This window comes from Nocardiopsis rhodophaea (genome assembly GCF_039530945.1).
In the GTDB taxonomy this organism is placed as follows: Bacteria; Actinomycetota; Actinomycetes; order Streptosporangiales; family Streptosporangiaceae; genus Nocardiopsis_C; species Nocardiopsis_C rhodophaea.
The window spans coordinates 1-55,442 of sequence record NZ_BAAAPC010000024.1 but is presented as its reverse complement, the minus strand read 5'-3'; the positions used below and the strand labels follow the sequence as shown (position 1 = coordinate 55,442).

The 55,442-nt window shown below is 73.1% G+C and carries 56 protein-coding genes and 1 pseudogene (1 of these 57 running past the window's edge); 28 read left to right on the top strand and 29 right to left on the bottom strand.

Features of this window, described 5'->3' with window-relative positions; all coding sequences use genetic code 11:
- On the bottom strand, positions 1-1,187 hold the 5' portion of the coding sequence (locus ABD259_RS22435) for a sensor histidine kinase (protein WP_344165207.1). 91 nt of this gene lie to the left of the window's left edge; only the first 1,187 of its 1,278 coding nucleotides appear in the window; its start codon is at positions 1,185-1,187; its stop codon lies off the left edge, out of view.
- A gap of 283 nt (positions 1,188-1,470) precedes the next feature.
- Between ABD259_RS22435 and ABD259_RS22430 the strand changes: the two genes are divergently transcribed.
- The 6 genes from ABD259_RS22430 (at position 1,471) to ABD259_RS22405 (ending at position 7,106) form a co-directional block, all read left to right on the top strand.
- A complete protein-coding gene (locus ABD259_RS22430) occupies positions 1,471-2,730 on the top strand; it encodes an extracellular solute-binding protein (RefSeq protein ID WP_344107024.1) in 1,260 nt (419 codons plus the stop codon).
- Positions 2,731-2,738: 8 nt separating this feature from the next.
- Entirely contained in the window at positions 2,739-3,737 is a 999-nt protein-coding gene (locus tag ABD259_RS22425) for a carbohydrate ABC transporter permease (RefSeq protein ID WP_344107026.1), read from the top strand.
- Positions 3,731-4,594, top strand: a complete 864-nt coding sequence (locus tag ABD259_RS22420; RefSeq protein WP_344165206.1) for a sugar ABC transporter permease — start codon at positions 3,731-3,733, stop codon at positions 4,592-4,594. The genes ABD259_RS22425 and ABD259_RS22420 overlap by 7 nt, the downstream gene beginning before the upstream one ends.
- A gap of 56 nt (positions 4,595-4,650) precedes the next feature.
- A complete protein-coding gene (locus ABD259_RS22415; protein WP_344165205.1) occupies positions 4,651-5,664 on the top strand; it encodes a LacI family DNA-binding transcriptional regulator in 1,014 nt (337 codons plus the stop codon).
- Positions 5,665-5,741: 77 nt separating this feature from the next.
- Entirely contained in the window at positions 5,742-6,083 is a 342-nt protein-coding gene (locus tag ABD259_RS22410; RefSeq protein ID WP_344165204.1) for an SDR family oxidoreductase, read from the top strand.
- Positions 6,084-6,149: 66 nt separating this feature from the next.
- The gene (locus ABD259_RS22405; protein WP_344165203.1) at positions 6,150-7,106 is read left to right on the top strand and encodes an endonuclease/exonuclease/phosphatase family protein; all 957 of its coding nucleotides are present in this window, start codon (positions 6,150-6,152) and stop codon (positions 7,104-7,106) included.
- A gap of 22 nt (positions 7,107-7,128) precedes the next feature.
- Here ABD259_RS22405 and ABD259_RS22400 read toward each other — a convergent pair whose 3' ends face one another.
- The gene (locus ABD259_RS22400; RefSeq protein WP_344165202.1) at positions 7,129-8,100 is read right to left on the bottom strand and encodes a hypothetical protein; all 972 of its coding nucleotides are present in this window, start codon (positions 8,098-8,100) and stop codon (positions 7,129-7,131) included.
- Positions 8,101-8,276: 176 nt separating this feature from the next.
- Complete coding sequence (locus ABD259_RS22395; RefSeq protein ID WP_344165201.1) at positions 8,277-8,684, bottom strand: MerR family transcriptional regulator; 408 nt, start codon at positions 8,682-8,684, stop codon at positions 8,277-8,279.
- A gap of 14 nt (positions 8,685-8,698) precedes the next feature.
- On the opposite strand from ABD259_RS22395, the pseudogene ABD259_RS22390 reads away from it, so the two are divergent.
- Positions 8,699-9,139, top strand: a pseudogene (locus ABD259_RS22390) (transposase); the annotation flags it as partial.
- A 75-nt stretch (positions 9,140-9,214) separates the two neighbouring features.
- Here the strand turns inward: ABD259_RS22390 and ABD259_RS22385 are convergent.
- Positions 9,215-9,979, bottom strand: coding sequence for an SDR family NAD(P)-dependent oxidoreductase (locus ABD259_RS22385; protein WP_344165200.1), 765 nt, complete (start codon positions 9,977-9,979; stop codon positions 9,215-9,217).
- 1,382 nt (positions 9,980-11,361) lie between these two features.
- Between ABD259_RS22385 and ABD259_RS22380 the strand changes: the two genes are divergently transcribed.
- The 6 genes from ABD259_RS22380 to ABD259_RS22355 all read left to right on the top strand — a co-directional run bounded on the left by ABD259_RS22380 (position 11,362) and on the right by ABD259_RS22355 (position 16,250).
- Positions 11,362-12,012, top strand: coding sequence for a response regulator (locus tag ABD259_RS22380; RefSeq protein ID WP_344165199.1), 651 nt, complete (start codon positions 11,362-11,364; stop codon positions 12,010-12,012).
- Positions 12,013-12,014: 2 nt separating this feature from the next.
- Entirely contained in the window at positions 12,015-13,124 is a 1,110-nt protein-coding gene (locus ABD259_RS22375) for a sensor histidine kinase (RefSeq protein ID WP_344165198.1), read from the top strand.
- A 139-nt stretch (positions 13,125-13,263) separates the two neighbouring features.
- On the top strand, positions 13,264-13,707 hold the full coding sequence (locus ABD259_RS22370; RefSeq protein WP_344109533.1) for an SMI1/KNR4 family protein: 444 nt from the start codon (positions 13,264-13,266) through the stop codon (positions 13,705-13,707).
- Positions 13,708-13,780: 73 nt separating this feature from the next.
- A complete protein-coding gene (locus ABD259_RS22365) occupies positions 13,781-14,194 on the top strand; it encodes a RidA family protein (protein WP_344165194.1) in 414 nt (137 codons plus the stop codon).
- A gap of 261 nt (positions 14,195-14,455) precedes the next feature.
- Positions 14,456-15,118 carry a peptide deformylase gene (gene def, locus ABD259_RS22360; protein WP_344165192.1) on the top strand — a complete coding sequence of 221 codons (663 nt, stop codon included), beginning with the start codon at positions 14,456-14,458 and terminating at the stop codon, positions 15,116-15,118.
- 139 nt (positions 15,119-15,257) lie between these two features.
- Positions 15,258-16,250 (top strand): exonuclease domain-containing protein, encoded by a 993-nt coding sequence (locus ABD259_RS22355; RefSeq protein ID WP_344165190.1) that lies wholly within the window; start codon positions 15,258-15,260, stop codon positions 16,248-16,250.
- Between the two features lie 117 nt (positions 16,251-16,367).
- On the opposite strand, the gene ABD259_RS22350 is transcribed toward ABD259_RS22355, so the two are convergent.
- From ABD259_RS22350 to ABD259_RS22285, 14 genes are all read right to left on the bottom strand, one after another.
- The gene (locus ABD259_RS22350; RefSeq protein WP_344165188.1) at positions 16,368-16,511 is read right to left on the bottom strand and encodes a hypothetical protein; all 144 of its coding nucleotides are present in this window, start codon (positions 16,509-16,511) and stop codon (positions 16,368-16,370) included.
- Positions 16,512-16,612: 101 nt separating this feature from the next.
- Positions 16,613-16,906 carry a TetR/AcrR family transcriptional regulator gene (locus tag ABD259_RS22345; RefSeq protein WP_344165186.1) on the bottom strand — a complete coding sequence of 98 codons (294 nt, stop codon included), beginning with the start codon at positions 16,904-16,906 and terminating at the stop codon, positions 16,613-16,615.
- A gap of 75 nt (positions 16,907-16,981) precedes the next feature.
- A complete protein-coding gene (locus ABD259_RS22340; protein WP_344109700.1) occupies positions 16,982-17,935 on the bottom strand; it encodes a mycofactocin-associated electron transfer flavoprotein beta subunit in 954 nt (317 codons plus the stop codon).
- A complete protein-coding gene (locus ABD259_RS22335; protein WP_344109698.1) occupies positions 17,932-18,261 on the bottom strand; it encodes a ferredoxin family protein in 330 nt (109 codons plus the stop codon). The genes ABD259_RS22340 and ABD259_RS22335 overlap by 4 nt, the downstream gene beginning before the upstream one ends.
- A complete protein-coding gene (locus ABD259_RS22330) occupies positions 18,258-19,592 on the bottom strand; it encodes an FAD-dependent oxidoreductase (RefSeq protein ID WP_344165183.1) in 1,335 nt (444 codons plus the stop codon). Before ABD259_RS22330 ends, ABD259_RS22335 begins: the two co-directional genes overlap by 4 nt.
- The gene (locus ABD259_RS22325) at positions 19,589-20,602 is read right to left on the bottom strand and encodes a mycofactocin-associated electron transfer flavoprotein alpha subunit (protein ID WP_344165180.1); all 1,014 of its coding nucleotides are present in this window, start codon (positions 20,600-20,602) and stop codon (positions 19,589-19,591) included. The genes ABD259_RS22330 and ABD259_RS22325 overlap by 4 nt, the downstream gene beginning before the upstream one ends.
- A gap of 140 nt (positions 20,603-20,742) precedes the next feature.
- Positions 20,743-22,806: a mycofactocin system FadH/OYE family oxidoreductase 2 gene (locus tag ABD259_RS22320; RefSeq protein WP_344165177.1), complete on the bottom strand. Its 2,064-nt coding sequence runs from the start codon at positions 22,804-22,806 to the stop codon at positions 20,743-20,745.
- 45 nt (positions 22,807-22,851) lie between these two features.
- The gene (locus ABD259_RS22315) at positions 22,852-24,885 is read right to left on the bottom strand and encodes a mycofactocin system FadH/OYE family oxidoreductase 1 (RefSeq protein WP_344165174.1); all 2,034 of its coding nucleotides are present in this window, start codon (positions 24,883-24,885) and stop codon (positions 22,852-22,854) included.
- A complete protein-coding gene (gene mftC / locus ABD259_RS22310; RefSeq protein ID WP_344165172.1) occupies positions 24,873-26,165 on the bottom strand; it encodes a mycofactocin radical SAM maturase in 1,293 nt (430 codons plus the stop codon). The genes ABD259_RS22315 and mftC overlap by 13 nt, the downstream gene beginning before the upstream one ends.
- Positions 26,162-26,479 (bottom strand): mycofactocin biosynthesis chaperone MftB, encoded by a 318-nt coding sequence (gene mftB / locus ABD259_RS22305; RefSeq protein ID WP_344108757.1) that lies wholly within the window; start codon positions 26,477-26,479, stop codon positions 26,162-26,164. The genes mftC and mftB overlap by 4 nt, the downstream gene beginning before the upstream one ends.
- Before the next feature lie 21 nt (positions 26,480-26,500).
- Positions 26,501-26,638, bottom strand: coding sequence for a mycofactocin precursor MftA (gene mftA / locus ABD259_RS22300; protein ID WP_344108755.1), 138 nt, complete (start codon positions 26,636-26,638; stop codon positions 26,501-26,503).
- A gap of 196 nt (positions 26,639-26,834) precedes the next feature.
- Positions 26,835-27,764: an MBL fold metallo-hydrolase gene (locus ABD259_RS22295; protein ID WP_344165170.1), complete on the bottom strand. Its 930-nt coding sequence runs from the start codon at positions 27,762-27,764 to the stop codon at positions 26,835-26,837.
- 108 nt (positions 27,765-27,872) lie between these two features.
- Positions 27,873-29,084, bottom strand: a complete 1,212-nt coding sequence (locus ABD259_RS22290) for an MFS transporter (protein ID WP_344165168.1) — start codon at positions 29,082-29,084, stop codon at positions 27,873-27,875.
- A gap of 225 nt (positions 29,085-29,309) precedes the next feature.
- Positions 29,310-30,305 carry an adenosine deaminase gene (locus ABD259_RS22285; RefSeq protein WP_344165166.1) on the bottom strand — a complete coding sequence of 332 codons (996 nt, stop codon included), beginning with the start codon at positions 30,303-30,305 and terminating at the stop codon, positions 29,310-29,312.
- Positions 30,306-30,455: 150 nt separating this feature from the next.
- On the opposite strand from ABD259_RS22285, the gene rnhA reads away from it, so the two are divergent.
- Positions 30,456-30,935: a ribonuclease HI gene (rnhA, locus tag ABD259_RS22280; protein ID WP_344108746.1), complete on the top strand. Its 480-nt coding sequence runs from the start codon at positions 30,456-30,458 to the stop codon at positions 30,933-30,935.
- Positions 30,936-31,081: 146 nt separating this feature from the next.
- Positions 31,082-31,732, top strand: a complete 651-nt coding sequence (locus ABD259_RS22275; RefSeq protein ID WP_344165148.1) for a Uma2 family endonuclease — start codon at positions 31,082-31,084, stop codon at positions 31,730-31,732.
- Positions 31,733-31,781: 49 nt separating this feature from the next.
- Here the strand turns inward: ABD259_RS22275 and ABD259_RS22270 are convergent, their stop codons facing one another.
- On the bottom strand, positions 31,782-32,753 hold the full coding sequence (locus ABD259_RS22270) for an alpha/beta fold hydrolase (RefSeq protein ID WP_344165146.1): 972 nt from the start codon (positions 32,751-32,753) through the stop codon (positions 31,782-31,784).
- 213 nt (positions 32,754-32,966) lie between these two features.
- On the opposite strand from ABD259_RS22270, the gene ABD259_RS22265 reads away from it, so the two are divergent.
- Positions 32,967-33,494: a hypothetical protein gene (locus tag ABD259_RS22265; protein ID WP_344165144.1), complete on the top strand. Its 528-nt coding sequence runs from the start codon at positions 32,967-32,969 to the stop codon at positions 33,492-33,494.
- 66 nt (positions 33,495-33,560) lie between these two features.
- On the top strand, positions 33,561-33,956 hold the full coding sequence (locus ABD259_RS22260; protein WP_344108737.1) for a VOC family protein: 396 nt from the start codon (positions 33,561-33,563) through the stop codon (positions 33,954-33,956).
- A gap of 35 nt (positions 33,957-33,991) precedes the next feature.
- Here ABD259_RS22260 and soxR read toward each other — a convergent pair whose 3' ends face one another.
- From soxR to ABD259_RS22245, 3 genes are read right to left on the bottom strand one after another with little or no spacing between them, the layout of a single operon-like run.
- Positions 33,992-34,498 (bottom strand): redox-sensitive transcriptional activator SoxR, encoded by a 507-nt coding sequence (gene soxR, locus ABD259_RS22255; protein WP_344165225.1) that lies wholly within the window; start codon positions 34,496-34,498, stop codon positions 33,992-33,994.
- Between the two features lie 40 nt (positions 34,499-34,538).
- A complete protein-coding gene (locus ABD259_RS22250) occupies positions 34,539-35,483 on the bottom strand; it encodes an alpha/beta fold hydrolase (protein WP_344165142.1) in 945 nt (314 codons plus the stop codon).
- Positions 35,484-35,495: 12 nt separating this feature from the next.
- Positions 35,496-36,848, bottom strand: a complete 1,353-nt coding sequence (locus ABD259_RS22245) for a YcaO-like family protein (RefSeq protein ID WP_344165140.1) — start codon at positions 36,846-36,848, stop codon at positions 35,496-35,498.
- A 337-nt stretch (positions 36,849-37,185) separates the two neighbouring features.
- Here ABD259_RS22245 and ABD259_RS22240 point away from each other — a divergent pair, with 337 nt between their 5' ends.
- The 4 genes from ABD259_RS22240 to ABD259_RS22225 all read left to right on the top strand — a co-directional run bounded on the left by ABD259_RS22240 (position 37,186) and on the right by ABD259_RS22225 (position 40,626).
- A complete protein-coding gene (locus ABD259_RS22240) occupies positions 37,186-38,127 on the top strand; it encodes a methyltransferase domain-containing protein (protein ID WP_344108731.1) in 942 nt (313 codons plus the stop codon).
- 86 nt (positions 38,128-38,213) lie between these two features.
- Positions 38,214-38,834 (top strand): PadR family transcriptional regulator, encoded by a 621-nt coding sequence (locus ABD259_RS22235; protein WP_344108729.1) that lies wholly within the window; start codon positions 38,214-38,216, stop codon positions 38,832-38,834.
- 179 nt (positions 38,835-39,013) lie between these two features.
- On the top strand, positions 39,014-39,841 hold the full coding sequence (locus ABD259_RS22230; RefSeq protein ID WP_344165138.1) for an SDR family oxidoreductase: 828 nt from the start codon (positions 39,014-39,016) through the stop codon (positions 39,839-39,841).
- Positions 39,842-39,963: 122 nt separating this feature from the next.
- On the top strand, positions 39,964-40,626 hold the full coding sequence (locus ABD259_RS22225; protein ID WP_344165136.1) for a TetR/AcrR family transcriptional regulator: 663 nt from the start codon (positions 39,964-39,966) through the stop codon (positions 40,624-40,626).
- Here the strand turns inward: ABD259_RS22225 and ABD259_RS22220 are convergent.
- Positions 40,592-41,458, bottom strand: coding sequence for a helix-turn-helix domain-containing protein (locus tag ABD259_RS22220; protein WP_344165134.1), 867 nt, complete (start codon positions 41,456-41,458; stop codon positions 40,592-40,594). The two genes, ABD259_RS22225 and ABD259_RS22220, sit on opposite strands and share 35 nt — an antisense overlap.
- Positions 41,459-41,706: 248 nt before the next feature.
- Between ABD259_RS22220 and ABD259_RS22215 the strand changes: the two genes are divergently transcribed.
- Positions 41,707-42,195, top strand: a complete 489-nt coding sequence (locus ABD259_RS22215; protein ID WP_344165132.1) for an ATP-binding protein — start codon at positions 41,707-41,709, stop codon at positions 42,193-42,195.
- A gap of 423 nt (positions 42,196-42,618) precedes the next feature.
- Here the strand turns inward: ABD259_RS22215 and ABD259_RS22210 are convergent, their stop codons facing one another.
- Together ABD259_RS22210 and ABD259_RS22205 are read right to left on the bottom strand one after the other, a co-directional pair.
- Positions 42,619-43,578 (bottom strand): phosphatase PAP2 family protein, encoded by a 960-nt coding sequence (locus ABD259_RS22210; protein ID WP_344165130.1) that lies wholly within the window; start codon positions 43,576-43,578, stop codon positions 42,619-42,621.
- On the bottom strand, positions 43,575-44,126 hold the full coding sequence (locus tag ABD259_RS22205; protein ID WP_344165128.1) for a polysaccharide deacetylase family protein: 552 nt from the start codon (positions 44,124-44,126) through the stop codon (positions 43,575-43,577). Before ABD259_RS22205 ends, ABD259_RS22210 begins: the two co-directional genes overlap by 4 nt.
- Before the next feature lie 329 nt (positions 44,127-44,455).
- Between ABD259_RS22205 and ABD259_RS22200 the strand changes: the two genes are divergently transcribed.
- The 4 genes from ABD259_RS22200 (at position 44,456) to ABD259_RS22185 (ending at position 48,031) form a co-directional block, all read left to right on the top strand.
- A complete protein-coding gene (locus tag ABD259_RS22200; RefSeq protein ID WP_344165126.1) occupies positions 44,456-45,010 on the top strand; it encodes a hypothetical protein in 555 nt (184 codons plus the stop codon).
- Positions 45,011-45,013: 3 nt separating this feature from the next.
- Positions 45,014-45,709, top strand: coding sequence for a two-component system response regulator CseB (cseB, locus tag ABD259_RS22195; protein ID WP_412759479.1), 696 nt, complete (start codon positions 45,014-45,016; stop codon positions 45,707-45,709).
- Between the two features lie 35 nt (positions 45,710-45,744).
- Positions 45,745-46,962, top strand: a complete 1,218-nt coding sequence (locus tag ABD259_RS22190; RefSeq protein ID WP_344108709.1) for an ATP-binding protein — start codon at positions 45,745-45,747, stop codon at positions 46,960-46,962.
- Between the two features lie 250 nt (positions 46,963-47,212).
- On the top strand, positions 47,213-48,031 hold the full coding sequence (locus ABD259_RS22185) for an SGNH/GDSL hydrolase family protein (protein WP_344108707.1): 819 nt from the start codon (positions 47,213-47,215) through the stop codon (positions 48,029-48,031).
- A gap of 191 nt (positions 48,032-48,222) precedes the next feature.
- Here ABD259_RS22185 and ABD259_RS22180 read toward each other — a convergent pair whose 3' ends face one another.
- Both ABD259_RS22180 and ABD259_RS22175 read right to left on the bottom strand, forming a co-directional pair.
- Entirely contained in the window at positions 48,223-49,104 is an 882-nt protein-coding gene (locus ABD259_RS22180) for a haloalkane dehalogenase (protein WP_344165124.1), read from the bottom strand.
- A gap of 157 nt (positions 49,105-49,261) precedes the next feature.
- Positions 49,262-50,131, bottom strand: a complete 870-nt coding sequence (locus ABD259_RS22175) for an RNA polymerase sigma factor (protein ID WP_344165122.1) — start codon at positions 50,129-50,131, stop codon at positions 49,262-49,264.
- A gap of 250 nt (positions 50,132-50,381) precedes the next feature.
- Between ABD259_RS22175 and ABD259_RS22170 the strand changes: the two genes are divergently transcribed.
- Complete coding sequence (locus ABD259_RS22170; protein WP_344165120.1) at positions 50,382-50,738, top strand: ester cyclase; 357 nt, start codon at positions 50,382-50,384, stop codon at positions 50,736-50,738.
- 129 nt (positions 50,739-50,867) lie between these two features.
- On the opposite strand, the gene ABD259_RS22165 is transcribed toward ABD259_RS22170, so the two are convergent.
- Positions 50,868-51,593, bottom strand: a complete 726-nt coding sequence (locus ABD259_RS22165; RefSeq protein ID WP_344165118.1) for a deiodinase-like protein — start codon at positions 51,591-51,593, stop codon at positions 50,868-50,870.
- A gap of 798 nt (positions 51,594-52,391) precedes the next feature.
- On the opposite strand from ABD259_RS22165, the gene helR reads away from it, so the two are divergent.
- Complete coding sequence (gene helR / locus ABD259_RS22160) at positions 52,392-54,554, top strand: RNA polymerase recycling motor ATPase HelR (RefSeq protein WP_344165116.1); 2,163 nt, start codon at positions 52,392-52,394, stop codon at positions 54,552-54,554.
- Between the two features lie 506 nt (positions 54,555-55,060).
- On the opposite strand, the gene ABD259_RS22155 is transcribed toward helR, so the two are convergent.
- Positions 55,061-55,321: a hypothetical protein gene (locus ABD259_RS22155; RefSeq protein ID WP_344165224.1), complete on the bottom strand. Its 261-nt coding sequence runs from the start codon at positions 55,319-55,321 to the stop codon at positions 55,061-55,063.
- Between the last annotated feature and the right edge of the window lie 121 nt (positions 55,322-55,442).

Below are 55,442 nucleotides of genomic sequence, written 5' to 3'. Positions count from 1 at the left end.
ACGATGCTTATCGTGCCATCGAATGCGCCGAGCCTGCGACGGATGCCGTGGAGGCCGGTTCCTTGGGAGAGGTCGGCGCCGCCTTTTCCGTTGTCTCCGACGAGGAGGACGAGGCGGCCGCCGCCGTGGTTGATGCGGACCCAGGCGCGGGTGGCGTCTGCGTGTTTGGCGGTGTTGGTGAGGGTTTCGGCGATGGCGAAGTAGGCGGCGGATTCGACGGGGGCGGCGAGGCGGCCGGGGAGGTCGATGTCGACGTCGATGGGCAGGTGCTGGGTGACGGCTAGGGCGCGGACGGCGCCTTGGAGTCCGCGTTCGACGAGGACGGGTGGGTGGATGCCGCGGACGAGGTCGCGGAGTTCGGTGAGGGCTTGGCGGGTGGTGTCGCGGGCTTCGGTGAGGAGTTGTTGGGCGGTGTGGGGGTCGTGGGTGAGCATTTGTTCGGCCATGCCCAGGCTCATGCCGAGGGCGACGAGGCGGGCTTGGGCGCCGTCGTGGAGGTCGCGTTCGATGCGGCGGACTTCGGAGGCTTGGGCGTCGATGGTTTCGGCGCGGGAGGTGGCGAGGTGGGCGACGCGTTGGGCGAGGCGGGCTTTTTCGTCGGGGGCCAGTAGCCAGCGGTTGAGGTGGGCGTAGCCGCTGACGCTGATGGGGGTGATGGCCCAGGAGACGAGGATGAGGAGGAGGGCGGGGAGGAGGGTGATCAGGGCGCTGGTTTGGTCGTGGGGTGGGGTGAGGTTGTAGTAGCTGTCGGGGGCGGTGGTCCACAGCACGGTGCTGTAGAGGGTGAGGTGGGCGGCTTGGGCGATGAGGAGGGCGGGCAGGGCGGCGATGGCGGCGCCGATGAGGCCGTTGACGAGGAGCCAGGTGAGGTCGCGCCAGGTGGTGGGGTCGGTGAGGATGGCGCCGACGCGGCGGGCGATGCCGGTGGCGGGGAGTGGGTTGTAGGGGGAGGGGACGGGTCCGCTGGGCAGGAAGTGGCCGAGCATGTGGCGGTGGGTGTCGGCGTGGGCGCGGATGAGGGGGGTGAGGAGGACGATGAGGGGGAGGCCGACCCAGATGAGGGAGAGGAGGGTGGCCAGGGCGTAGAGGATGAGGAGGATGAGCCCGGTGGCGGCGTGGGCGACGAACAGCAGTGACCAGGCCAGCAGGTTGGTGCGGCTGGCGTGCTGGTAGTCGATGCCGGCCAATGTGGGGTCCTTTGCGGGTGTGGCGGGGTGGGGGTGTTCTGCCTTTCATTGTGGCTGAGGGGGGCGGGGGTGGCCGGGGTGGTGGCTCCCTTGTGGTGGCGGGTCGGAGGGGGTGTGGTGTTTGTGCTGGTGAGGGGTGGGGGCGGGGGTTGGGGTGATGCCGCGGGCTTTGCAAGAGGGTTTCAGTTTTTGAAATTTCTTGCTAGCTTCTGCGCAATCCTTCCGCCACGGGGGACACGGCGGCGAGGACCACCCCCCTGACCCCCACCCCCAAGGAGGCACCATGCGTCTGGCCCCCACCGCTGCGGCGGCGCTCGGCCTGGCCCTGGCCCTGACCGCCTGCGGCACCGGCGGCGCGGAACCCGCCGCGGGCTCCACAGAGATCACCTTCTGGGACACCTCGGACGCCACCACCGAGGCCCCCGTCTTCCGCGACCTCATCGCCGACTTCGAGGCCGCCCACCCCGACATCACCGTCCACTACGAGAACGTCCCCTTCGCCGACGCCCAGGAGCAGTTCAAAACTGCCGCGCAGGCCGGCACCGACGCCCCCGACGTCATGCGCGCCGACGTCGGCTGGGTGGCCGAACTCGCCGCCCTGGGCTACCTGGCCCCCCTCGACGACACCCCCGCCCTGCAGGACCCCGAGGACTTCCTGCCCACCCCGCTGTCGAGCACCCGGCACGCGGGCGCCACCTATGCCGTCCCCCAGGTCACCGACTCCCTGGCGCTGCTGTACAACAAGGACCTGCTGGCCCGGGCCGGCCACGACACGCCCCCCGCCACCATGGAGGAGCTCAAACAGGTCGCCCTGGACGTCAACGACGCCACCGACGCCACCGGCCTGTACCTCAACGCCGCCGACGGGTTCTTCCTCCTGCCGCACTACTACGCCCACGGCGGCGACCTGCTCGACGTGGAGAAGCAGCAGATCACCGTCAACGACGACGCCGGCGTGGCCGCCCTGGAGGAGGTCCTCGACCTCATCGACTCCGGTGCCGCCGCCGATCCCGCCCTGACCGATACATACGCCACCATGCAGACCGCCTTCAAGGACGGCGACGTCGCCATGATCTTCAACGGCCCCTGGTCACTGGGCCAGATCCGCTCCGGCTCCGCCTTCAGCGGCAACGCCGACAACCTCGGCGTTGCCCCCCTGCCCGCCGGGCCCCAGGGCCGGGGCGGCCCCACCGGCGGCCACGACTACGCCGTATACGCCGGATCGGGCGACCTGGACGCCTCCTACGCGTTCATCCGGTTCATGGCATCGGCCGACAGCCAGGCCACCATTACCAAGGAACTGGGGCTGCTGCCCACCCGCGCCTCGGTCTACGAGCGCGAGGAGATCGCCTCCCACCCCACCGTCCGCGCCTTCCAACCCGCCATCGACACCGCCCACCCCGGGGTGTGGATCCCCGAAAGCGGCACCCTCTTCCAGCCCTTCACCCACCAGCTGCCCGCCGCCGTCTCCGGGCACGCCACCGCGCACGAGGCCCTGGACGCCGTTGCCGCCGACTACCGCGACGCCCTGGGATGGGACTGAACCGCACCATGACCACCACCCTGCCCGCCCGGCGCCCCGCGCCGGCCGCACCGCGGCGCCGGGTACGCCGCGGCGTACCCGGCCCGCTGCGCCGCGCCCTGACCGCCCACGGCCACGCCTGGCTCCTGGTCGCCCCCGTGGTGATCGTCACCACCGTCATCATCGGCATCCCGTTCGCCCGCGGCCTGTACCTGTCGCTGACCAACGCCACCGAGGCCACCGTCGGGCGCACCATCGGGATGAACGAGATCCCCGCCACCTACACCTTCGTCGGCGCCGACAACTACCTCGCCATCCTGTCGGGCGAGACCGGAGCGTTCTGGCCGCGCCTGGCCTGGACGCTGGTGTGGACCGTGGTGTGCATCGCCGCCCACTACGGGCTGGGCCTGGGCCTGGCGCTTCTGCTCAACCGGCCCCTGCGCGGGCGCGCCGCCTACCGGATGGCGATGGTGCTGCCCTGGGCGGTGCCCCCGTTCGTCACCGCCTTCACCTGGCGGTTCCTGTTCAACCAGGACTACGGGGTGTTCAACGCCGCCCTGACGAGCCTGGGGCTGCCCGCCGTGGCCTGGCTGAACGACCCGCTGACGGCCAAGATCGCCGTCATCTGCGTCAACGTGTGGGTGGGGGTGCCGTTCATGATGCTGGCCCTGCTCGGCGGCCTGCAGTCCATCCCCGCCGAGCACTACGAGGCCGCGCGCGTGGACGGGGCCTCGGCCTGGCAGCGGTTCGTCCACATCACCCTGCCCGGGCTGCGCCCGATCAGCGCCCCGGTGGTGCTGATCGGCACGATCTGGACCTTCAACCAGTTCCCGGTGATCTACCTGGTCACCGGCGGCGGACCCGGCGACAGCACCGAACTGCTGGTCACCTACGCCTACCGGATGGCCTTCGAAGGCATCCGCGACTACAGCGGCTCGGCCGCCTACGGCATGCTCATCCTCCTGCTGCTGGTCGCCATGGCCGCGGTCTACCAGCGCGCCCTACGACGCGGAGGCACCGCATGGTAACCGCCACCCCCCGCACCCGCGCGCCGCGGTGCGTGCGCTCCCGCGCCGCCTCCGCGGCCCTGCACGCCACCCTGCTGGCCGCCGGCGCCTGCGCCGTGCTCCCGGTCGTCTGGGTCGTGCTCACCTCGCTCAAACCCCGCGGCGCCTGGCAGTCGAGCCGCATCGAGCTGTTCCACGACCCCTCTCTGGACAACTACGTCCAGGTGCTGGGTTCCACGTCGTTTGTTACGTGGTTCGCCAACTCCCTCGTCGTCGCGGGCGGCACCACCGCTGTCGCCCTGATCACCGCCGCCACCACCGGCTACGCGCTGAGCCGGTTCCGCTTCCCCGGGATGCGGCCGCTGCTGTGGATGCTGCTGGTGACCCAGATGTTCCCCGTGGCGATCCTCATCGTCCCGCTGTACAACGTGCTCTCCACCCTGGGCCTGATCAACAGCCACCTGGGTCTGACCCTCACCTACCTGACCATCGCCGTGCCGTTCTCCGCCTGGATGCTGCGCGGCACCTTCGACACCATCCCCGTGGAGATCGACGAGGCCGGGCGCATGGACGGGCTCAGCCCGCTGGGCACGTTCTGGCGGCTCATCCTGCCCCTGGCCCGCCCCGGCCTGGCCGTGGTCGCCTTCTACGCCTTCATCACCGCCTGGGGCGAGGTGGCCTACGCCACCGCGTTCCTCACCACCGACGCCACCTCCACCCTGGCGGTGGGCCTGGGCCAGTTCGTCGGCCAGCAGAAAGCCGAATGGGGCATGCTCAGTGCCGCCGCCGTCCTCATCGCCGCGCCCGCCACCGCGGTGTTCCTGGCGGTCCAGCGCCACCTGGTGGCCGGGCTGAGCGCCGGGAGCACCAAGTCGTGACCGATTGCGCCACGCAGCCCGCGCTCCGGGGGCGGTCTCGGTAAGGTGCTGGCCTGATGAGCGCCACACTCACCGAGATCGCCGCCCAGGCCGGGGTCAGCGTCGCCACCGTCAGCCGCGTCCTCAACGGGCGGCCCGGCGTGTCGGCCGACAAGCAGCGGGCCGTGCTCACCGCGCTGGACGTGTGCGGCTATGAGCGGCCCGGTCGGCTGCAGACGACCAGAGCGGGGCTCATCGGGCTCATCGTGCCCGAGCTGTCCAACCCGATCTTCCCCAGCTTCGCCCAGTTCCTCGAATCCGGGCTGATCTCCCACGGGTACGCCAGCGTGCTGTGCACCCAGCAGCCCGGCGGCATCGCCGAGGACGACTACACCGAACTGCTGCTGGAACGCGGCGTGGCCGGGATCGTGTTCGTCTGCGGCCTGCACGCCGACGCCCGCGCCGACACCGAGCGCTACCAGCGGCTCCTGCGCCGCCGCCTGCCCATCGTGCTCATCAACGGCCACCGCGACGGCCTGGAGGCGCCGCTGGTGTCCACCGACGACGAGGCGGCGGTGCAGCTGGCCGTGCGCCACCTGGCCAGCCTGGGCCACCACCGCATCGGGCTGGCGCTCGGCCAGGAGCGCTACCTGCCCTCCATCGGCAAGAAAGCCGGGTACGTGGCCGCCATGACCGAGACGCTGGGGCCCGGGGCCGTGCGCGCCGCCTGGATCCGCCACACCCTGTTCACCGTGGAGGGCGGGCACGCCGCCGCCCAGCGGCTGCTCGACGACGGGTGCACCGCGATCTGCTGCGGCAGCGACACCATGGCCATCGGCGCCATCCGCGCCGCCAAGGAACGCGGCCTGGCCGTCCCCGGCGACGTGTCGGTCGTCGGCTACGACGACTCGCCCCTCATGGCCTACGTCGACCCGCCGCTGACCACCGTGCGCCAACCCGTGCGGGCCATGAGCCAGGCCGCCGTCACCTCCCTCATGGACGGCATCAACGGCGCCGACCCCGCCCCGCGGCGGCTGTCCTTCCACCCCGAGCTCGTCGTGCGCTCCAGCACCGGCCCCGCCCCGCGGTGACCCCTCGGCCCCGGTGCCCGGTCCGTGGCGGTCCGACCCGGCACCGGCCCGCGCCCCCTCGTCGCGCCGCCGATAGGGTGCCCGCCCACCAGCAGCGACACCACCCCCAGCGGGCGGCCCAGGGCCGAACCCCACCGCCGCGCCCCCACTCCGTCGCCTACACCGCCACCAAGCACGCCGTGACCGGGCTGACCGCGGCGCTGAGCCTGCACGGGCGCCCCTACAACATCGCCTGCGGGCAGATCCACATCGACAACGCGGCCACCGAGCTGAGCGCCACCATCGCCCAGGGCGCCCTCCAGGCCGACGGCACCCGCGCCGCCGATGCCGTGGCGGCCATGGCCGCGCGGCCGCTGGAGGCCAACATCTGCTCCTGCACCCTCACCGCCACCACCATGCCCTACCTCGGCCGCGGCTGAGGCGGCCCCGCAGGGGCGCGGGCGGTTCTCATCGAGCTCTTAGAATCGCGGGCCAGTGTGCGTCCTATGCACACCACCACCCGCCCGGCACCCGCCCGGGGTCGAGCGCGCCGCCGCGGCCACCGGCGGCCGCCGGCCCGCGGACGCGCCGTCGGGGCGGGCGCCGGCGTCGCCGCGCTGGCCGCAGCCGCGCTCCTCATCGGCCACCGGCTGGTTCCCGAGCCGGTCGGCTCCTTCCTGGACACCGGCCTGCCCTGGCTGGGTGCCCCCATCGCTGTGCTGGCCGCTGTGGCCGCGACGGCGCGCTCGGGGGCGGGGGCGATCGCCGCCGCGGCCGCGCTGGCCTGCTGGGGGGCGGTGTTCGCCCCGGCGTTGCTGGCCGGGCCCGCCGACGCTGTTTCGCCCGGGCTGCGGGTGGCCTCGGTGAATCTGCGCGCCGGCAACCCCGACCCGTGCGCCGCCCTGGGGGTCCTGGCCGCGCGGGGCGCCGACCTCATCGCCGCCCAGGAGATGACCGGGGCGGCCAGCGCGTGCCCCACCGGCCTGAAGTACTCCACCGCGGCGGGCACGGTGGGGTTGTGGAGCCGCTTCCCCCTGGAGGTGAGTGAACCGGTCGATGTGGGGATCGGGTGGCGGCGGGCGCTGCGGGCCGAGGTCGCCACACCCCAGGGGCCGGTCACGGTCTATGCCGCGCACCTGGCCTCCCTCCGGCCCGGGAACACCGCCCAGCGCAACGCTTCGCTGCGTCGGCTGGCCCGGGCCGCCACCGGTAGCGGCGCCGAGCGTGTCCTGGTCCTGGGTGATTTCAACACCGCCGGGACCGACCGGCGGCTGGGCGCGTTCGCGGGCTTCACCGACGCCCAGGACGAGGCGGGCCGCGGGCTGGGGTTCACCTGGCCCGCGTCGGTGCCGCTGGTGCGGCTCGACCACGCGATGGCGCGCGGTCTGCGGGCGGTGCGGGCGGGCGTGGTCGAGGTCCCCGGGAGCGACCACCGCGCGATCACCGCCGCTTATGCCCGGTGAGCCCCGCCCCGGCCGGGGCGGTTCAGGGCCAGCGGACGTCGGTGGCGTTGGGCAGGGCGGACACGCGGGTCTCGGGGTGGGCGTTGAGGGCGTCGCGCAACTGGGTCCAGGCGGCCTTGGCGGTGTTGTTCGTCCTCGCGCACCCGCCGCGCTGGCGGCAGGCCACGTGCTGGGACAGCGACCCGGCGAAGCGCACCGTGCCGGGGCCTTGCCGTGCGCCCCACGAGCTGATCCGTGCCCACTGGCGGGCCTGGATGCCGTCGGTGCGGTAGATCTGGGGGATGGCGCGGATCTGGGCGGAGGCGCCGGTGGCCACGTAGTGCACATCGGCCAGTGTCCAGCCGTTGCCGCAGGCCACCGACGCCGACCCGTAGGTGGGGCAGCCGTCGGCGGAACTGGCGGCGTACAGGGGGCGGGTGCTGGTTGTGGTGAAGGCGCGGGCCCAGCCGCGCGCCCAGGCGGGCGAGGACCAGGACGGTTCGGCGTCGACGGCGCCGGCGATGGTGACCGCCGGTGTGCTGGCCGAGGAGGCGGCCTCGTTGACGATGCGGGCCCAGGCCGTGCCGGCGGTGCCGCCGCCCAGCCCGGTGTCGTCTTTGTTGTTGACGCCCAGGGCGACGTCGGCGGTGGCGCCGCGGGTGCGGCAGGAGGAGAACCCGCGTGCCCATGCGGCGGTGACCCGGATCGCGCGGGTCGCGGCCACGCGGGGGGCGGTGCTGTCGCGGGTGGTGCCGGGCGGGCGGAGCCGCCCGCCGCGCTCCTGGGTGCCGAAGAACAGGATGCGCACTCCGCTGCGGCCGGTGCGGCCCGCGTCGCATCCGGCGCTGCGGGCGGTGGAGATGTCGGAGGCGGTGCCGGACAGGGGCATGTAGCGGCTCACGGTGTGTCCGGGGTAGGCGGGGGCGGCGGTTGTGCCCAGGGAGAGGAGGGCCACGGTCGCGGTGGCGGCGGCCAGCCAGGCCAGGCTGGGTCGGGTGGACGGGATGACGGACATCGGCGGTCCCTCTCCAGCGGTGCTGGCGGTGGATCGAAGGCAGGGGAGGGCTGATGTTCCCATTAAGCCGCAGGTGGAGGTGGTGAGGAGGGAATACGGAGCGTCTCGGCGGTTCTCTGGCAAGCCGGGGCGAAACCGGTGGAACCGCGGCATGCGGCGCGCCGGGGGCGGGGGCGTCAGCCGTGGTCTGGGACCGTGCTGGCGCACACCGCCTCGGCTTCGCGCACCATCTGAGCGAGGCGGTCGCGCAGGCGTGTCTGGGCCGCGAGCCGCTCCTCCACCACACGCAGGCGTGCGCGGGCCACCTCCAGCTTGGCCGGGGCCGGAGGCGCCCCGGCGACATCGCCGTCCAGGCACTCCAGGAAGTGCTCTACATCCCGCAGGGTGAGCCCCGCTGCGAGCAGGAAGGAGATGTTGCGGACGCGCCGCAGGGCGCGCTCATCGAAGACCCGGTAGCCGTTGGCGGCCCGGGTGCTGGTGATCAGCCCTGCCTGCTCGTAGTGGCGCACGGATCGCGGTGACACCCCCGCCGCCCGCGCCAGCTGCCCGATACGCATCCCCGCCACCTCATCTTTGCGATACACGGCCCCATTGTCGCCTCCGTCGGGCGGTGCGCCGCCGCGCGGGCCCGCGATGGCCCCACCCGGGGCGGCAACGTGTGCACAATGTCTTCGAGGCCCTTGATGAGCCGGCCCTCGTCGTTCCCGGCACGGGCACTGTCGGCATCGTCATCCCGTTCCCTGTCCCGGCGGCGCGCGGCCGTCCACGAACAGCGCCGGGCCCTGGAAGCCCGGATCGGGGCCCTGCTGGAGGCCCACCCTCCTTTCCAGGTCCTGGCGTCGCTGCCCGGCGACGGCGCCGGCTTCCCCACCGCCCACCTCGCCTCTGATGCCGGACTCGCCCCCCGGCCACGTCGTCGGGGACCCCGATAGACGCAGAACATGCGCCGCGGGGCGGCAACCGGCAGCTCAACCGCGCGATGTTCCTATCCGCGTCCGCCGCCCTGCACGATCCCGCCTCGCGCACCTGGAACGGCAGATAGGGGTCGCCTGCCGGCCCTGTCCGTGCGGGCGGCCCAGGCCGCCCGCGGAGCGTTGGCCTGCGGGCGGGCTGCTCACCCCACCACCGCCCCGCCGTCCACGGGCAGCACGGCACCGGTGACGAACGACGCCTGGCGGCCGATCAGCGCGCACAGCGCCCAGGCGACCTCCTCGGGGCGGCCTCGGCGGCCCATCGGTGTGCGGGCGACCTGCCACGCGCGGATCTCCTCCCGGCGCTGAGGGGACATGCCGTTGTTGGCACCGATGGGGGTCGCGATCGCGCCGGGCGCCACCGCCACCACGCGCACACCGCGCGGCGCCAGTTCCACGGCCCAGCTGCGGGTCAACGACTCCAGCGCCACTTTGGAGGCGGCATAGGGCCCGCTGCCCGCCCAGCCGCGCTGCCCCACCGAGGTGGAGACGTTGGCGATCACCCCGCCGGTGGACTCCAGGTCACCCACGACCGCCTGGGACAGCAGCATCGGCGCGATCAGGTTGGTGTCGAACAGGCGTATCGCCTGGGTCCGGGTGGCGGTGCCCAGCGGGCCGCCGCCGAGGATGGCCGCGTTGTTGACCAGGGCGTCAATGCGCCCCAGCCGGGTGCGGGCGGCCTGGGCGATGGTGTCGGGTGCGTCGGGCGCGGTGATGTCTGCGGGGTGGCAGACGATGCCGGGATGGTCGCGGGCGGTGGCCACCAGCGCGTCGCGCCGTCGGCCCACCGCGAGGACACGGGCCCCCTGCTCGGCTGCGGCGCGTGCGGTGGCGCGGCCGATCCCCGAGCCCGCGCCGGTCACGATGACGGCGGTGTCCTGAAGCTGGGTGCTGGTGGAAGTGCTCATGGGCGCAGTCGACTACGTTGACACCAATGTCAATGTCAACCCGAGCGGAAGACGCGCGCCGGGCCCGCCATGTAGGGGATGGTTGCGCGCTGGGGGAAGGCGCTGACCGCGGAGAAGACGGCGCGGGCGCGACGGATGGCGCGGCGGCGATGGTGGTCCCCCCGGACCTCGTCGTTCGTCTGCGGCCGGTCGGCTCGGGCGGGGGACCGGGCGAGTAGCCGCGGTAGGTTGCGGCCGTGACGCGGCGTGTGGAGGCCGCTGTCGTGCCGCGCTGCGCCGGTCGGCCGGCCTCGCCCACGGGTGGGGGTGAAGGTCCGCACCGCGTGCCAATCCGCACGCGTGTGCCGGAGCGCGGCGGCCGCGGTCGGGCCCGCCCTGGGGCGGGGTGTGCAGGGGGTGCGGGGCCATCCGCCCTCGATGGTGGCGGGAGCCGGGCGGTCAGAGGTGGGCTGTGACGATGCCCATCTGCCGTCGGGCAGGGGGCCGCGCGGCGCGCGGGCGCGCAATCGTGTCGGTGGCGCGGGTCTGATGGATCGGCGGCGACCTACGCGAACGGGCCCGCCACACGCAGGTGGCGGGCCCGCCGCAATAGTGCGGGGCCGGTACGGCGGTCGCCTCACGGCGTAGGGCACAACGCGGCTCCGAAGACCGCCCGCCCACCGGGGTGGGACGGGCGCGGTATTCCGCGAAGGCAATGAGTGGAGCCCGGGGGACACTTAGACCGCACCGGCCCGCACCCCCTCTAACAGGGGGTATGCAGATGATATTCCACCTGCCGCAGATTTTTGTGCGGGCCCGCCGCCCCGTGGGCAGGCCGCGCCGGAACCCGCCTGCCGGGGCGGGGAGGGGAGGCCGGGCGAGGCGCACACGTGGGCGGCGGGGTGTGGTGGGTGGCCCGCCGCCGCGGGCCACCCGCTGTGGTGCCCTCCAGGGCTATGTGGACCGCACCCCCGGGGGCACCAGGACGATGCGGCCGACCGGGAGGCGCGGTGCGGTCGCGCCCGCCTCCCGCGGGTCCCGCGCTTGCGGTGAGCGCGGAGCAGGGCAGGGAGCAGCGGAGTCCCCACTGCCGCCCCCTGCCCCGTGGTGGAAGGTCGGCCCCATCCGTCCTAGGGCCGGTCTGCCACCACGCCACCCGCCCCGCGGGGTGCCGCCGCGCCAGGGCGGGCGGGGCCGCCGAAGGGGAAGCGGCGGGCGGGGGAGAAGATCACATAGGTGATCATCTCCTTGGTCTCCGCCGCGCGCACCCGCTGGGCGGCCGCCGCACCCCCGCCGGGTGGCTGGAACGCCCTCCTCCCCGCGGAGGAGACACCGCTACCCGGAAGCGTTTAGAGTCGTTGCGCGCACCGCCCAGATGGTGCCTGTCCAGGGAAGGTGGCCCAGTGATCCGCGTGGTGATCATCGATGACGAGACCCTGATCCAGACAGGGCTGTCCATGATCCTGCGGTCGGGTGGGGACATCGAGGTGGTGGGAACCGGGGACGGTGTGGAGGCGGCCGGCCTCATCGAGCGCACCCGCCCCGACGTCGTCCTGCTGGACATCCGCATGCCCAAGGTGGATGGGCTCAGTGTGCTGCGGCGGGTGCGCGCCGAAGCTGACCCGCCGGTGGTCGCGATGCTCACGACGTTCGACACCGACGAGTTCATCACGCGCGCGCTGCGGTCGGGCGCGGCGGGCTACCTCCTCAAGGACACCGACCCCGAGCAGCTCGTGCAGGCGGTGCGGCTGCTGGCCAGCGGCGGGACCACGTTCTCCGCGGCGGTGACCCACCGTATGGTCGACGCCCGCGCTGAGGCCCATTCCCCGCTGCCGGAGTGGGTCGAGGGGCTGACCGCGCGCGAGCGCGACGTGCTGGGGCTGTTGGCGGAGGGGTGCTCCAACGCCGAGATCGCCGAACGCCTCCACCTGGGGCTGGGCACGGTCAAGGACCACGTGAGCGTGCTGCTGGACAAGCTGGATGCCGCCAACCGGGTGCAGGCCGCCGTGATCGCGCACCGCGCCGGGCCGGTCGAGATCTGGGGTCGCGGGTGAGGATGCCCACGTGGGCGGCGCTGGGCCTGCCGGTGGTCGTGGCGGTGGTGGAGTCGCTGCTGCTGGTGGGCAGCGAGGGCCCGGTGCAGCTGGGCACCGCCCTGTTCGCGGCCGCGGTGCTTCCGCTGCGGCGCCGCTGGCCCTGGCTGGTGCTGCTGGCGACCCTGCCGGCGCTGTGGATCCCCTACCTGTGGTCGGCGTCCATCGTCGCGCTGTACACGGTGGCGCGCTATGACCGGCGCCGCTGGGCGGTGGCCGCGGCCATGGTGCTGGTCATCGTCTTCGACATGGTGCCCTACCCGGTCAGTGACCTGCGGGAGTTCGTGGCCGGGGCGGATGTGTCGGAGGCGGTGCTGATCGCCGGGTACTCGCTGCTGACCGGGCTGGCCCCGGCCGCGTTGGGGCTGTTGGCGCGCACCCGCGCCGAGCTGGAGGAGCGGTTGTGCGAGCTGCAGCGCAGCCAGGCCAGCGAGCGGGAGCTCATGGCGGAGAAGGTGCTGGCCACCGAGCGCGCCCGGCTCGCCCGCGAGATGCATGACGTCGTCGCCCACCAGGTCAGCCTGATCAGCGTGCAGGCCGGGGCGCTGCAGGTCGCCACCCGCGACCCGGAGGCCGCCCAGACCGCCGCGGAAATCCGGCGGCGCAGCGTGACCACGCTGGGTGAACTGCGGCACATGGTCGCGGTGCTGCGCGCCTCGGGGGCCGACTCCACGGGGCTGGCGCCCCAGCCGACCCTGGCCGACCTGCCCCGCCTGATCGCGGAGGCGGGGCCGCACATCACCGCCGACCTCGCCGTGCCCGCCGATGAAGGGCCGGCCTGGCCCGAGCCGCTGCAGCGGGCCGCGTTCCGCATCGTGCAGGAGGCCCTGACGAACGCGGGCAAGCACGCGCCGGGCGCGCCGGTGCGGGTGCGGTTGGGGGAGAACGACGCCCAGCTGCGCATCGACGTCACCAACGACGCCCCCACCGCGCCGCCGTTGGAGCTGCCCTCCGGCGGGCACGGGCTGCCGGGGTTGCGCGAGCGGGCGCACAGCCTGGGCGGCACCCTGCGCGCGGGCCCGACGCCGTGCGGGGGCTACCGGCTGACCGCGCAGCTTCCGCTGCGCCCCTGAAGGGCCGCCCCGCGCCGAGCGGTGCGGGAGGAGACGGGAGCGGGCGCGCATACCGGTCACCGGTGCCCATGTGGTGGATTCCCGGCCCGAATCCCTCGGCTCGCGGCCGCCGGTTTCTCGTGCCTTGCCACGACCTGTGATGATTCCCTATGTGTGGCGTGAACTGATCGTGGAACTGTACCCCGAGGCGGAGCTGCCCGGGCCGGCCGACGAGGCGATGCTGGCCGAGGTGGAAAAGGCGCTGGTGCTGCCGATGCCCTTCGAGCTGGGGTCGCTGCTACGCGAATGCGACGGGGTGCACAACGCCTACGGCGACGCGGTCGTGTGGCCGGTGGAGCGGCTCATCGAGGACAACCTCGCCATGCGGGCCGAACCCGACTACCTGGAGCTCTACGCGCCGTTCGACGAGATGATCTTCTTCGGCGACAGCGACATGGGCCCGCAGTTCGCCTACGTGCACACCGACTACGGGCCGGGCATCGTCGTGTGGGACCACGAGACCGACCAGCGGCGGCTGGCCGTGGTGTCGCTGCGCGACTACCTGGTGCGCTGCTTCACCCAGGGCAACGGCTGGCACCGGTAGCGGCGGCGGGGCGGCCCCGCGGGCGGGGCCGCCGAGCAAAAACGCCTCGCCTGGTGGAGCGGCGGCCTCTAGCATGCGCGCTGTGAACCACCGCATCGAGCTCATCGGCAACGACCGCCTCACCGATACCGTCGACTACGCCTATGCCGCCGCCGTGCACGCCCCGCCGCGCACCATCTTCACCGCGGGCGCCTGCCCGCTGGACGCCGCGGGCGCCACGGTGGGCGTCGGCGACTACGCCGCCCAGGCCGACCAAGCGATGGGCAACCTCATCATCGCCCTGCAGGGTGCGGGCGCCCAGCTCACCGATGTCGTCAAGACCACGGTGTATGTGGCCGCCAGCGAGCAGGCCGACCTGGTGGCGGCCTGGGAGGTGGTGCGCGCGCGCTTCGGGGAGCACGGCGCCCCCAGCACCCTGCTGGGCGTGACCGTCCTCGGCTACGACGACCAGCTCGTCGAAATCGAGGCCGTGGCTGTGGCCCCCTGAGTACGTTCCGCCCGGCGTGCGCGGCGGCTGCCGACGGCCAGTCAGCGGGGCGGCTCCGCGGGCCTCCGGTTGTCCCGGTTGCCGGATGTGACCCGGCCGGGGCGGCCGGGCGGGGACAATAGGAGGGGAGAGGGCGGGGGCGCGTGCCGCCGGGTTGCGCACATGACCAGCCCAATCTGTATATTCTTGCTATTTTGCGAAGGTCGTGCCGCCCCAGCGGCGCGGCGAGAACCGCCCGGGACCGGAAAGAGCAGATCAGGCATGTCGGAGCAGTCCATCGACACGCGGGTGCGCGTGCAAGGCGAACCGGTCGACTCCTACCCCGAGATGGCCCCCGAAGCCGGCCGGGGCACGGTGCTGCGGATCGCCGCCGTGGGCGAAGACGTGCTGCACCGGCGCAACAAGGACGTCGAGCCCGCCCAGTTCGGCACCCCGGAGCTCTCGGCGCTCATCGACAACATGTTCCTCACCATGTACGCGGCGGAAGGGGTCGGCCTGGCCGGCAACCAGGTCGGCGAGGACCTGCGGATCTTCGTCTACGACTGCCCCGATGACGACGGTGTGCGCCACGTCGGCCACGTCATCAACCCCGTGCTCGACGAGCGCGACCCCGACCAGACCCCGCTGGTGGTGGAGAACGAGGGCTGCCTGTCGGTGCCCGGCCCCCACGCCGAGCTGCCGCGCGCCAAGCACGCGGTAGTGCGCGGCTTCGACAAGGACGGCCGCCCCCTGGTGGTGGAAGGCACCGGCTACTTCGCCCGGTGCCTGCAGCACGAGACCGACCACACCTACGGCCGCCTCTACATCGACCGCCTGGCCGCACGCGCCCGCAAGAAAGTGCTCAAGCAGATGAACGAGATGGCCAACGACGTCTTCGCGCGGCGCGAAGCCAACGCCGCCCAGCTCACCGACGCCTCCTCCTGACCTCTGGTGCCCTGCGCGGTCGGAGGCGCCGGGCGGTCCGCCCGTTTCGCCGCGCTCGCCCCTCGCGCAGCGGTACCCTCACGCTCTGACGCACCGCACCGCACCGCACAGCGCAACGCGCGACCCGCAGGAGGCGCCCGTGGCCGACACCTGGACCGCGATCGACTTCGAGACCGCCAACCACGACCGGGGCAGCGCGTGCGCGGTCGGCCTGGTGCGGGTGGCCGACGGAGCGGTCGTGGACCGGTACAGCACCCTGATCCGGCCGCCGCGCCCCGTGGACTTCTTCACCCGCCACAACACCGCCGTCCACGGAATCACCGCCGCCGACGTCGCCGACGCTCCGCACTGGCCCGAGGTGCGCGACCGCATCCTCGACTTCGCAGCGGGCGGCGCCCTCGTCGCGCACAACGCCGCCTTCGACATCAGTGTGCTGCGCGGCGCCTGCGCCCACACCGGTCAGGGCTGGCCCCCGCTCGACTACGCCTGCACACTGGCCCTGGCCCGGCGCACCTGGCGGGAGCTCCCCAACCACCGGCTGCCCACGATCTGCGCCCACATCGGCCACCCCGTCACCCGCCACCACCGCGCCGACGCCGACGCCGAGGCCGCCGCGCGCATCGCCATCGCCGCCATGGACCACTTCGGCGCCAGCACGCTGCGCGACCTGGCCCGCGCCGCCCGCCTGCGCCTGGGCCGGCTGGAGGCCGAACACCCCCGCGCCGCGCCGCCCGACGCGCCGACAGCGCCGGGAGCCGCCCCACCGCCCGCCCCGCACCCCGCGGGCGCCCAGGACCGCTTCGCCCGCTGGGCAGAGGCCACCCGCGCCCCGCTGCCCGAACCCGACCCCCACGCCGACCCCGCCGGGCCGCTGTTTGGGCGCACGGTGTGCGTCTCCGGCGAGCTGGACGCCATGGACAAACCCGAGGCCTGGAAACGCATCGCCGAAGCCGGCGGGCAGCCCGCCAAGAATGTCACCCGCGCCACCGGCGTTCTGGTCATCGGCGCCCATGACGGGCCGGGCACGACCAGCAAGCACCGCCGGGCCGAGGCCTACCGGGCCCGGGGCCAGCGCATCGACATCATCACCGAAACCGAATTCCTCACCCGCCTGGCCCTGGCCCGCCCCTGACGGTCCCCGCCAGCAGGCCCGCAGGAGGCCGGGCAGAGGGCAGGCCAGGGATCCTAGGGGCGGACGGAGAGGCCGAACAGGGCGACCAGATCAGTGGCGTACTGGCCCAGACCCACCTCAGGACGCATCACCCACGAGGCCAGCGCCCAAGGTCAGCGCCCGACTGGCCGTGGTGGCCCGCACCTGGGGGCCGACGTCGCGGAACTCCCCGTCACGCTGGCCCTGGCGCAGGACCGCGACACGGCTCCCCGGTGATCGCATCGTCAGCACCCAGGGCGGCGAAGCGCAGCGTCCCGTCCTCCCGGCGGTGGCTGCCGACGGTGGTCATCACCGCGATCGAGCGCCTGCGGTGCGAGCGCGTGCTAGTCCTCCAGGGCCGCCGCGATGCAGACCCGCAGCCGGTCGCGGGCGCTGGACAGCCCCCAGATGTCGGCGTAGATCTCGGCGACGATCCGGCCCACAAGATCGTCCTTGCCGTCGAAGTAGGAGGAGATGGCGCCCTTGCTGACCCGCGCATGACCGGCGATCCGGGCGAGCGACGCCCGCACGCGGCCGACCCCGGCCGCCGCCGTCATCGCAGCGTCGACAATCCGCCGCCGCGTCCTCGACAACCGAGGGGGGTTTCGCGCGGGTTTGGGGCCATGCTCGGGCCGCACGCGGTGGCGCTAAGCCGCCAGCGCCGGGGGCGGCCCGGCCCGCGGCACCGCGACCGGTGGCCCCGCGGGGGCAGGTCACCGGTAGCCGTGGCGGCGCAGAAAGGCCAGCAGCTCCTCGGCGGCCTGCTCGGCCTCCAACGGGCCCAGCACCGTGGGCGGATCGCGGTCCTGGGCGGCGTTGGTCAGGGCGAGCAACCGCTCGTGGGCAGTGTCCCCCGGGGGCGGCGCAACGTGGCGGGTGCGCGGCCGGTAGGCGCGCACCCCCCGGACCCGCAGGCCCGGGCGCCGCAGCGGAGCGGGGGCCGTCCAGCGGACGGGGGCGCGGGCCGCCGCCAGCGCCCCGGCCAGCGAGGCGCGGCGCAACCGCACCCCGCCCGCCTCCACCGAGCACACCGCGGGCAGGGGGATGTGCAGCAGCTCGCGGCGGCCGCCGTCCAGCCGGCGCTCGCCGACCAGGGCGGCGGCCGCGCCGGCAGGGGCCCGCGCTTCCAGCCGCACCAGCCCCAGCGCCTGGGCCGCGCCCAGCTCGTGGGCCAGCAGCGCGGGCAGCGCCCCGGTGCCCCGGTGGGGGGATCCGGCCCCGCACAGCACCAGCGCGGGCGGCTCCCCCGCGCTGTGGGTGATCGCCGCGGCCAGCACGGCGGCCAGCGCCTGTTCGTCCTGCGCAATCCCGGCCGCAGCGGCGCGCTCCCCGGCACCGGCCGCCGGCGCGGGGTCCTGGTCGGCGTCGTGGACGCGCAGCACGGCGATGCCCAGGGCGCTGATGTCGCGCAGTACCGGCTCCACCTCCGCGGGGCCCGCGCTCACCACCAGGATGCGCCCCGACCAGGCCTCGGCCGCCCGCAGCGCGTGCTCCACCGCGGCCGCCTCGCCCGGTGGCAGCTCAGCGCAGCGCGCGTCGGGGCCGACGCGGCCGGTCAGCGCGTCGACCCGGGGGTGCGGGTCGACGGGCCGCACACACGCCACGACCAGCGGGCCCTCGGCGTCGCGCCGGCGGGCGCGGGCGGCCGCAGCCGTGGGGGCGCTCATCCGCGCCGGAAGACGACGCCGTGCCCGCCGTCGGGGTAGCTCCAGGAGATCGCGCCGTCCTGGTCGCAGACCATGTAGCAGGTGCCGCACTCGAAGCACTGCTCGTAGTTGAACAGGATGCCGCCGTCGGCGGTGGGTGTGAACAGGTCGGCGGGGCAGGCGGTCACGCACGGCTGGGCCGGGCAGGTGCGGCACACCTGCGGGTCGACGGTGATGTGCGGGCGTTGGCCCACGCGGAAGTGGACGGTGGCCATGCGGTCGGCGAACGACAGGTCGTCCCAGTCCGCGGCGGGCGGAGTGGATCGGGGTGGCGGGTCGGGGATCATCGAAACACCCTCCAGGCTCTCCAGGCGTCGGCGGCCAGGTCGCGCAGCCGCACCCCGTTGCGGCGCGCCGAGCGGCGCAGGAGCGCGGCGACGCCGGGCTTGGGGTCGGGGTTGGTGACGGTGAACATGCCGTGGGCCAGGTCGTTGAACAGGTGGGGGTAGCGGCGCTGCACCCGGTCGGACAGCACCAGGCCGGGGGCGCCGCGCAGCCGTTTGTGGTCGGCCAGGACGAAGGTCTGCTCCAGGTCGCGGCGGTAGGGTGCCAGGCCGCGGGCGGAGACGTCGCCGGTGGCCAGGGCGCTGGCGGCCGCGCGTCCGGCGGCCAGCCCGGACCCGATGGCGAAGTTGACGCCCTCCAGCCAGATCCCGGCGGCCAGCGTCATCTGGGCCGCGTCCCCGGCGATGAGCAGGCCGTCGTCGACCAGGCGGGGCATGTGGTCGTAGCCGCCCTCGGGGATGAGGTGCGCGGAGTACTCCTCCACGGTGCCGCCGCGCAGGTAGGGGGCGATGGCGGGGTGGCGTTTGAGGCCGGCGAGGACCTCCTCGGGGCGGACGCCGGCCTGGGCCAGGCCGGTCAGGGAGAGGACGGCGCCCACCGCCACGGTGTCGGTGTTGGTGTAGAGGAAGCCGCCGCCCGGGATGCCGCGGGTGTGGCCGAGCATCTCGATGTCGGCGCCGTCGGTGCCGCGCAGGCCGAAGCGTTCGTCGATGGTGTCGCGGTCCAGGCCGATGACCTCCTTGACGCCGAGGGTGTGGTGGGCGGGGTCGGCGGCGGGCAGCAGTCCGGCCTGCTTGGCGAGGAAGGAGTTGACGCCGTCGCAGGCGATGACCACGCGGGCGGGCAGGTCGCCGCCGGGGCGGTCGGTGCGCACGCCGGTGGTGGTGCCGGTGGTGTCGCGCAGGAGGTCGGTGGCGACGGTGGAGGTCAGTAGGCGGGCTCCGGCGCTGACGGCCTTGTGGGCCAGCCAGGAGTCGAAGTCGGCGCGGTAGGCGGTCATGCCGTTGTGGGGCGGGGCTCCCCAGTCCTGGGAGCGCAGGTCGACCGCCAGGGCGCGCTGGTCGGTGAGCAGCATGGTGGAGCGGCGCACCACCCACCGCTGTACGGGGGCCTCTTCCCACCAGTGGGGGATGACGTCGTCCAGGACGCGGCCGTAGACCACGCCGCCGTAGACGTTCTTGGATCCGGGGTAGGGGCCGCGTTCCAGCAGGGTGACGGAGCGTCCGGCGCGGGCGAGTTCGAGGGCGGCCGCGGCTCCGGCCGGGCCCGCGCCGACCACGACGGCGTCCAGGTGGGCGTCGGGGCGCGAGGCGGGGGCGGGGGGTGGGGTCATGGGGCGTGGGCCTCCTCGGCCAGTCGGCGGTCCAGTGCCTCCAGGAGGGCGCGGGCGTCGGTGACCAGGCCGAGGTCGGCGCGGCGCGTCATGGGGCAGGAGGGGTCGGTGTTGACACTGATGATGTGCCGGGGCGAGCCCAGGCCACCGGTGTGCTGACTCGCACCAGAGATCCCGAATGCGATGTACAGCTCAGGGCCAATCATGGCGCCAGTAATGCCAATTTGCCGGTCTGGATCGATCCATCCGGCATCAGTGGCCACGCGTGTGGCCCCGGCTGATGCGTCCAATCGGGCCGCGACCCGGGCCAGGAGGTCGAACGTGCGGCGCGCGTGGGAATCAGCGGTCCCCCGCGGCACCAGTCCGGCGCCGCCGCCCACCACGCGGGCCGCCTCGCCCAGCTCCCGCGCCTCGGGGCGCGCCGCGGCGACCCCGAGGGACCGGGCGTCGTGGGCCGGCGCGACCGGCAGCGCGACCGGCACCGGCTCGCCGGCGCCGACCCCGCCGGGGGCGGGCGCAACCGTGCGCGCGCCCGGCAGCAGCGTCGCGACGGCCGGGGCGGGCGCCTCGGCGTCCACGATCACCCGCCCCTCCCAGCGCTCCAACTCGGCCGCCACGACCCCGCGGGCGTCATCCAACCGCACCCGGATCGCCCCGGCCAGCAGGGCGCGCCCGCAGGCGGCGGCCAGGCGCGGCGCCAGATCGCGCCCGTCCGGCGAGGCCGGGCAGATCACCAGCGGGACCTCGCCCAGGGCGTCGACGAGCCCGGGCAGCACAGCGCCGGGCCCCGCCCGCCCGCCGGTCGGGGCGTACCACGACCGCACGGCCACACCGCGCAGCGCCTCGGCGGCGTCGCGCGCCCCGGACCCGAGCACCAGGGCGCGGCCGCGGGCCTCGGCGAGCTCCTCGGCGGCGCCGGCGGGCAGCTCCCCCTCATGGGCCTGGACCACGGCCAGGGGCTGCCCGGCGGGCAGGGGGCGGGACGCGCAGGGGCGGCTGGACGGCGTCATCGGAATCCTCCGCTGTGTCGTGGGGGCCGTGGCGGGGGCTGGGGGAAGCCCGGCCGTGGCGTGGCGCGGCTCCGGGGCGGCCGGTCCCCGACGCCCGCACGTCGCCTGCGGTGGCGACCGCGGCGGTGCGGGGCGGGGTGTCATAGGCCCACCGCCACGGCGTGGCCTTCGACGACGGCCGCGTGGGCGCGGCGCGGGGCCAGGCAGTCGCCGACGCGGTGGACCGCGAAGGGGGCGCCGCGCAGGGCGTGCCACAGGGCGTCGTCGGGCCGCTGGTGCACGGCGCACACCACCCAGTCCGCCTCCCGCGCCTCCTCGGTTCCCGTGGGGTGGTGCTGGAGGCGCAGCAGCACCCCGCCGGCCGCGCCGGGCGCGTCCTCGGCGCCCATGGGGACCCGCTCGGTGCTCTGCCGGATGCCCAGCGCGTGCGCCGTGGCGTTCCAGGTCTCCAAGTCGAGGGTGATCCCCAGATCCTGGCCGACCACCAGGGCGGGGGTCACCACCTCCACCTCGCAGCCCCGCCCGGCCAGCAGCTCGGCCACCGAGGTGGCCTGGTGGAAGCCGAGCTCGTCGATGACCACCACCCGACCGGCCGGGTCCGCCCGCCCCTCCAGGACGTCGCGGACGTCGACCACGCGCGCGTGCCCGCCGGCCCACCACGGTGCCGCGGGCACGGCCCCGGTCGCCAGGACCACCGCCCCAGGGCGGTGCGCCGCGAGCATCGCGGCGTCGGCCTCGGTCCCGAGTTCGACCTCGACGCCCAGGCGGCGGGCGTGCGCGGCCAGGTTGCGGGTGAGGTCGAGGAGCTCGGCGCGGCCGGGCGCCCGCGCGGCGATCAGCACCGCCCCGCCCAGCTGCGCCCCGCGCTCCACGAGCATGACCCGGTGGCCGCCCTCGGCGGCGCTGACCGCGGCCTGCAGGCCGCCCGGTCCACCGCCCACGACCAGCACGCGCCGCCCCGGCGCCGGCCCCGCGGCCGGAGAGGGGGCCGCTCCCGGTTGGCCCGCGGCCGGAGCCGCCGCGGCGGGGGCGCCGGAGGAGGGCCGGGGGTCCGGGAGCGCCTCGCGTCCCGCGCGCGGGTTCTCGATGCACCCCAGCCACCGGTTGAGGCCCATGCGCCCCACGCACTCCTGGTTGCACGACAGGCACGTGCGGATCTGCTCGGCGTGGCCGGACCGCGCCTTGGCCGCGAAGTCGGGGTCGGCGATCTGCCCGCGCACCACACCGACGAGGTCGGCGTGGCCCGCGCGCAGCGCCCGGTCGGCCTGCAGCGGGTCCTTGAACCGGCCCACCCCCACCACGGGGGCGCGCACCGCCGCGCGGATCGCGCTGGGGATGTAGGCGGCATAGCCCGGCGGGACGCGCATGCTCGCCTCGACCATGTGCAGGGTGTGGGTGGCCACCCCGATCGAGGTGTTGATGTAGTCGACCTGCCCGGTGGCGTCCACCATCCGGGCCACCTCCACCGCCTCGTCGATGGTGGTGCCGCCCTCGATCAGCTCGTCCCCGCACAGCCGCACCCCCACGGCCCGGCCCGGTCCCACGGCCGCGCGCACGGCGTCGACGAGGTGCAGCAGCAGCCGGGCGCGGTGGGGCAGCGGGCCGCCCCAGCGGTCGGTGCGCTGGTTGGTGGCCGGGGAGAGGAAGGCGCGCACGATGGAGGAGTGCGAGCACTGCAGCTCCACGCCGTCGAATCCGCCCGCCACGCAGCGGGCGGCCACCTGCGCGTAGGCGTCGATGATCTCGGTGATCTCGTGCTCCTCGACCGCCTTGGGCACTTCGCCGAACAGCGGGTCGGCGATCGGGCTGGGCGCCCATACCGGCAGGCGGGTGTACATGGAGCTGGCCTGCCCGCCGTTGTGGTTGAGCTGGGCCAGGATCGGCACGTCGTGGGCGTGGACGGCGTCGGTGATGCGCCGGTACCCGTCGATGGCGTCCGGGGCGTAGCCCTCGATGAGTTTTTCGTAGGGGCGGTCGGTGGGGTGGGTGGAGTGCTCCTCGGTGATGATCAGCCCGGCCCCGCCGGCCGCCCGGGCGGCGTAGTAGGCCGCGTGCTGGGCGGTGGGGCGGCCGTTGTCGGCGTAGTTGGTCAGGTGGGCGCAGAACACGATGCGGTTGGCGACCGTCAGGGGGCCCAGGCGCAGCGGGGTGAACAGGTGGCGGTAGCCCGCGCCGACTCCGGCGGGGGGACCGGGCGGGCGCATCGGCGCCTCCTCTCCTGCTCGTCGGTGCCGCGGCCGGGCCGCGGGTCAGCCGGGGGCGGGCGCGGCGGCGGCCGGGCGGGGCGCCCCCCGCTCACCGGGAGAGCCCAGGTCCGCGGCGCGCCGGCGGCCCTCCAGAACCGCTTCGAGTACGGTGCGCGGCGCCACGCAGTCCCCGGCGCGGGGCGTGCCGGGCCGCTGGGTGTAGAGGGACTCCTCGGGCCGCCGGTGCCCGCAGTCGATCACCGCGGCACAGCCGATCTCGCGCCGGTGGGCGGTCCACACGTCCTGCAGGAGCACCCGGCCCCGCCGGGCCGCGCGCAGCCGAGAGCGGGGGTGGCGGGCGACCCCCGCCCGCTGCAGCCGCGCGTTGGCGTCGGCCAGGTCCCCGCACAGCGCCAGCCGCTCGCCCACGATGCGGGCGGGGGTCACGAGGTGGACGCTGCGCCCCGCGGCGGCCAGCCATTCGGCGGCCGCGACGGCCACCGGTCCGCCGATGGGATCGTGGAGGACCAGCGGGCCCTCGGCGGGCAGCAGGCCGGGGCGGATGAGCACGTCGGCGACGTCCAGCCACGCCGGGGCGCCCTCCCCTTCCGGGCCACAGGTGCCGGGGAGGGCGGGCGGGGCGCCGGGGCGCGATCCTGTGGCCAGCACGACCTCGGCCCCCCGGTGCGCCGCCGCGTCCAGGTCGGCGGCGCCGATGTGGCGCTCCAGCTCCACGCGCACGCCCAGGCGGCGGCACTCCCGCTCCCACCAGCCGACCAGCAGCCCCAGCCGCCCGCGGCCCGAGGCCGCGGCGCCGCCGAAGGGTGCGGCGGCGGTGCGCAGCATGCCGCCCAGGCGCCCGGTGCGCTCGGCCAGGGTGACCCGGTGCCCGCGCAGCGCCGCGGCCCGGGCGCACTCCAGTCCCGCCGGGCCGCCGCCGACCACCAGCACCTCGCGCGCCGCGGGCGCGTGCCCGGCGGCAGGAGGATCGGCGGGAGGCTCCGCGGTCTCATGCCCGCTGCGCGGCTCGGCGATGCACGACACCACCGGGTTGCGGGGGTCGCGGACCTGGCAGGCCTGGTTGCACAGCACACACGGGCGGATCCGCTCGGCGGCCCCGGCCCGCGCCCAGGCCACCAGGTCCGGGTCGGCGATCTGCGCCCGGGTCATCTCCACCAGGTCGGCCACCCCCTCGGCCAGGGCCGAGCGCGCCTGGTCGGCATCGACGACGCTGCCCTGCAGCGCCACCGCGCACCGGCCGCCCGCCGCCGCGCGCATCGCCGCGCACAGCTCGCGGTTGAAACCCGGCGGGGTGTGCAGGTCGGGGCGGTAGGCGCGCGGCGCCAACGGGCCGCCGCGCACCACCGTCAGCAGATCCACCGCGTCGGCCAGCGCTTCCACCTGCGCGGCCGCCTCCTCGGGGGTGACACCGGCCCAGGGGGCGAGCTCGTCGCACGACAGCCGCAGCGCCAGGACGCGCCCGGGCCCCAGGGCCGCGCGCACCGCCGCCAGCACCTCGCGGGTCAGCCGCAGCCGGTCGCGGCCGTAGGCGTCGGTGCGGGTGTTGGTCAGCCCGGAGTGGAACTGGCGCAGCAGCGCGTAGGCCCCGGCGTCGACCTCCACACCGTCGAGTCCCGCCTCGGCGGCCAGCGCGGCGGCCGCGCCGAACCCCGCCACCACCTCGGCGATCTGCTCGCGCTCCAGGGCGGCCGGCATCTCGCGGCTGATGACATCGGCCACGGGCGAGGGCGCCCACAGCACCCGCTGGGAGTAGGCGCTGGACCCCTGCGACCCGGCGTGCCCGAGCCCGGCCAGCACCAGGGCGCCGTGGGCGTGGCAGGCCGCGGCCGCCGCGGCCCACCCCGGGCGGCACGCGTCGGCCAGCGGGGCGCGCTCATAGGGGTGGTCGTCGGCGTGCACGGAGGCGGTCTCGGTGACGATGACCCCGGCCCCGCCCGCGGCGCGCCGCGCGTAGTAGGCGGTGTGCCGCGGTGACAGGGCGCGGCCGTCGCCGAGGTTGGTCTCGTGCGGGCCGAACAGCACCCGCGCGGGCGCCGGGCGCCCGGCCAGCTCCACGGGATCGGTCAGCTCCCGCATGCCCGACCGCCTGGGGGGTGGGCCGAGGAAGGGGCGTCGGCCAGGGGGTGCTCGGCGCACGGCGCGGCCGGGCGGCGGCGCGCGATGGTCACCGGTACCGGCCCCGGCGACGGGGGGCGAGCCTGGGGCCGGGAGGCGGGAGGGTCTTTCCGCGGCCCGGTGCGGTGGGAGTGGTCGGGGCTGGGGCGGGGCGTGCGGGCGGTGTCGACGCCGCGCAGGGCCTGGGCGCCGTGCCCTTTGACGCACTCGGGGTCGGGTCCCTGCAGCGGCAGACCGGTGAAGAACTTGGCCGCCATGCACCCGCCCCGGCAGGCGTCGTAGGCGTCGCAGGAGGCGCAGGCCCCGCCGGTGTCGGGTTGGCGCAGCTGGGCGAACAGCTCCGAGGAGCGCCACACCCGGGTGAACCCGCCCGGATCGCGCACCGAGCCGGCCCGGAATTCCTCGTGGATGGCGAACGGGCAGGCGTAGACGTCGCCGACCGGGTCGATCAGGCACACCACGCGCCCGGCGCCGCACAGGTTGAGGCCGGGCAGGGCCTGGCCGTAGGCCGACAGGTGGAAGAAGGAGTCGCCGGTGAGGACCCGTTCGCCGTGGTCCAGCAGCCAGTCGTACAGGGTGCGCTGCTGGGCGGGGGTGGGGTGCAGGTCGTTCCATACGCGCGCGCCGCGGCCCGCGGGGCGCAGGCGGGTGAGCCGCAGCGTGGCGCCGTAGCGGTCGGCCAGCGCCAGCAGGGCGTCGAGCTGGGCGATGTTGTGGCGGGTGGCGACGACCGAGAGTTTGACGCCGCTGGTGTCGGCCGCGGCCAGGCGGTCCAGGGCGCGCAGGGCGGTGGCATAGGAGCCGGGGCCGCGCACGGCGTCGTTGACCTCGGCGGTGGCGCCGTCCAGAGAGATCTGCACGTCGACGTAGTCGTTGGCGGCCAGGCGGCGCGCCACCGTGTCGGTGATCTTCACGCCGTTGGTGGAGAATTTGACGCCGACGTGGTGGGCGGTGGCGTAGTCGAGCAGCTCCCAGAAGTCGGGGCGGACGGTGGGTTCGCCGCCGCCGATGTTGACGTAGAAGACCCGCATGGCCTCCAGTTCGTCGATGACGGCTGTGGCCTCGGCGGTGCTCAGCTCGTGCGGGTCGCGCCGCCCGGAGCTGGACAGGCAGTGCGCGCAGGACAGGTTGCAGGCGTAGGTGAGCTCCCAGGTCAGGCAGATGGGGGAGGACAGGCCGTGCTGGAAGTGGTCGGCCAGGCGCGTGCCGTGCGCAGGGGGTGGGGGTGGGGGTGGGGTCACGGGCGGTCCTTCGCGGGGGCGGTGAGGGGGGCGTCGGGACGTTCGATGACCATGTGGGTGGCGGCCAGCCGGGCCAGCGCGCGGGCGTAGCGGGGCAGCTCGGCCTCGGTGACGTTGGCCTGGGCGCAGGCCGCGCGGGCGCTGGTGTGGTCGGGCAGGGCGCGCACGACGTCCAGCAGCCGGGGGTCCTTCACAAACGACAGGCGGCGCGTGCCGAAGTGGTAGAGCAGCGCGCCGAACGGTTCGGGGCGCACGGCGACCTGCGGGTGGAGGTCCCAGGCGCGGTCGAGGTCCAGGTGGGCGGGTTCGGGCATGGCCGACGTCCCTTGCGGCGTCTAGTAGACGCCGCACATGCCGTCGATGGAGACGTCTTCTACGAGGAGTTCGTCGTCGACCAGGTCGCCGTGTTCGCCGCTGGGAGCGGTCTGGGGGTCAGGGGGTGGGGGGAGGGGCATCTGGGGTTGGGGGCTCATCGTGCTCCCTTCGCCGACCGTGCGCGCCACGGCGCGCCATGCGGTGTGATTCGCGCCACCACACGAAACGTTAACGGTATTCACGGTGGAACGGAAGGGTGCGCGGGGCACCTGTGGCCGCCCAGCGGCACGATGCCGCGCCCGCCGCGGTGCCCGGGCGCGGCCGCCGGCGGGGGCCCGGGGCTGGGCACCGCCCTCACACGGCGCAGCGCAGGGGCCCGCCGTTGTAGGTGACCGCATCGGCGAACGCGGCCAGCAGGTCGGGCTCGGCGCCATCGGCCTCCGCATAGGCCAGGTGCAAATTGAGCACCACCCGCTCGGGGTCGTGCCAGGCGGCGAACTCGCCCAGCTCGGCGCCGTTGGCGGCCTCCAGCGGGCTCAGCCCCTCGGCGCGCCCCCAGGCGGCCGTCTCCTGGATGAAGCGGTAGTAGCGGTCGTGGGCCGCCAGCACCGTGCCAAACGCCCCCGCGCCGAGCAGCCCGCCGTGGCCGGGGACGATGTGGTCGGGCTCGAAGTCCCCCAGCCACTCCACCGAGCGCCGCGCCCCCTGCAGCGACCCCATCAGCACCAGCGGGGTGACCTGGTGGAACACCAGGTCACCCGTGAACAGGACGCGTTCGTCGGGAAGCCAGGCCACCATGTCGCCCCGGGTGTGGGCGCTGTGGCCGGGGTGGCGCAGCTCCACCCGCCGCCCGCCCAGGTGCAGCGTCAACGCGTCGGCCACAGTCAGGGTGGGCGTGCGCAGGCGCGCCCCGCTCCAGTCGGGGGTGGGCTGCCACACCGGTGGGCAGCCCTCGATGAACGGGTCGGCGAGCATGCCCGCGCGGGTCGCCTCATGTGCGATGACGGTCGTCTCCTGGGGCAGCAGATAGTTGCCGTAGGTGTGATCGCCGTGCATGTGCGTGTTGAGCGCGAAGCGCAGGGGCGCCCCGCCCACCGCCCGCCGCACGGCCGCGAGGAAGCGCCGCGTGCGGTCGGCCGTGCAGCAGGTGTCGATGACCAGGGCCTCACCGCCGCCGTCGCCACGGACGACGCCCGCGTTGTTGATCCACCACGACCCGTCGGGCTGCACCCACGCGTGCACGCCCGGTACGAGTTCGACCAGGCCCGCGTTCGCCGCACTCATCGCCTCGACCTCCGCATCGCCGTCATGCTTCGGCGCTCACCCTCTCGCGGCGCCCGGTGGGTGTCGAGTGGGGCACGGGCGACAATCGGCTTTCGCCCGCAACAGGCGTCACACCGTGGTCGCCGAGGTCTGCCCGGTGCTTTCCCCGTCCTCGGCGCCCGCCGGGGCCGCGCGGCGCACGCGGCGGTCCAGCATGCCCGAGGCCGCGGCTACCACCAGCCCGGCCACCGCCAGGCCCGCCCCCAGCAGGTTGGGGGCGGTGTAGCCGTAGCCGGCGGCGATGACCAGCCCGCCCAGCCAGGCCCCGGCCGCGTTGGCGAGGTTGAGCGCGGAATGGTTCAGCGCGGCCGCCAGCGACGGCGCGTCCTTGGCGGAGTCCATCAGGCGGATCTGCAGGGAGGGCACCAGGGCGGTGCCGGTGACAGCGACCAGGAACACCATCACCACCGCCGCGATCTTGAACGGGGCCAGGAAGTGCAGGAGCAGCAGCGCCACCGCCATGCTGATCAGGCACACATACATCGTGGGCAGCAGCGCCCAGTCGGCCGCGCGCCCGCCGACGAGGTTGCCCACCGTCATGCCCACGCCGTAGACAGCCAGGATGACGGCCACGGCCGGGGCGCCGAAGCCCGCCACCTCGGTCATCATCGGGGAGATGTAGCTGTAGGCGGCGAACATACCGCCGAAGCCCACCGCGCCGACCAGCAGCGTCATCCACACCTGCAGGCGGGCCAGGGCGCCGAGCTCGGAGCGGACCGAGGCGCCGGGCTGGGGCCGCTGGGCGGGCACCAGTCGGACCAGCAGGATGAGGGTCAGCACGCCCACGGCGGCGATCAGTCCGTAGGTGCTGCGCCAGCCCAGGTGGTGGGAGGCGATCGTGGTCAGGGGGACCCCCACGATGTTGGCGATCGTCAGTCCCGCGATCATCAGCGCGAACGCCTGGGCGCGCTTGGTCGCCGGCACCAGCGCGGCGGCCACCACCGATCCGACCCCGAAGAAGGTGCCGTGCGGCAGCGCGGTCAAGAACCGCGACACCAGCAGCAGGTCGAAGCTGGGGGCCAGCGCCGAGGCGACGTTGCCCAGGGTGAACAGCGCCATCAGGGCGATGAGCAGCCGCTTGCGGTCGACGCGGGCGCCGAGCGCGGCCAGCAGCGGGGCGCCGACCACCACACCGAGGGCATAGCCGGAGATGATGTACCCGGCCGTGGGAATCGACACCCCGAAGTAGGTGGCCACGTCGGGCAGGATGCCCATGGCGACGAACTCGGTGGTGCCGATTCCGAACGCGCCGATAGCGAGGGCGAGCAGGGCGATAGGCACGAAGGCTCCTCAGCGGTTGCTGAATGGATTGCGTCAGGTCACGGGGGGTGCGAAGGCCGGCTGCCCACTGACCACCGGGGGCGGGCGAGCCGGAGACACTACCGCCAACGCGACGCCCCGCCGCGTTTCATTCCGGATCGGTCAGATTCGCAGTGTGATTGCGCTCTCGCCCGCCGTCCGCACCCGGACCGAAGCGCCCCTGGTGCCCGCGCGCCGCGGCCGACCTCAGTCGGCGAACCGGTGGGCGTCGACTTCGGCCAGCAGGGCGGCGCGCCGCTCGGCGCCGATGAACGCGGCGTTGACGGAGTTGCGGGCCAGGGTGCGCAGGTCCTCCTCGCCCAGCCCGAGGGCCGCGCGCACGCCGCGCATGTTGTCCTCGGCATAGCCGCCGAAGTAGGCGGGGTCATCGGAGTTGACCGTCACCATCAGCCCGGCGCGCAGCATGCGGGGCAGCGGGTGGTCCTCCAGCCGGTCCACCACGCGCAGCCGCACGTTGGACAGCGGGCACACCGTCAGCGGGGTGCGCTCGCTGCGCAGCAGCTCGACCAGGGCCTCGTCCTCCATGCAGCGCACGCCGTGGTCGACGCGCTCGACCCCCAGCACGTCCAGGGCCTGCCACACATAGGCGGGCGGCCCCTCCTCGCCGGCGTGGGCCACCAGGTGCAGTCCGGCGGCCCGCGCCCGCGCGAACACCTCGCGGAACTTCTCCGGCGGGTTGCCCAGCTCGGCGGAGTCCAGCCCGACCCCGCTGATCACGTCGAAGTAGGGGCGCGCCTCCTCCAGCGTGCGCAGGGCTTCCTCGGCCGGGAGGTCCCGCAGGAAGCACAGGATCAGCCGCGTCGTCACCCCGTGGCGGTCCTCGGCCGCCCGCAGCGCCGCCGACAGCCCGCGCACGACCACGTCCATCCCGACACCGCGGGCCGTGTGCGCCTGGGGGTCGAAAAAGATCTCGGCGTGGCGCACGCCCTGAGCGGCCGCCCGGGCCAGGTAGGCCTCGGCCAGGTCGGTGAAGTCCCGCTCGGTGCGCAGCACCGCCATCAGCGCGTAGTACAGGTCGAGGAACGACCGCAGGTCGGTGAAGGAATAGGCGGTGCGCAGCTCCTCCACGGTGGCGTAGGGCAGCCGCACCCCGTTGCGCTCGGCCAGCTCGAAGGCCAGTTCGGGTTCGAGCGTGCCCTCGATGTGCAGGTGCAGTTCGGCTTTGGGGACGGGGGTGGGCATGGGCGCGCCGCCTCGATTCTCCTCGGTACGTGGTCGATACCCCGACATTCTTCCCGGCAGCCGGGGGCGGACGGCTCTGGTAGGGGCACGGACGGGGACGTTGGGTCGACCACAGTGCGGCCGGGGCGGCCGCGCGATAGATTGCGCGCCATGGACACCAGTGGGGGGACGGCGCCGGGCTCGGGCGCCGTGGAGATCTACACCGACGGCGCCTGCAGCGGCAACCCCGGGCCCGGAGGGTGGGGCGCGGTGCTGCGCTACGGCGCCCACGAGAAGGAGCTCTACGGCGGCCAGGCCGAGACCACCAACAACCGGATGGAGCTCATGGCGGCGATCATGGCCCTGGAGACCCTGAGCCGCCCGGTACGCGTCCACCTGCACACCGACAGCACCTACGTGCGCAACGGCATCACCAAGTGGATCCACGCCTGGAAGGCCCGGGGCTGGCAGACCGCCGACAAGAGGCCGGTGAAGAACGCCGATCTGTGGAAGCGCCTGGATGCCGCCGCCACCCGCTACGACATCGAATGGACGTGGGTCAGGGGGCACAGCGGCGACCCGGGAAACGACCGCGCCGACGCCCTGGCGTGCCGGGGCCGGGACGAGGCCGCGGCGATGCCCACGGGTTGACGGCGCCCTGTCCTGCACGCGGGAAACGGCCGGGGTTCTGGCCGGCGCCGCACGGCGGGACTAGGGTGAGCCCACGGACCTGTGGATCCCCCGGACACGGAGAGGGGCTGGCTTCTACGATGACCAGGTCGCGGGAAGGAGCACCCATGTCCGTCACCATGTCGGAGCCGGATACCCGGTCGGCGGCTGACCCGGAGGTTGACCCTGAAGGTCACGAGCCGCCGCCCAGCACGGAGGCCTCACCGCAGTACGAGTCGATGCGGGAGCTCGCCGAGCGTGTGGCCGAGACGCTCCCCGATGGGTATCGAGTGGAGATTCTCGGAGGAAGCCTCATCGTGTCCCCCACACCCACCCGGAAGCACAACGCGGCCATCCGGAAGATCATGCTGCAGTTGGAACAGCAGCTTCCCGAGGAACTCGTCTCCCATCAGGTCACCTCCATCGGGCACGTTGACGCCGAGGACAGCGCGATCCCCGATCTCGTCGTCTACCCCGCTGAAGCCGAAGACGATGACGAGTGGCTGACGCCTCCGGACATCGTCGAGTTCGCTTTGGAAGTGGTCTCCAAGAACAACAGCACGACAGACACGGACGCCAAGCCCCGTGTGTATGCCGGCTGGAACATCCCCATCTACCTCATCCTCGACCCTCGGGACGGCACCATCGTGCTTTACGCGGATCCGCGCGAGGGCGAGTACCGCAGCGTGCACCGCATGAAGTTCGGCGACGTCGTGAAGCTGCCCGAACCTCTCAACGACATTCGCCTGGAAACCGAGGGCATCGCGCGCTACCAGTAACGGGGGGAACGAACCAGGGGCCGCCTCTCGTCGCGTCGTGCGGGGCGCATCATGCACGCTGCCGCGTCAGCTCATCCTTCTCCTTCTTCTTCCGCGCCACCGCGAGGTGGCGGTCGGCCAGGCCCGAGAGGACGGTGGCGACCGTCGCGGGGTCCTCCAGCGGCGTCATGTGACCGGCCCGGGGGATCTCGACCAGATCCTCGCAGTCGGGCAGGGCAGCGGCGATGCGGTGGGCGTGCGCGATCGGGGTGAGGCGGTCGCGGCCGCCGGCGACGACCGTGGCGGGGCACTCCAGCGCCCGCACCTCGCGTTCCAGGTCGAGTTCGGCGAGCACCCGGCCCCAGTGGGCGCGGGGCAGGGAGGGGCAGGCGTGGACGAGGCGTGCGCAGAAGTCGACCATCTGCGGACGGGCGTCGGGGGCCATGGTCACGTAGTGCAGCGCGGCCCGCGTGAGCGGCGTCTTGGGCCCTAGCGGCACAGGCGCGCCCAGCAGCAGGCGGTGGCCGGCCGCGCCGAGCCGCGGAAACAGCGCGGCTCCGGGCACAACGCGGGCGGAGGCCAGGAGGTCGGCGCAGCCGGTGCTGATCAGCGCCACGGCCGCGGCCCGCTCGCGCACCTCCGGCCGCTGGGCCGCGGCCATCAGCGTCATCCCGCCCATGCTGTGCCCGCCCAGTACGGCGCGCGTGCCCTGGGGGACCGTGGCGCGCAGCACCGCGCACAGGTCGTCGGCCAGGGCGGAGACGCCGTAGCCGTGGCGGGCGGGCCGGGCGCTGCGGCCATGGCCGCGCTGGTCGTACAGGACGACCTGGTAGGCGGCACCGAGCCTGGTGACCACCGGGGCCCAGAACGGGATGGAGCACGTCCAGCCGTGGCTCAGCACGATACTCGGCGCGTCGTGGGGGCCGTGCACCTCGACGTGCAGGCGGGTTCCGTCAGCGGAGCGGACGCTCAGCTCGCGGTGCGGGGCCGCGGGCGCCGTCCGAGCGGCGGAGGGGGCGGGTGAGGCCGGTCCGTTGTCCATGAGCAGGCGCCTTTCGTGGCTACCGACGGGGCACAACCAGTGCTGCCCGAGCCTAAACCATGACAATGGCCATTGGAAGGGTTTTGGCCGGGTCGAACCGCGCGCCCCGACCGCCCCGCGCCACCGGCCACGTGCGGTAACGTCGCGCCCACACGACCGACCGGCCCCGTGCGGGGCCGGGCCGTATCCGACCGGGGACGACCACCACCGCCCATGAACGACGACACCACCGCCATCGCCGACATCCTCCACGCGCTTCCCATCTACGCCCCGGCCGACGAGCAACGGCGCGGGCGCGTCAGCTCCACCACCGTGGACCCCGGCGCCACGCTGCCCACCAAGGTGGTGGTGGACTTCGGCTCCACCCCCCACGGGCCCGACCGCGGACCCGACCTGGAGATCGCCACCCGCGCCTGGGACCCCGCCACCGCCCCCGGCGAGCACGAGCTGCGGGGCTTCTGCGCCGAGCGCGACCTCATGGAGCGCCGCATGCGCGACCCCCTCAGCGCCCAGGCCCTCGCGCTGCCCCCGGACGCCGCCTGGTCGCATACCCGCATCACCCTCGACGCCGTCCCGCACACCTTCACCGTCCTGACCACCGCACACACCTGGGTGGCCGCCACCGTCCTGCCCGGCCCGTTCCTACTGCGGATCTTCACGCCCACACCCGCAGGGCACCCCACGCACCTGCGCCGCGTCACCTCGGCGACCCAACTGGAGCCGATCCGCGGGCGCGGCTGACCCCGGCCGCCGCGGCGCGTCGCGGGGCGGCTTCACCCCGCCACCGCCGCGCCCTAGCATCGCCTCATGGCCATCCACGTGCTGGGCAGCCGCCTCCTGCTGCGCCCCACCGACCTCGAACGCAGCCGCACCTTCTACCGCGACATCCTGGGCCTGGCCATCTACCGGGAGTTCGGCACCGGCGACGGCCAGCACGGCACCGTGTTCTTCCTCGGCGGTGGCTTCCTGGAGCTCTCCGGGCACTCCGACCGCCCGCCCGAACCCGCCGCCACCCAGCTGTGGCTGCAGGTCCCCGACATCTGGGACGCCCACCGCGCCCTGGTCGGACGCGGCGTGCCGATCGCGCGCGAACCCAAGCGCGAACCCTGGGGGCTGCTGGAGATGCGCATCACCGACCCCGACGGTCTGGTCATCTTCATCGTCGAGGTCCCCGACGACCACCCCTTGCGCTACCGCCCCTGACACCGCCAGCGGGCCCGCCCCCGGGCGCCCCGACCTTAGTCGGCGCAGCCCCTCGGCGGCTCCAGGAAGTCGGGCGAACCGGGCGCCCCGCCCACGAGAAGATGGCGCGGCCCCGGCCCCTGCCGGCCGCAGGCGTCGTAGGGGTTGGACAGCACACAGCGCTCCAACGACAAACAGCCGCAGCCGATGCAGCCGGTCAGGTCGTCGCGCAGCTTCTCCAACTGCCGGATGCGCGCGTCGAGCTCAGTGCGCCACTGCTCCGACAGGCGCGCCCAGTCCTCGCGGGTGGGCGTGCGCTCCTCCGGCAACGCGGCCAGCGCCTCGCGGATGCGGCTCAGCGGGATCCCCACCCGCTGCGACACCCGGATGAACGCCACCCGGCGCAGCGTGTCACGCCGGTAGCGGCGCTGGTTGCCCGCGGTGCGGCGGCTGGCGATCAGACCCTTGCGCTCATAGAAGTGCAGCGCCGAAACCGCGACGCCGCTGCGCTCGGCGACCTGGCCGACGGTCAACTCCTTGGCCTTCCACGACACCTGCGTCACGTTCACCGTCCCGATCGTCGACCCTGAATCAAGGTTGACGTTACCGGGCGACCGCGCCTCCCGTCACCGCGGCGGCGACCCCCGCCAGCGACGCGCGGATGCGCTTGGCCAACCGGGGCTCCAGCGCCGAATGCCCGGCCTCCACCCACCTCAGGCGGGCGTGCGGCAGCTCCGCACACAGCCGCCGGGCGCTGGCGGCCCCCGCGGTGTCACCGGTGCCCTGGACCACCGTCACCGGGGCCGCGACCGCCCCGGCCCGGCCCAGCACCCCCTCGGCCGGCAGAAAGAACCGGTGGCGCGCGTAGTGCGCCTCCACGGCAACACTCGCCACCAGGCCGGGCCCCGCCCGGATCCGCGACGGGGCGAAAGCGGCACCGCCCTGGGCCGCGTCGAAGGCGAGCCAGTTGCGCACCGCAGTCATGTGGTCGGGGTGGGCCGGATCGTGGATCCGGCGGGCGTAGGCGGCGGGGACATCGGCGCGCTCCGCGGCGTCCAACGGGGCGACGAACCGGTCCCACACCGCCGCGTCCACGCCCCGCCCGTCCAGCAGCGGCCGGTACTCCTCGCGTGCGCCGAGGAACACCCCGCTGAGCACCAGCGCGCGCACGGCCCGCGGGTAGCGCGCCGCCAGGGCCAGCGCCAGCACCGCCCCCCACGACGGGCCCAGCACCACCCACCCTTCCACGCCCAGATGGGCGCGCAGCCGCTCCAGATCGTCGACCAGGTGGTCGGTGGTGTTGGCCGCCAGCTCGCCGCGCGGGCGCGACGCGCCGCATCCGCGCTGGTCGACCTGGATGACACGGAAACGCCGCGGGTCGGCCAGGGCGCGGTGGGCGCGCGTACTGTGCCCGCCCGGCCCGCCGTGCAGGAGCAGGAGCGGGACCCCGCCGGGGGCGCCCGACTCCCACCAGCGCAGGACATGGCCCCCACCCACGGGCAGCCATCCGCTGCGCCGGGTCGGTGGTGCGGCCGCGGGGGCGGTCATGGTGTCACCTGCTCACCGGTGCGCCGACCGCGGGGGCTGGGCGCGCAGGCGGCGCCCGCGCGGCCCAGGCAGGGCCAGGTGCCCGTCGGTGATCAGGTGGAAGCGCTCCAGGCCCGGGCACTGCACCTGCACGACCGCCGTCCCGTGGGCCAGCACCGCCAGATCGCGGGCCACGACGCGGTGGCCGGCGGCGCTGATCCGCCGCACCGCCTCGGCGCGCTGCTCGGCCACGGTCGCCGCGGGGGCGACGGCATCCGCCGGCAGCGGCCCCCATGGCGCGTCGTCGATGCGGCCGTCGACGGCCATCTGTGCGCAGGCCAGCAGTCGGGGGTGGGCGGCCAGCCGGGCGCGCGCGTCGGCGCCCTGGGGTTCGCGGGCCCACTGGGCGATGAGGTGGTCTTGGACCAGCTCGCTCACGGCGCGCTCCACGGCGTTCTCGCCCGACAGCGAGGCGCCGACCCCGTAGCGCGGTGCGCCTCCGGGCAGCGGCGGGGCGTGGGCGAGCACGACGGGCACGTCGATGTCGGTCGTCAGGTCCAGCAGGGTGACGGGGCCCTGGACGGCGGCGGAGGCCTGCGCGAGCCGCTGACGGAGGAACGGGGGAAGGGCGGAAGGGGACAGGCGGGCCGGCAGCGGCCCGCCGTCGTGCACGGTGCGCAGCAGGAACACCGAGAGCGCGTCGCGCTCGGCCCACTCGTTGAGGGCGTGCAGGAGCGCCTCGTCGCGGGTGGCGCCGATCGCGCAGCCGGTGTTGACGCTGAAGGAGAGCACCGCGCGGTAGTCGGCGGTGTCGCCGAGGCGGGCGCGGTGGGCGGCCATCGGCCCGGTGGGCAGGGGGTACCACGGAGCCCACAAGAACAGCGGGACGTCGATGGGGCCGCCGCCGTCGAGGGCGTCGTAGGGCAGGCAGGCGAGGCGTGGGCGGCCGGTGCCGTCGAGGCGGCCCATGGCGCGTTCGGCGCGCAGCGGGCCGGCGGCGAGGTCGGCGAGGTCGCGGAGCTCGACGGGCAGGGTGGTGAGGATGCGGGGGCCGGTGAAGGCGTGTTCCAGTGCTTCGAAAAGGGCCCCGACACGCGCGGGTGCCGCGCAGCCTTTTCCGCTTCCCAGGCCTTGAGGGATCGGGGTGCTATCGGCGCCGCGCAGTTGGCAGTGTGCCGCACTCGGGCCGGCGGCCCTGAATTCGTGCAGGATAGGGCGCCATCCCAGGTGGGCGATTTCCCGCCGGGCCTGTTTCTCGGCGTCGCGCAGCGGAAATTCGCGTTCCCGCGCTCCGGCCCAGGGCTCGGTGCTGGCGCGAACCGCCCCGGTTGGGGGGCCGACGTTGGCGGCCGGCCCCCCAACCGTGCGGGTGGACTCAGGCCTCAACGGTGTCCTGAGCGGTCTCCTCGTCCATTTCGGCGGCCTCGACCGTGATGTCCTCGACAACATCAAGGTCGACGGCGTTGAACTTATGAAAACAGCCCATTGTCGGCTCCCTGTCTTTTCGGTGTGAACGGGTCGATCGTTCATAGGCATTTCTACATCCCTGCGCGCTACTTGTCACCATGTATGTTTGTGGAATGTTGTGGGTAGTTTTCGGTCGATCCAACATACATTTACTCGGTGTGAGTGGATCGGCACGCAGGGTCGGAGAAATTGCGGGGCGGGTACTTCCTCGGCCCCACGGTCCCCACGGTGAACCCTGCCTGGCACACTCCGGCTCATGAGCACACCGGCAGAACACGAACCCGACCTCCTCGCCCGCGTCGATGAGCTGGCCACCGGGGCCTGGGTGCTGGCCGCCCTGGCCGCCGCCATGGAGACCGACCCCACGGCGCCGCTGGGCGAGGAACACGGCGCGGTCCTGGGAGCCGCCGGATACGCCGAGCGCACTCCCGACGGCTGGCGGCTGCGCCCCGAGCACCGTGCCGCCCTCGACGCACTGCCGGTGCCCGAGGCCCTGCCCGCGCAGATCGCCTGGATGCTGCGCCAGATGTCCGACGCCGCCGCCGGGCGCCCCGGCGGCGCCGAGGCCGAGGACGACGCCGAGCTCATCGCCGAGGGCGAGGCCTCCGGGCGGGCCGTCGGCGCCCTGCTGGACCGGCTCGTCGACGAGCTGCCCGACATCGACGCCCTCCTGCAGCGCCCCGATGCCCGGTTCCTCGACGTGGGCACCGGCATCGGCGCCGTCGCCGCCACCGTCGTCACCCGCCTTCCCCACGCCCGCGCCGTCGGCCTGGACATCGCCCCGCGCGCCCTGCGCCTGGCGGAGGGCCACCTGGCCGCACGGGGCGTGGGCGACCGCGTCGAACTGCGGCACCACGATGTCGCCGACCTCGCCGAGACCGACGCCTATGACCTGGCATGGCTGCCGCTGACCGTCCTCACCCCCCAGGCGGCCGAGCGCGCCCTGCCGCGCGTGCGCGCCGCGCTGCGCCGCGGCGGCCGCGTCATCGCGACGGCCGCGCCGCGCACTCCGGGCACCGGAACGGGCGGCGTCGTGGGGCAGGCCGTGACCCGGTGGCGGCTGGCTCGCGCCGGCATCACCCCCTGGAGCGCGGGCGAACTGGCCCAGCGGCTCGCCGCGACCGGTCTCCACGACATCCGCGAGATCGAGCTCCCCCCGCCCGCCACCACCGTCGTCGTCGCCCGGAGGCCGGACTGACCGCCGTCCGCCGGCGCACGCGCCAGCGGCCGCGGGGCCGCTAACCTAGGGAAACCACGACAGGCCACAGGTGAGACAGGGAGACGATGTCGGCGACACGGCTGCTGGTGCTGGGCGTGGTGCGCGTCCACGGGACGGCCCACGGCTATCTCGTCCGATCCGAGCTGCTCACCTGGGGAGCCGACGCGTGGGCCAACATCAGGTGGGGGTCGATCTACCATGCGCTGCGGCAGTTGGCCAAGGAGGGCCTGCTCACCGCCGCGGAGGTGCCCGACTGGCCGGGGCGCACCGACTACGCGCTCACCGAGGCGGGCGACGCGGAGTTCCTCCGGCTGCTGCGCGGCGCTCTGCGGGAGTCGGCCGACCGTCCCGACCTGCTGGGCGCCGGTGTGGCGTTTTTGCCCGCGCTGCCGCGCGCGGAGGCCGTCGCCCTGCTCACCGAGCGCCTGCGCGGGCTGGAGGCCGGGCGGGCCGAGGTCGACGACACCTTGCATTGCCCCGGCACCGGCGGCCTCCCACTGCACGTCCGCGAACTGTTCTCACTGTGGATGACGTCGATCACCGGCGGCATCGAGTGGACGCGTGACCTGATCACCCGGCTGGAGAACGGCGAGTACGTCATGGCCGGCGAGGGCGCGGCGTACGGCGAGCCGGGCAGTGCCCACCTGCCCGAGTTCATCCGCCCCGCGGCCTCCGGTACCGAGTAGCCCCCGCGGTCCCCTCGGGCGGAGCACAGCGGACCCTAATACTCAAACTTGAATATGAGCGCCTGGCGGGCTACGCTGACCGCTCACTCAAACTTGAGTAAAGGGTTGTGGGGATTTCGGAGCACAGCCCCGATCGGGTGAGTGGACGACGCCACGACGAGCGAACGTAGGAGGCGGACATGACGGTTCTGGTCACCGGCGCCACCGGCAACATCGGCCGGCACGTGGTCCAGGGACTGGTCGACAGGGGGGTGAACGTCCGCGCGCTGACCCGCGACCCGCGGAAAGCCCAGATGCCCGAGGGTGTGGAGGTCGCCCAGGGCGACCTGGCGCGGCCCGACACGCTGGCCCCCGCCCTGGAAGGCGCCACACGGATGTTCCTCTTCCCCCAGGCCTACCGGGTACCGGTCCCCGAGCGCCTCGCCGACTACGCCTCCTCCGCGGGCGCTGTCGAGGCCGCCGAGAAGGCCGGCGTCCGCAGGCTCGTGGTCATGTCGCCCGAGGGCGGCCTGGTCGAGGCCGTGCAGACGACGGCGATGGAGTGGACCATCGTCAACCCGGGCGAGTTCATGCTGAACAAGCTCGACTACTGGGGCCCCACCATCCGCACCGAAGGCGCGGCCCGATCCGCCTACCCCGACTCGCCGGGGTGCCCCATCCATGAGGCCGACATCGCCGACGTCATCGTTGCCGTGCTGCTCGACGACGGGCACGCGGGCGCCACCTACGAGCTGACCGGACCCGAACTGCTCACCCCCGCCGAGCAGGTCCGGGCCATCGGCCAGGGCATCGGGCGCGAGCTGCGCTTCCAGGCCCTCAGCCCCGAGGAGGGCCGCGCCGAACTGGTCAAGCACTGGGGCGCGCTCAGCGCCGACCACTTCATCGAGTACCAGCAGGAGTGGGCCACCACCCCGCCCACGGTCCTGCCCACCGTCGAACAGATCACCGGGCACCCCGCCCGCACCCTGCGCGCATGGGCCGCCGACCACGCCGCGTCCTTCCGCTGATCCCCACCGGTCCCGGCACCGCCGGCGGTGCCGGGACCCCACAGCCCGCCCATGCCAGCACCCCGACCCCATTCGCCTAGGGTGGTGCCGGGCCCGCAGGGGCGGACAACGCGGAGGGAACGATGACACACAACCCGCGACGGCGAGCGGCCCTGTGCGACGCCGCCCTGGCGGTCCTGGCCCGCCACGGCGCGCGCGGCCTGACCTTCCGCGCTGTGGACGGCCAGGCCCACGTGCCCACGGGCACCGCCTCCAACTACTTCACCAGCCGCGACGACCTGCTCGCCCAGGCCGGGCGCCACCTCTACGTGCGCCTGGCCCCCGATCCCGACGAGGTCCGCGAGCACATGAGCGGACCGCGCACGCGAACCATGGTCACCGAGCTGATGCGGTGGCTCCTGCGCCGCATCACCGACCAGCGCGACCTCTACCTCGCCCTCCTGGAGCTGCGCCTGGAGGCCACCCGTCGCCCCGAACTGCGGGAGGCGCTGACCCGCACCATCCGCGAGGACCTCGACGCCAACGTCCGCGGGCACCTAAAGGCCGGACTACCCGGCGACCGCACCACCGTCGTGCTCCTCTACCTCGCCATGAACGGGCTCATGGTCGAACACCTCACCCTGCCCGGCGTCCTGGGCGACGCGGACACCGAGCAGCTGATCGCGGCGCTGGTCGCCCACCTCGTTCCCCAGGAGAGCCCGGCGGCCGCCTCCCGAGACTGCGTGCCCGACGCCCTCCCCGACACCGGTGTCAGGCGGGCGGAGGATCGCCCGTCGCGTCGATGACCTCGCGGATGAGCGCGCGGGAGCGCGACGGTGACAGGGCCTGGCGCCCGAGTTGGGCCAACGCGCCGTCGTAGGCCGCGACCTCCTGCTCCTCCTCCAGGTAGGTCGCGCCCATGCGGTACTCGATGTACACGAGGTCCCGGTCGCGCGGGTCGGGAAACTTCAGCGTCACGAACGACCCGTGCGACCCGGAATGCGCACCCGACGCGAACGGCAGGACCTGCAGCCGGAGGCCGGGGCGCTCGGAGTCGGCCAGCAGCCGCAGCAGCTGGCCCCGCATGACCTCCGGGCCGCCCACCGTCCGGCGCAGCACACCCTCATCGATGACGGCCCACACCCGCACCGCCTCCTCGGTCAACCGCCGCTGGCGGGCCGCGTGGATCTCGACGCGGCGCTGGGCCTCACGCTCATCCACCGGCTCGGGTTCGCCCTCCAGCAGCGCCCGCGTGTAGTCCTCGGTCTGAAGCAGACCTGGGACGTGGTCGACCTGGTAGCAGCGGATCTCGCCGGCCTCGGCCTCCAGACCGATGTAGGTGCTGACCCAGGAGGGGATGTCCTTGGCGTAGCGCTGCCACCAGCCGCGCTTGCGCGCTGCCCGCGCCAGGTCGATGAAGTAGGAGCGCTCTTCCTCGGGCACCTTGTAGAGGTTGAGCATCATGGAGACCGTGCCGACCTCGGCTCTGACCTCTGCCTTTTCCAAGCGGGTGATGGTGACAGGGTTCTTGCCGACGTATTGGCCGACCTGCTCGCGGGGAATTCCGGCTTCGCGTCGCCTCTCCCGGAGGAAGCGGGCCAGGGTGCGGCGGGCTGCGGTGGGGCTGTTACGTGGCACGATGCACCTCCGAAGCTGGGGCCAGCAGGAATCAGGATACGTGCACTAGTGCTTTTTTAACCAGTTAACTCATACCTCTTGCGCTGCGAGGAAGGGGCGGGCGATATTGGAACGGTAGCCCCGCATCACCGCACGTGTCCGGCGAACCAGGAAAGGTGATGGGGAAAAGAACAGCCCTGACCCGGTGGTGGAGCACCCGGTCAGGGCATTTCCGTCCGACTCACCTGTCTCGACCAGGGAGTAGAACCGTGCACAACATAACAGGTCGCCCCGTTCCGGGCTGTCCTGGCATGTGCCGCCACGAGGCCGACCACCAGCTGACGTTCGCCGGCCGCCCGGCGAGCGTCGGCGTCCTCCGCGACTGGGTGGCGCGCCACATCCGCCTCGGCCGCCACGACTACCCGGGCACCCTCACCGACGACCTGGTGATCTGCGCGAGCGAGATGGGCACCAACGCCATCCGGCACTCGCGCTCGGGCCTTCCCGGCGGGGTCTTCACCGCGTCCCTGTGGCAGGGACCCGGCTGCGTCTGCCTGGAGATCCGCGACATGGGCCCGCGGCCGGACACACCGAGCGTGCCGCACATTTCCGACTCGATATCAGCGGACTTCGCCCGCGAGTCCGGACGCGGGCTCGGCTTCGTCGCCGCACTCTGCGACGGCCGCTGCGGCTTCACGGTCCCACCCCACCCGCGCGGCCACACCGTCTGGTGCGAACTACGCGCCCCGCTGGCCTGAGACGCGCGAAACGCAACCCCCGTCGATCCTTCCGTTCCTGTCGCAGGACGGCCCCCGCGACAGCGGGGGACACGGGCCCCGCGGCGAACGGCACCGGCGCGCCACGCGCGACCAGCGCACGGAGACCAGCCGCCCCGGAACCATCGAGGAGACCGCCGAGCTGACCACCACCGCGGGCGGCAGCGAGCACGGCCTCCAGCCGACACCCCGACCCGCCCTCCGGCCGCACCGACACCGATTGCACCAGGCCCCGGCGCCGGGCGCTACATCGCCACCGTCCAGGGGCGGGCACACCCGCCGACGCCACGGGACACCGCGAGAACATGCCGGTGCCCCCGCCGCGCTCGCCGCGGCGGGGGCACCGCCACCACAGGGCTTACGACTCCCGGGGTCAGGGGGAGTCGGCCCGCCCTCGGGGGACAGTCAGGGCACCCGCGGCATCTCCGCCCACGCCGCGACCGGGCGATCGGCCCCAGGCGGGACCTCCCCTTGGCCCTGCCGCAGAACCCCGGGCGGGTCCCCGGACCCCAGCAGCGAGACCAGGACCAGGGCGGCCACCAGCGGAACGGCACTGACCCCCGCCGCCAGCCACCCGGCCACTTCGACGCCGACCAGCCCCGGGCCATCCGCCGACGGGCTCAGCGCGAGCAGCTCCAGCGGAACCGCGGTCAGCAGGAACACCGGCAGCCACGCCCACGCGGCGGCCAGCAGCGACGCGGACACCCCCGAGCGCCGCGCCGGGCTGAGAACCGCCATCGCCACACAGAAGGCGGTGAACGCCAGCAGCGTGCTGCCGATGACATCGCTGGGACGGTGCCAGCCCTGGGCGACAACGGTCATCGCCACCGCCCCCGACCACAGCGCCCCCACCCCGGCCACCACCGGCCTGAGACGCGCGGGTGCCACCACGAGCAGGCCCAACACCAGCACCACCGCGAGCGTGACATGCCCGCTGGGGAAACTGTTGTCGCCGCCACCCCACACGCTGCCGGGATCCAGCGGCGGACGCGACAGCAGCTCGCCCTTCAACAGGAAACTGGCACCGGCCGCAGCCAGGACCATGGCCAGCGCCACAACGGTCCTCCGCACCTGCCGCTGGGCCAGGCCGACCACCGCCACCAGCGCGAGTCCCGCCACGAGGATCACCGGCGCGGTCAGCCAGTGCAGGCCGCTGAGCAACGCACTCCACTGCGCCACTCCACCCCGCAGTGGATCGGCGAGGCGGCCATAGGCCTCACCCAGGATCCCGTCCTCCAGGCGCTGCCCGGCCCCGGTGCGCACCAGCAGCGCGTAGGCCACCGCGAAGGCCGCAGCGCTCCCGACCGCCGCCGCGCCCATCACCGTCCGGTATCCACACGACGATTCATGCGACGAGAAACTCATGTCAGGTAGTCCTCCAAAAGGGCGGGCTTAAGCCCGGATTTCTCCGCCTCTTCAGCGAACCTGTCGACGTCCTCGCGGAATTGCTCACGGAAATGCATCAATACGATGTCTCCGGCGCGGAGCCGATCACCCGATGCGAATTGAATCTTCCCGTTGGCAATCTCGGCGCTCCAGTGCACGACGTGCGTGGCGCCGCATTCCGCGGCGGCGCGCAGCGTGTCGTCGTCGAAACTGCCATAAGGCGGGCGCAGCAGCGTGGGTCGGCGGCCGAACTCCTCCTCGTAGTTGTCGGAGGTCGCACAGATCTGGCGACGCTGCTCATCAGCCGACTGGCTCTTCAGGTCGGGGTGGTCGAGCGTGTGGTTCTCGATCTGCGAGCCGGTCGCGTCCCGCAGGCGGCGAAAGAAGTCGGCGTCCTCGCGCACGTACTGGTCGGTGAGGAAAAACGTGGCCGGGACCCCCGCCTCCTTCAGGACATCAGCCATCTTCGGATCGCGCGTGGCGCCGTCGTCGATGGTGAGAAAGACGACCGGGTCGTCGGTGTCCACCCGGTAGTCGGCGTCCTCGATGGTCCGCGGCGTCGCCGAGGGTGAGGGGGCGCTCTTCCGCGCCGTGGAGGGTTTGGCCGGGGACGGGGGTGTGCACGCCGCGAGTGCGGACACCAGGGCCACGAGAAGTGCCCCGATTCCCAACATCCGGGTCCTCATCGTTTCTCTTCCATTCGCCATGAAAGGAAGATTAGGGAGGGAAATTCTCGGCTCTCCCGAGCGATGGTTGCGGCATTCCAGCGGCAACCCGTCGGTTGTGTAACGGGCGGCGGAGTGGCGGTAACATGGCGAAAGTGGATATTCGGGGGGCGTTTGCCATAACGGCGGTTGTGATCGTGTGCACGCTGGCCGCCGTCAGCGGCTGCGGCGTGGTCGACACCGGTGTGCGGGTCGAAGCGGGGAGCGACAAGGGGACGGCGAACCCGACCCCGGAGCCGGGTGCCGACCCCCACCGGCGCGAGGCACCGAGCGTCGACCCCGTCGCGGTGCTGCGCGAGGACCCCGGGGTGAGCCAGGACGTCAAGGACCTCATCGCCCAACCCTGCTCCGGCGGGGAGTACGGCAGCGGGTGGTTTCCGCTGTACGCCAGCTACACCACGATCGACGACACCGACATCCAGGTGGTGGCCATCAATGTGCAGGGGTGCTCCGATGTGGTGGCGTGCACCGGCGTCCAGGCCAGCTACGTCTACCGGATCGGGGACAACCGCACCAAGCGCGTCTACACCTCCGAGGAGCGCATGGGGGAGGTCACCGTCAAGAACGGCGACCTGTTCGTGCAGCGGCCGGTATGGCAACCCAACGACCCGCCAGCCTGCCCGCGTGGCGGGGAGTTGGTTCCGTTGTCCTGGGACGGCACCAGGCTGGTGGCGGACGGCGAGTGAGAGGTGAATGTGGCAGAGACGCGCGTACTGTTCGTGGAGGACGACGATGTCATCCGGGAGACGACCCAGCTCAGCCTGGAGCGCGACGGGTTTCGTGTCACCGTCGCCGCCGATGGCCGCGCCGGGCTGGAGGAGTTTCGGGCGTCGCGGCCCGACGTAGCACTGCTTGATGTGATGCTGCCCGGGATGAACGGGGTCAGCCTGTGCCGGCGCATCCGCCAGGACAGCCTCATCCCGGTCATCATGCTCTCGGCGCGCGACGACCCCGTGGACATCGTCGTCGGCCTGGAAGCCGGCGCCGACGACTACGTCACCAAGCCCTTCGACAGCGCCGTGCTGGCCGCGCGTATCCGCGCCGTGCTGCGCCGCACCGAGGGCCGCCCGGCCGGGGACGGCGACGACCACGGGGCGCTGAGGTTCGGGGACGTGGAGATCGACCCGGACGGGGTGCGGGTGCTGCGCGGCGGCGAGGTCGTCGCGCTCACCCCCACCGAGATGCGGCTGCTCCTGCGCTTCGCCGAATCACCGGGCACCGTGCTCAGCCGCGACATCCTGCTGGAGAGCGTCTGGGACTACGCCTGGGGCGGCGACAGCAGGGTCGTCGACGTGCACGTCCAGCGGCTGCGCAACAAGATCGGCGCCGAACGCATCGAGACGGTGCGCGGTTTCGGCTACAAGCTCGTCGGTCCGGACCAGTGAGCCTCCGCTGGAAGATCACCGCGACGATCACGTTGGTGAGCGTGCTCGTCGCGGTCGCGTTGAGCCTGACCGTGCACTTCGCCTACGCCTACCGCCTGGCCGACGAGGCCCGCCAGCTGCAGTCAGAGCGCATCGAACTGGCGCTGCGCGAGTACAGCCGCACCGGGCAGGCCACGCTCGGCACCCGCCTGGACCCCCCTGACCTGCCCACTCAGCTGCGGCAGGCGGTCAAGGACGGCTCCACCGCGACCCTGCTGGAGGACACGGGCGACGGCGCTGTCATCTGGGCCGCGGCGGCCGTCCCCGAGCAGCAGGTCCTTTCGCTGCGCTCGCCCTATGACCCGCAGCTCCGCGCCCTGGCCTCGCTGGACCGGGTGCTGGTGATGGGAGCACTGACCGTCGTCGCCCTCGGCGCCGGGGCGGGGGTCGTCATCGGCGCGCAGCTGTCGGTCCGGCTGCGCCGCGCCGCCGCGGCGGCCGGTCGGGTCGCCGAGGGCGACCGCAGTACCCGCGTGAGCGCGGCGATCGGGTCGGGATCCCGCGATGAGGCAGGCGAGCTGGCGCGCTCGGTCGACGCGATGGCCGACGCCCTGCAGAGCCGGATCGAGGCCGAGCGCCGAGTCACCGCCGACATCGCCCACGAGCTGCGCACCCCGCTGACCGGCCTCACCACCGCGGCCGAGCTGCTGCCGCCGGGCCGCCCGGCCGAACTGGTCCGCGACCGCGTGCGGGTGCTGCGCGCCCTGGTCGAGGACGTCTTGGAGGTCGCCCGCCTGGACACGGCCACCGAGCGCGCCGAGCTGTCCGAGGTTGCCCTCGGTGCCTTCACCACCCGCCGCGCCGCACCTTATGCCCCCGAGGTGGAGACGCGCGTGCGCGCCGACGCGGTCGTGGACACCGACCCCCGCCGCCTGGAGCGTATCCTGACCAACCTGATCACCAACGCGCTCAAACACGGAGCCCCACCGGTCGTCGTCGAGGTCGACGGCGCGCGCATCACGGTCCGCGACCACGGTTCGGGCTTCCCCGACGAGCTGCTGTCGGAGGGGCCGAGCCGATTCCGCAAGTGGCCGGGCGGCTCCGGCGGACACGGCCTGGGGCTCACCATCGCCCTGGGGCAGGCCAACGTGCTGGGAGCACGGCTCACCTTCGCCAACCCCGCCGACGGCGGCGCGCTGGCCATCCTGGACCTGGCCCCCGACGAGCACGGCCATCCGCCCCACAGCGGGGAGCGCCCCCGGACGCGGTCCTAGAGCGCCGCCATCGCTGAGGCAGCCCAACGCGGGCGCATCGGCCCTGGGGGAGACCCCCGGAGTTGGCTGTGGTGTCCCTCAGCGGTGGGGCCTGCCTGGAAAGCCGGCCCGGTTCCCGCCGGGCCAGGCCTCAGGTACCGATCTGGCGGAATCCCAGGAATCCCGACGCCCGCCCGCCTAAAGTAAGCAACCTCGTGTTGATCTCGTGGACCGGCCGGGTTCCCGCCCCCGAAACGCAGGAGGATGCACCATGGCCACCGAGCCTGTCCCCGGTGTGCGGCGCGGCCGCGTGCTGCTCGCCGTCGCAGTGCTGTGCGCGGCCGGCGGGCTGGCCACGCCGCCCCCGGCAGCCGCCGCGCCAGTGGGCGCCTATGTCGCCCTCGGCGACTCCTACGCCTCCGGGCTCGGCGCCGGCGCCTACGATCCCCGCAGCCGCGACTGCCAACGCAGCACCCGCGCCTATCCCGAGCTGTGGGCGGCGGCCCACGCCCCCTCCTCGTTCGACTTCACCGCCTGTGCGGGGGCCAGCACCTCCGACGTCATCGACCGGCAGCTCGCCCCGCTCGACCGCGGCACCGGCCTGGTGAGCATCACGGTGGGCGCCAACGACGCCGAGATGGGCGAAGTCGTGCTCACCTGCATCCTGCACACAAAGGAGGCCTGCCAGCAGCGGGCCGGCAAGGCACGGGCCTACATCGCTGAGACCCTGCCTGGCAGGCTTGACGAGGTGTACACGGCCATCCGCGACAAGGCGCCCGAGGCCCGGGTGGCCGTCGTGGGCTACCCGCGGCTCTACGAGCCGCGCCGCGTCTGCCCCGAAGGGGGGCTCAGCGAGGAATCGCGGACCGCGGTCAACGACGTCGTCGACGACCTCAACAACGTCACCGACGAGCGCGCCTCTGGCCACGGGTTCTCCTTCGGCGACGTCCGCCCGGCCTTCACCGGCCACGGGGTCTGCTCCGGCGACCCCTGGATCCACGCCCCCACCGTCCCCGTTGAGGAGTCCTTCCACCCGACGGCCCAGGGCCACTCCGACGGTTACCTTCCGGTGCTGACCGACACCGCGTGACGCGGCGACACCGGAGTTGTGTGGATCCGATGGCACCTTCGAGCCGCGCGCGCGGACCCTCGCCCGCACGCGGCGAGATCCCGTCGGTACCCCGACGACCTCCCCTGAGGGCTTCGGCGGCGGGTGCCGGCCAATGGCGGCTGTGCCGCTGCGAGAACGCGTCCTCGCAGCGGCACACGCTCGCCACCTCGTCAACGCGTCTGCGCGCCTCGGTCAAGGGTGTCGATCCAGCGGGACAGCGCCGCCCCGATCTCGTGGGGCGCGTCCTCTTGGACGCAGTGGAGCCCGGTGACGGTCACCTCGGTCTGGTTCTTCCAGGTCCGGGCGAACTCCCGGTCCTCGCCCACCAGGGCCAGGCCCGGTTCGGCGTTGACGAACAGCTTCGGGATGTCGGTCCGGGCCATGAACGCCGAGTATTCGGCGACGATGCGGTGGACGTCGGCGGGGTGCCCATCGATGGGCACCTCACGCGGCCACGTCAGGGTCGGCCGACGCTCCTCGCCCGGACTGGTGAAGGGACGCCGGTACTCCGCGGACTCCTCCTCCGTCAGTGTCCGCATGATGCCCGCGGGCAGGAACCCCTCCACGAACGAGTTCTGCGTGAGGATGAGCTCTTCGCCCGTCTCCGCCCGCCAGGCGCGGAAGTACTCGGCGCTGTCACCGAAGCCGTCCCAGGAGAAGGGACGGACGATGGACTCCATGTAGGCGATACCGGCCACGGATCCGGGGTGCCGCCGGGCCCAGTCGAAGCCCAGAGCCGATCCCCAGTCGTGGACGACGAAGACAACGTCGTCGACCACGCCCAACTCCTCCAGGAGGGCGTCGAGGTACGCGCGGTGCTCCACGAAGCGGTAGCGCTCGTCACCGGTTCCATCGAGCTTTCCGGAGTCGCCCATACCGATGAGGTCGGGGGCGATCACACGCCCCTGGTCGGCCACGGCGGGGATGATGTCGCGCCACAGGTAGGACGATGTCGGGTTGCCGTGGAGGAAGACAATGGGCGCTCCCTCGCCGACCTCGACGTAGGCCATCGTGCTCTCGCGCACGGCAACGGTCTTCTTCGTGTAACGCATGGGGACCACGTCCTTTTCTCTCGGGTTGCTAATCGCGGTCGGCGGCTGGGCATGGCGCGGCCAGCCGCCCTGGTGTGGGGCAGGAAACGGCGGATGAGGTGGGGCCCGGATCGGCCAGTGGGCGCAGGGACCGGGTCGGAGTCGACCAGGGTCCGGTTCAGCGCGTCGGAGCGCTGCCCGCGGCGGAGGACGTGCCCGGATCGAACAGCCGGTGAACGAACGCCGCGAGGTCGGCCGTGGACCGGTTGTCGGGATGCGACCGGTAGAGGGCGCCGGCACGTTCGGCCTCGTCCAGCCGCCGGATCTCGCCCAGCACCTCGGGGAAGTGGCGGGCTTGCTCCGCGGAGGAGGCGAACACCAGGTCGTGGGGGTCGACGCACCCGCGTTCGACCGCCACAGGCGCCCGCAGGCGACACCGGCAGGCGTTGCGCCGGTCGATGAGCCCGCACCGCGCCCGCATCAGGTCGGTGATCTTCGTCCGCGACCTCTGCAGACGCTTGCGGAACGCCGGCGCGGAGATGTCCAGGATCGTCGCACCGGTGGCATGGTCCAGCTCCATGATCTCGCCGAGGATGTAGGCCATCCGGTGGCCGCGGTCCAGGCAGAGCAGCATGGCCAGCGTGCAGCCGACCTTGACTTCCTCCAGCAGAAGGCGGTCGGCCACGTGGGCGCCCGTCGCCTCCGGGAGCGCGGACGGTACGCGTGACAGCTCCTCGTCGAACTCCTCAAAGCTCAGGGCGCGGCGTTCACCCTGGGTGCGGGCCAAGGACAGGAACTTGTTGGTCGCCACGCGATAGACCCAGGTGGAAAACGCGCTCTCACCGTTGAACCTGTCGAGGCGCGTCATCACCTGCACGAGGGCCTCCTGGGTGGCGTCCTCGGCGTCGCGGGGATCACCGAAGAAGCGGACCGCGAGCCGGTACACCTCGGGGTGGATTTCGCAGATCAGCCGCTCCAGGGCCTCGGCCTCGCCGTCGGTGGCTGCCGCCACGTTGTCGACGTGCCGGTCGTCTGAAGATTCCCACATGGTTTGCCCCCTGCTCTCGGTCGCCGGTGCGGTGCCTCATCCGCTCAGGCCCTACATCTGGTTAGACGCCGCGTTCCCCCCGCGTGTGACCGCGCCCCGGAAAGGTTTTCCCTCCGCCGCGTCGCCGCCGCACATGCCGGGAACCCCGACGTGGGCTCACGTGCCTCGGTTGCCCCCTGCGGTGAGGGTCGTCCGTTGGTTGGTGGCGGCTCTTGATCTCCAGCGTGTGACAGTGGTTGGCTGTCTGGCTATGGCTCAGACACCTCAGCATGACCTCTACCGGCGCTGGATCGATGAGCTGTGGAACGGTTCGCCCGAATCCGTGGAGCACCTCGTGAGCGACGATTTCGTGGGGCACTGGCCGGACCGCGACGTCCACGGCCCCGCGGAGCTGGCCGAACTGATCGCTCAGACGCAAGCCATGTTCAGCGGCCTGCGCTTCGTGTTGGAGGTAGGTCCCGTCGTGGAGGGGGACCTGGTCGCGGGCCGGTGGACGGGACATGGCCGAACGCCGGATGGCGAGATGACCTTTTTCGGAAACGATATCCTGCGGGTTCGCGATAACCGTTTCGTCGAATACTGGACCGCGTCGAGCGCAGGCGGCTGAGCGACCCGGGGCGGCCCGTCGCCGGCCCCGACAGCGTCCGTGAGGTCACGGCCGGCCGGAGCGCGGAGGAGGGCGCGTTCGGGCGCCATACTCTGGTCGGTCAGCCGCCCGGTGCTGGGCCGGGTGGACTCAACGCGTGGCGGGCGGGCGCGCGCCCAAGCGTTCGATGTCAGGGCGGGCACGTTCGAAATCGGCGATCGCCTGCTGGCCCGAACGCTCCATCACCCGCTTGAACAGGTCCTGTGTCGCACGGTCCTGGGAGAGGCGGGCCGGGAAGCCGGGCTGCGGGGATGTGGGTACCGGGCCGCCGCTGGCCAACGCCTCAAGCGTCTGGTCGATCAGCTCCGGGTCGTTCCACTGTGCGCGCACAACCACCGTTCCCGTTCCATCGATGACGTAGGCCGTGTTGGGCATCGCCCCGTAGGCCATGTGCGCTGATCCGGTCAGGTCATCGACAAGGACGGTACGCCGTTCGCCGTCCGCGTCGGGCAGCAGGCGGGCGTGGTGGACCTTGTCGGCCATGCTGCGGTGCGGGCCGAGGTTCTCGCCGGGATGCGCCTCGCGGGTGTAGAGGACCAGGAAGGCAACCTCCGGATACCGCTGGGCGAGGGCGTTCATGGGCCCGATGCGTCCCACGTAGATCGGGCAGGTGGCGCTACCGGTCTCCAAAACGACCGTCTGCCCCCGGTAGTCGGAGAGCTTGACCGCTTCGGCGTCCGCGAGCCGTTGGGCGGTGAAGTCCGGGGCCGCTTCGCCGACCTTGGGTCCCTCCAAGCGGTCCATGGTGCGGTGTTCGAGGCTGAAGTGCGCGTAGTTGTAAGCCGACGCCTGTGCCGCTGACTCGCTGGTGGCCATGCCGTTCACCATATTCTTCATTCTTCGCCGCATCTGTGTCCCATCGCGCGCGGCACCGCACCGTTTGCGGGGAACACCGCACACGCTTCATACGCGTTCCCGGCGAGGATTCCGCGCGATCACGGGCTGAACGCCCTGCCCACAGGTGGGCGTCCGCGGTCGTGGCCCGCGCGGCCCCCGGTCCATCGGCTGCCCGGACGCCGTCACGCACACCACTACGATCACGTTGACCCTAGGGCAGATGACTGCCGCCCGTCTGGGAAAGTCACATTTCCTGCACATCAAACGAAAAGGGGCAAGCCGCTGGACCCACGACCTGGCACCCGAGAAGCGCGTAGATCTGCACGGTGTGTCCGTTCTTATGTGTGACGCAAACCGGAACGAACTGAGCGACGGGAGCGCCGCGCTCGACGTGATCGGCGAAGCGAGGGGGTGCGGCGCCGATGCGGTGGCCGTGCCCGTCGAACGGTGCGAAAGTGCGGCAGGCCAAGGACGCCTGAAAAAGGGAAAACGGACTGGTCAGAGGCGCGGCGGCGGGAGCGAGCGAGCAGCGGACTGGATGGCAGCTCCACGATCCTGGTCACCAGCGCTTGAGAGGCGAGAAAACGCCGCGTTCCGCAATGCGTCCGCCGGCCCTGCGGGGCATCCGGCGGCGCAAAAAATCGTCCATCGACGATGGACGATCAAAGGGGAGGGTCTGGGCCCTTTCCGCCACTTTCAACTTATAGCGCACCCCGGGGCTTGCGGCAAGACCCCGGTCATACCGGACAATCGTCGCTCGTGACTACGACCCATAACATGCGAGACGACGTGAACACCCAGGCCACCACCGCGTTTGACCTTCCCGACCACCTGTCGCACAAGGCCGCCCCGAATCAGATCGCCAACGACGAACGGCACTTCGCCGCCATCGCGGAGAGCCTCGCGCAATCGATCACCGACCTGTCCGACCGCCTCGACGCCATGCGCCAAGCCCCCGGCGGCAAGGGCCGGGCAGCGCTGGACCGGGACTTGGAGATCCACCGGCTGGCCGCTCGCCTACGCGCCCTGCGCCGCTTCGGTTTAGACGTGTGCCTCGGACGCATCGTCAGCGCGGACGACGCCGAACCCGTGTACATCGGACGGCTCGGCCTCACCGACAGCGAGGGGCGCCGACTGCTGATCGAGTGGCGCTCTCCCGCGGCCGAGCCGTTCTTCGCGGCAACCCACGCCAACCCGATGGGGCTGGCGAGCCGCCGCAGGTACCGCTGGAGCGACGGCAAGATCAACGACTACTGGGACGAGGTGTTCACCGCCGACGGACTGGACGGGCACGCAGCGCTCGACGACCAGTCCGCCTTCATCGCCAGTTTGGGCGCCCACCGGTCAGCCCGGATGCGCGACGTGCTGGGCACTATCCAGGCCGACCAGGACGCGATCATCCGCGCCGGTTCCGCCGGTGCTCTTGTCGTCGAGGGCGGTCCGGGCACGGGGAAGACCGTCGTCGCCCTGCACCGCACCGCGCACCTCCTCTACTCCGACCCCCGCCTCGGTCACCGTCGGGGCCGCGTGCTGTTCGTCGGTCCGCACCAGCCCTACCTGGCCTACGTCGCCGATGTCCTGCCCAGCCTGGGAGAGGAGGGCGTGCAGACCTGTACGCTGCGCGGCCTGGTCCCCGAGGGCGCTACAGCGGGGATCGAGGCCGACCCGGAGGTGGCCCGCCTGAAGTCATCGGCCACGCTGGTACGTGCGATCGAAGCGGCCGTCAGGTTCTACGAGCAGCCGCCCGCCCAGGGGATGACGGTCACCACGCCGTGGTGCGACATCTGGCTGAGCGCCGACGATTGGGCCGAGGCATTCGAGGCGGTGGAACCGGGCACCCCGCACAACGAGGCGCGCGACAAAATCGTGGAAGAGCTGGCCGCGATCCTGGCGGACAAGCACGGCGATGACGATGTCTCGCCCGGGATGCTTTGGAAGTCGCTGCGGGGAAACCCGGAGCTGATCAGGACCCTTTACCGCGCGTGGCCGCTGCTGGAGGCGACCGATGTCGTCGGAGACCTGTGGTCGGTACCGGCCTACCTGCGCATGTGCGCTCCCTGGCTCGAACTCGACGCGGTTCGCAAGCTGCAGCGCGCCAACGCCCAGGCCTGGACGGTGTCCGACCTGCCATTCCTAGACGCCGCACGGCAGCGGCTGGGCGATCCGGAGGCGTCCCGGCGTCAGCGCCGGTACAAGGCGTCGGTCGCGGCCGAGCGCGAACGCATGGCCACCGTCATCGACAGCGTGGTCGAGGCCGATGATGACGGTGAAGGCGCGGTGACCATGCTGCGCGGAGAGGACCTGCAGGACAGCCTGGTCGACGAGTCCGCACTACCCGGCACCGACCCGGACCTGCTCGCCGGCCCGTTCGCGCACATCGTCGTGGACGAGGCTCAGGAACTGACCGACGCGGAATGGCACATGCTGCTGCTGCGGTGCCCGTCACGGAGCTTCACCATTGTCGGGGACCGCGCCCAGGCCAGGCACGGGTTCAGGGAGCCGTGGCGGGAGCGGCTCGAACGGGTCGGGTTCGACCGGATCACGCTGACCTCCCTGAGCATCAACTATCGGACGCCGGAGGAGGTCATGGCGGCAGCCGAGCCGGTCATCCGGGGTGTGCTGCCCGACGCCAACGTGCCGACCTCGATCCGCAGCGCCGGCGTTCCCGTCGCACACGGGTGTGTCAAGGATCTGCCGGCGCTCCTCGACACCTGGCTGGCCGAGAACGCCGAGGGGACCGCCTGCGTCATCGGCGACCCCGCGTTCCGGGCGACCCCGCGCGTCCGGTCGCTGAGCCCGGACCTGGCGAAGGGGCTGGAGTTCGACTTGGTCGTCCTTGTCGACCCGGAGGCGTTCGGTGAGGGTGTCGAAGGAGCGGTCGACCGTTATGTCGCGATGACCCGAGCGACCGGACAACTTGTTATCCTCACGAGCTCCTGACCTCGGTCCCGACAATGTGATCGCCGTCTGGTGATCATGCGGACCGCCACCTTCACCGCCCGGTACCGCGGCGGCCGCTGTGCCTCTAAAGCAGCGCCGCCGCGGACTCGCAGCAGGCCGATTGCGCTCGGGGCTGTCGCCGGGCGGTGTGAGGGGCCGAGTGCGGGTGAAAAGCCGTCGCTCCATTCGGGCGTGCCTGGTTCGCCCCTCCGGTCCCACGGCACCGTACGGAGCGTGCACCGGCGCGTCCCGCAAGCAACCATCACCTGCCTGGCCGAGGTCGGGCACGCGAACGGCGAGCATGCGAGCACTGGCGGAGCCGAGATTACGCAGTTCCGTGACACTCATATGAGCCGATCATCCAGGTGAGGGCGACGCGTACGCCGTTCGCCCAGGGACACGGATCGCCGTCGTGGCCTCAGGTGAGCACCGGAGCCTAGGACGGTCGCCCCAGCGTAGCGGCGGCGTGCTCGGGCAGCCCCAGCGCCGCGATGAACGCTATGCCGTCAGACAACCGAGGAAGCCAGCCACTCGTCAGTGAGCTGGTGCAGCCGCTCCTTGGTTCGGGCGGGGGCGAACGAGGCGTCGATGCCGGCCCGGGAATGTTCGGCGATAGTGGTGTCGTCGTAACCGTAGACCTCACGGAGACCGGTGTACTCCCGGGTCAGATCGGTGCCGATAATGGCGGGGATGTCGGTGTTGACCGTGACGGTGAGCCCGGCCGCCCGGAGCAGTGGCAGCGGGTGGTCGTCGAGGGACTCCCCTATCTGTCAGGCTCGTTTGAGACATACAGGACGAATCAGTCTTAACTAGAACATCAAGGGCGAGACAAGGACCTGCACCGCAGTGACGATGAGCCTGACCGACATGGACCCCACCAGCGGGAAC

Excerpts from the sequence above, each read along its gene's own strand:
- ABD259_RS22430 (WP_344107024.1), top strand. The coding sequence starts at position 1,471 with ATGCGTCTGGCCCCCACCGCTGCGGCGGCGCTCGGCCTGGCCCTGGCC.
- ABD259_RS22425 (WP_344107026.1), top strand. The coding sequence starts at position 2,739 with ATGACCACCACCCTGCCCGCCCGGCGCCCCGCGCCGGCCGCACCGCGG.
- ABD259_RS22420 (WP_344165206.1), top strand. The coding sequence starts at position 3,731 with ATGGTAACCGCCACCCCCCGCACCCGCGCGCCGCGGTGCGTGCGCTCC.
- ABD259_RS22415 (WP_344165205.1), top strand. The coding sequence starts at position 4,651 with ATGAGCGCCACACTCACCGAGATCGCCGCCCAGGCCGGGGTCAGCGTC.
- ABD259_RS22405 (WP_344165203.1), top strand. The coding sequence starts at position 6,150 with ATGCACACCACCACCCGCCCGGCACCCGCCCGGGGTCGAGCGCGCCGC.
- ABD259_RS22400 (WP_344165202.1), bottom strand. The coding sequence starts at position 8,100 with ATGTCCGTCATCCCGTCCACCCGACCCAGCCTGGCCTGGCTGGCCGCC.
- ABD259_RS22385 (WP_344165200.1), bottom strand. The coding sequence starts at position 9,979 with ATGAGCACTTCCACCAGCACCCAGCTTCAGGACACCGCCGTCATCGTG.
- ABD259_RS22375 (WP_344165198.1), top strand. The coding sequence starts at position 12,015 with ATGCCCACGTGGGCGGCGCTGGGCCTGCCGGTGGTCGTGGCGGTGGTG.
- ABD259_RS22370 (WP_344109533.1), top strand. The coding sequence starts at position 13,264 with ATGATTCCCTATGTGTGGCGTGAACTGATCGTGGAACTGTACCCCGAG.
- ABD259_RS22365 (WP_344165194.1), top strand. The coding sequence starts at position 13,781 with ATGCGCGCTGTGAACCACCGCATCGAGCTCATCGGCAACGACCGCCTC.
- def (WP_344165192.1), top strand. The coding sequence starts at position 14,456 with ATGTCGGAGCAGTCCATCGACACGCGGGTGCGCGTGCAAGGCGAACCG.
- ABD259_RS22350 (WP_344165188.1), bottom strand. The coding sequence starts at position 16,511 with ATGCGATCACCGGGGAGCCGTGTCGCGGTCCTGCGCCAGGGCCAGCGT.
- ABD259_RS22340 (WP_344109700.1), bottom strand. The coding sequence starts at position 17,935 with ATGAGCGCCCCCACGGCTGCGGCCGCCCGCGCCCGCCGGCGCGACGCC.
- ABD259_RS22335 (WP_344109698.1), bottom strand. The coding sequence starts at position 18,261 with ATGATCCCCGACCCGCCACCCCGATCCACTCCGCCCGCCGCGGACTGG.
- ABD259_RS22330 (WP_344165183.1), bottom strand. The coding sequence starts at position 19,592 with ATGACCCCACCCCCCGCCCCCGCCTCGCGCCCCGACGCCCACCTGGAC.
- ABD259_RS22325 (WP_344165180.1), bottom strand. The coding sequence starts at position 20,602 with ATGACGCCGTCCAGCCGCCCCTGCGCGTCCCGCCCCCTGCCCGCCGGG.
- ABD259_RS22320 (WP_344165177.1), bottom strand. The coding sequence starts at position 22,806 with ATGCGCCCGCCCGGTCCCCCCGCCGGAGTCGGCGCGGGCTACCGCCAC.
- ABD259_RS22315 (WP_344165174.1), bottom strand. The coding sequence starts at position 24,885 with ATGCGGGAGCTGACCGATCCCGTGGAGCTGGCCGGGCGCCCGGCGCCC.
- mftB (WP_344108757.1), bottom strand. The coding sequence starts at position 26,479 with ATGCCCGAACCCGCCCACCTGGACCTCGACCGCGCCTGGGACCTCCAC.
- mftA (WP_344108755.1), bottom strand. The coding sequence starts at position 26,638 with ATGAGCCCCCAACCCCAGATGCCCCTCCCCCCACCCCCTGACCCCCAG.
- ABD259_RS22295 (WP_344165170.1), bottom strand. The coding sequence starts at position 27,764 with ATGAGTGCGGCGAACGCGGGCCTGGTCGAACTCGTACCGGGCGTGCAC.
- ABD259_RS22285 (WP_344165166.1), bottom strand. The coding sequence starts at position 30,305 with ATGCCCACCCCCGTCCCCAAAGCCGAACTGCACCTGCACATCGAGGGC.
- rnhA (WP_344108746.1), top strand. The coding sequence starts at position 30,456 with ATGGACACCAGTGGGGGGACGGCGCCGGGCTCGGGCGCCGTGGAGATC.
- ABD259_RS22275 (WP_344165148.1), top strand. The coding sequence starts at position 31,082 with ATGTCCGTCACCATGTCGGAGCCGGATACCCGGTCGGCGGCTGACCCG.
- ABD259_RS22270 (WP_344165146.1), bottom strand. The coding sequence starts at position 32,753 with ATGGACAACGGACCGGCCTCACCCGCCCCCTCCGCCGCTCGGACGGCG.
- ABD259_RS22265 (WP_344165144.1), top strand. The coding sequence starts at position 32,967 with ATGAACGACGACACCACCGCCATCGCCGACATCCTCCACGCGCTTCCC.
- ABD259_RS22260 (WP_344108737.1), top strand. The coding sequence starts at position 33,561 with ATGGCCATCCACGTGCTGGGCAGCCGCCTCCTGCTGCGCCCCACCGAC.
- ABD259_RS22250 (WP_344165142.1), bottom strand. The coding sequence starts at position 35,483 with ATGACCGCCCCCGCGGCCGCACCACCGACCCGGCGCAGCGGATGGCTG.
- ABD259_RS22240 (WP_344108731.1), top strand. The coding sequence starts at position 37,186 with ATGAGCACACCGGCAGAACACGAACCCGACCTCCTCGCCCGCGTCGAT.
- ABD259_RS22235 (WP_344108729.1), top strand. The coding sequence starts at position 38,214 with ATGTCGGCGACACGGCTGCTGGTGCTGGGCGTGGTGCGCGTCCACGGG.
- ABD259_RS22230 (WP_344165138.1), top strand. The coding sequence starts at position 39,014 with ATGACGGTTCTGGTCACCGGCGCCACCGGCAACATCGGCCGGCACGTG.
- ABD259_RS22225 (WP_344165136.1), top strand. The coding sequence starts at position 39,964 with ATGACACACAACCCGCGACGGCGAGCGGCCCTGTGCGACGCCGCCCTG.
- ABD259_RS22210 (WP_344165130.1), bottom strand. The coding sequence starts at position 43,578 with ATGAGTTTCTCGTCGCATGAATCGTCGTGTGGATACCGGACGGTGATG.
- ABD259_RS22185 (WP_344108707.1), top strand. The coding sequence starts at position 47,213 with ATGGCCACCGAGCCTGTCCCCGGTGTGCGGCGCGGCCGCGTGCTGCTC.
- ABD259_RS22180 (WP_344165124.1), bottom strand. The coding sequence starts at position 49,104 with ATGCGTTACACGAAGAAGACCGTTGCCGTGCGCGAGAGCACGATGGCC.
- ABD259_RS22175 (WP_344165122.1), bottom strand. The coding sequence starts at position 50,131 with ATGTGGGAATCTTCAGACGACCGGCACGTCGACAACGTGGCGGCAGCC.
- ABD259_RS22170 (WP_344165120.1), top strand. The coding sequence starts at position 50,382 with ATGGCTCAGACACCTCAGCATGACCTCTACCGGCGCTGGATCGATGAG.
- ABD259_RS22165 (WP_344165118.1), bottom strand. The coding sequence starts at position 51,593 with ATGGCCACCAGCGAGTCAGCGGCACAGGCGTCGGCTTACAACTACGCG.
- helR (WP_344165116.1), top strand. The coding sequence starts at position 52,392 with ATGCGAGACGACGTGAACACCCAGGCCACCACCGCGTTTGACCTTCCC.